Raw genomic sequence first — 55,153 nt, 5'->3', positions numbered from 1 at the left:
ACGGCAGCGAGTCCGCCCTGACCTCCTGGCGGGTGAAGAACCAGCCGGTGTCCGGGTCGGTGTGGTAGGCGGCCTCGACGATCCAGCCGCCCGCGTCGGCGAGGAAGGACGACACGCGCGCGACGATGCCGGTGCGGTCGGGACAGCCGAAGGTGATCACATAACGTCGTTCGGACACGGCCCCATCTTCCCCGCCGCGCCCCGTCACGGCGCGGCCAGGGGCTCCAGGAGACGCACGTCACCGGTCACCGAGGCGTGGCTGGGCCGCCCCCACACGCGCCGGTACACCGCGTCGGCGGTGCCCGCGACCGTCACGTCGGCCTCGAACGCGGCCGTCACCGGCTCGATCGTCCCGGGCTGCCCCGGGTGCAGCACGACCCGCCACATGCGACCGGCGTCGGCGGCGTGCACGAGCACCGAGCCGGACAAGTCGAACTGGTCCCACTTCGCGCGCGTCGGCAGCATCCAGGCGAGCAGCTCGTCGACGCCGTCCGCGGCGAACTCCGGGTCGAACACGAGCGACGGGACCGCGGACGCCTCCGCGCTGCCTGCCAGCGCGTGCTCGGCGTCCAGCCGGTGGATCGCCGTCTCGTGCGCCTGCCGCCGCGCCCAGGACCGCGTGGTCTGCTCGTAGCGGGTCCACGGCAGCCACGCCGGCGCCGCGGGATCGGCGAGTCCGGCGAGCATCCCCTGCAGCTGCTCGTCCCACCAGGACAGCAGTTCAGTCCAGTCGGCGGGCGGCTGCCCGCGGGTCACGTTCGCGCCGGTGGGATCGGCGAGCGCGGACCGGACCCACGAGTGGACCTTCGCCAGGTGGTCGACGAGGCGCTGGACAGTCCACTTCGGACAGGTCGGCACCGGGGCCTCCGGTCCCGTCCGCACCGCGGCCGCGCGCAGGGCCCGGCACTGCGCCTCGATCATCGCGAGGTACTCGGCGTGCTGCATGCCGTGAGCGTAACCGCCGCACCACCTCGATGACACCGACCATGATCAACCCGATGCCGAACGACAACAGCAGCCCCTTGGCGGGCTGCCCGTCGAAGCTCGCGCCGCCGATCGCGCCGATGATCACGCTGTAGACGGCCCAGATCCCGGCGCCCAGCGCGTCGAGCGCGATGAACCGCGCCCACGGCACGCCCATGCTGCCCGTCGCCAACCCGCTCGCGACCCGGCCGCCCGGGATGTACCGGCCGGCCACGATCAGCAGCCCGGCGTTGCGGTCGACCTGTCCGCGGGCCCACTCGTAGCGGTCCTGCTTCCCGCCGCGCAGCCACCGCGTCAGCGCGGGCGCGGCGCCCCGGCCGACCGCGTGCGACAGGCAGTCGCCGGCGAGCGCTCCGGCGGCCGCGAGCAGCGCGAGCAGCGCCAGCTTCGGCACGTCGGTGCCGAGCAGCACGGCGACCGTGATCACCGTCGTCTCGCTCGGCATGAACGGCAGCAGCGCGTCCAGGCCCGCCACCGCGAACACGATGAGCCACAGCCAGGGCGATCCCAGGGCGCCCTGGAGCAGCTCACCGAGGTGGTTCAGGAAGTCAAGCATGCGCCGGGACCCGGGTGAACCGGACGACGTCCTGGGCTCGCGCGGCCAGCTCGCGCCGGTCGCCGGCGGGCTCCAGCGGCGGGTGCGCGGTCAGCTCGATCCGCAGGTCGCGGGCGCGCGCGACGCGGCTCAGCGACGGCAGGAGAGCGTCGTCGCCGACGAAGGCCGCGACCGTGCTCGGCTGCCCGCCCTGGGAGTAGGCGAAGGTCACCGGCCGCACCGGCGCGCCGGCGTCGATGGCGGCCTGGAACGCGGCGCGCCGGAACGTGCCGCCCTGGCCGCCGCACCACGTCGTGCCCTCGGGGAACACGACGACCGACTCGCCGGCGCGGAGCGCGTCGGCCAGCCCGGCCACCACCGCGGGCAGTTCCCGCAGCTCGCGCCGGGCGATGAACCGGGTGCCGCAGGCCTGCGCGAGCGACCCGATGACCGGCCACGAGCGCACCTCGCGCTTCGCCAGGAACCCAACCGGGTCGACGGCCAGCAGCGCGACGATGTCCAGCCACGACACGTGGTTGGCCACGATCAGGGTGCCGGTGCCCGCGGGTACCCGCAGGAGGTCGGTGTTCGCGTCCAGGGTGACGCCGAGGGCGTCGAGCACCCCGCGGGCGTGCGGGCGCAGGTTCCCCCGCCGCACCCCGGCGAGGACCGAGCCCAGCGCCAGCCACCGTCGCACGGTCCGCAGTGTGCTGATCTCAGGCAGCCGGTGGGTGACGCAGCGAGGGGTACAAGGTGAAGTCACGTCCCACGGGTTCATGAATTCTCCCCGAGGAAGAACCTGCGGTAGCGCTCGCCGATCTCGTCGACCGCCAGCACGGTGAAGAAGTCGGCGACCGCGAAGTCCGGGTCGTGCGCGGGCGGCCCGCCGACCCACGCGCCCAGGCGCAGGTAACCGCGCAGCAGCGGCGGGACCTGGGCGTAGCTGGGCGGGCGTTCGGTGCGCGGCAGCGGGATCCACGGCCGGTGCGGCTCGACCCGCAGCTCGCCCGGCGGGCGGTGCTTGGCCTGCGCGAGCGCCCACGTGGCGGCCGCCGCGGCCCCGCCGTCGGCCAGCGACACCGACGCGCACCCGGCGAGGTAGCGGTAGCCGTGGCCGACGACGTACCGCGCCATCGCCGACCACATCAGGTTGATCACCCCGCCGGAGCGGTGGTCCGGGTGCACGCACGACCGGCCGGTCTCGACCAGGTGCGGCCGCAGCGGGGCCAGACCGTCCAGGTCGAACTCCGACTGCGAGTACAGCCGCGCCGACCGGCCGGGCGGCAGCAGCCGGTAGGTGCCGACGACCTCGCCCCCGTGCATCACGGCGAGGTGCTCGCACACGTCGTCGAACTCGTCGGCGTCCAGCCCGCTGGGGTGCGGCGCCGCGCCGAACTCGGTGGTGAACACGCGGTGCCGCAGTCGCTGGCACGCCTGGACGATGTCGGAGTCCGCCGTGATGACGGCCTCGTACTGCCTGCTGAGGGTTGCGGTCATGGGGCGATCGTGTCGCCGCGCACACCGCCTGAGCCAGGGACTTCCGGCAAGATCAGGGACAACCCGGGGAACGCCCGTACGTGCCGCCCCCGCTACTTTGGTGGGGTTGTCCCTACCTGCTTCCGGGTGCCACGGTCGCCCACGGCACGGTCAGCTCGCCGAGCCGGATCCGCCGCGGCCGGGTCAGCACCGGCCAGCCACGCGCGGCGAGCAGCCGCACGGTCTCCAGCCAGCGGGCGCGGGCGCCGAAGGCCTGGTGCGGCGCGGCGGTCGCCCAGCAGATGTCCAGTGTGGACAACAGGTCGTGGATCCGCTCGCCCGGCACGTTGCGGTGGATCAGCGCCTTCGGCAGTCGTTCGGCCAAAGTGGACGGCTGGTCGAGCGAATCCAGGTGGCAGGACAAGGAGAGCGTGCGTGGGCCGTCCGCGTCCAGGGTGACCCAGGTGGACAGTCGCCCGATCTCGTCGCAGGTGCCCTCGACGAGCAGCCCGCCAGGGGCGAGCCGGTCGAGTACCAGCTTCCAGGCACCCTCGACCTCGTCCTCCGGGTACTGCCGCAGCACGTTGAACGCGCGCACCAGGTTCGGCCGGGTCCCGGCGAGCTCGAAACCGCCCTGGCGGAAGTCCAGCGACGGGGGCCGCGCGGCGGGTTTCGCGACCGCGACGCGCTCCGGGTCGATCTCCAGCCCGAGCACCCGGACCCGCGGGTGGACCCGCCGCAGCCGCGCGGCCAGTTCGACCGTGGTCACCGGGGACGCGCCGTACCCGAGGTCCACGACGAGCGGATCCGGCGCGCGGCGCAGCGCGGCCGACACCTCGGGGGCGCCGGCCAGCCAGCGGTCGACGCGGCGCAGGCGGTTGGGGTTCGTGGTTCCTCGGGTCGGCGCGCCTACCGGGCCGCGAGCCATTCGCGGCTGAACTGGGCCTCGCGGGCCAGCAGCTTGGTCAGCTCGCCCGCGACGAAGCTCTCCAGCTTGCCGCCGACCAGCGGGATCTTGACCTTGACCTCGCCGCGGGTCTCGACGACCGAGCCGTCGCCACGGGGACGCAGCTCGGTGCGGGCGGTGATCTCGCCGGGCATCCCGCTCACCGTGGCCCGCGCCGTGCCCGTGTAGCCGTCCCCGTCGCGGGTGAAGGTGTGCTCGCGGTCGACGTAGAGGTCGCCGGGCTGCAGCTTGCGGACGATCTGCGGGAGCTTGTCCGCCTCGATGCCCTGTCGCAGCGTGTACCTGGCGCCGTTGTCGTCCGCGGAATGGCTGAGCAGGGCGCTGTTCTTGCCGCCGATCTCGGCGAGGCGGGCGGTCAGCGCCTCCTCGCTCGTCTCGGCCCGGAACACCTCGGAGACGCCGTTGGGGTACTCCGCGCGGTGCTCGATACGGGATGCCATGAGGCCAGACAGTACCGTTTGTGCTCGTGAGCCGTCTCGAAACACCGACCCAGACGACCCTGGCCGAGCACACCACCCTGCGCCTCGGCGGCCCAGCCCGCGCGTTCGTGGTGGCCGGGACCACCGACGAGCTGCTGGCCGCGGTGCGCTCGGTCGAGGGACCGGTGCTGCTGCTCGGCGGCGGGTCGAACCTCGTCGTCGGCGACGACGGCTTCCCGGGCACCGTGGTCAAGATCGCGACGAGCGGCTGGCGCATCGACGGGGACGAGGTCGAGGTCGCGGCCGGGCAGAACTGGGACGAGTTCGTCGCGGCGACCGTCGAGGCCGGGTTCGGCGGGCTGGAGTGCCTGTCCGGCATCCCCGGCTCGGTGGGCGCCACGCCGATCCAGAACGTCGGCGCCTACGGCTGCGAGGTGGCAGACCTGCTCACCTCGATCGAGTGCTACGACCGGCGCACCGGCGAGGTGCGCACGATGACCGCGGACGAGCTCGGCTTCGGCTACCGCACGAGCGTGCTCAAGGGGGAGAGCTGGGGGATTGTCCTCAGTGTCCGGTTCGCCCTGCGCGCCGACGGGCTGTCCGCGCCGATCCGCTACGCCGAACTGGCCCGCACGCTGGGCGTCGAGCAGGGCGCGCGGGTTCCGGCGGCGCAGGCGCGCGAGGCCGTGCTGAAGCTGCGGCAGGGCAAGGGCATGGTGCTCGACGCGTCCGATCACGACACGTGGAGCGCGGGCTCGTTCTTCACCAACCCGATCGTCGCGGAGATCCCGCCGGCGCTGGAGGGCGTGGAGATGCCGCGCTACCCGGCCGACGGCGGCGTGAAGCTGTCCGCGGCCTGGCTGATCGAGCGGGCCGGCTTCGGCAAGGGCCACCCGGGGCCGGGCGGGCGGGTGTCCCTGTCCACCAAGCACACCCTGGCCCTCACCAACCGCGGTTCGGCCAGCACCGCGGACCTGCTGGCGCTGGCCCGCGAGGTCCGGGACGGCGTGCACGCCCGCTTCGGCGTCACGCTGCGTCCCGAACCACTGCTGATCAACTGCTCGCTGTAGTCACTCGCGGTGGGCGCGGCTGCCGTTGAGCTGCGCGCGCGGCTTCATGACGATGGTGTCGAGGTTCACGTGCGAGGGTCGCGTGACGGCGAAGGCGATCACGTCGGCAACGTCCTCCGCGGTCAGCGGCGTGAGGCCCTGGTAGACCTTCGCGGCGCGCTCGGTGTCGCCGTCGAACCGGTTGGCGGAGAAGTCGGTCTCGACCATGCCGGGCACGATCTCGGTGATCCGCACCGGGTCGCCGAGGTGCTCCGACCGCAGCGTGCGGTGCAGGGCCGACTGCGCGTGCTTGGCTGACGTGTAGCCGGAACCGCCGTCGTAGACCTCGTGGCCGGCGATCGACGTGACGGTCACCACGTGGCCGTCACCGGAGGCGATCAGCTTCGGCAGCAACGCCTTCGTGATGCGCAGCGTGCCGAGGACGTTGACCTCCCACATCCAGCGCCAGTGGTCCTCGTCGGCCTCCTCGACGCGCTCCAGGCCGCGTGCGCCGCCCGCGTTGTTGACGAGAACGTGGCAATCTGGAACCCGCTGGACGAATGCGGCAACCGAACCGGGGTCGGTGACGTCCAGTACGTGTGCGGTTCCGGACAACTCGGCGGCCAGCTTCTCCAGGCGGTCGAGGCGGCGAGCCCCGAGCACGACGTGGAATCCGGCCTCGGCGAGGGCGCGGGCGGTCGCCTCGCCGATGCCCGCGCTGGCGCCGGTGATCACTGCGGTTCGCTTGGTCGTCATACCGCACATACTCCCAGCGGGGGACACGCCGGTAACGCGGCAGGGCCGGGCGTCGCTTTGACGTCCGGGAGAAGTACGGAGTGCGGAGGTAACAGGTGATCGAGAGGCGCACGGTGTTCAAGGCCGCGCTCGCCGCGGGCGCGGCGACCATGGCCGCGGCGTGCACCAGCGGCGGGGACGACGGCGGCGCGCAGACCGGGGGCGGGGCGACGAGCGAGGCGCCTCCTGCCGCGGTCATCACCGCCGAGCCCGCCGCGGACGCGAAGAACGTGCCCGTGCTGCAGCCCGTCACCGTCAAGGTCGCCAAGGGCACGCTCACCGAGGTCAAGCTGACCAACCCCGACGGGAAGGCCGTAGAGGGCAAGCTCAGCGACGACAAGACCACCTGGACGAGCAGCGAGACCCTCGGCTACGACAAGACCTACACCTACAACGCGACGGCCACCGGCACCGACGGCAAGCCGGTGACGCTGACCGGCAGCTTCTCGACGCTCAAGCCGGCCTCCACCGTGCGCGTCACGCTGAACCCGACCGACGACGCGACCGTCGGGGTCGCGATGCCGGTGAGCGTGAAGTTCACCAGCGCGGTGAAGAACAAGGCCGCCGTGGAGCGGGCGCTGAAGATCGAGACCTCCACCGACGTGGAAGGCTCCTGGGGCTGGCTGTCCGACCAGCAGGTGGACTGGCGGCCGAAGGAGTACTGGCCCGCCAACACCACGGTCAAGGTCGAGGCGAAGCTGTACGGCATCGACCTCGGCGGCGGGGCCTACCCGCGCGCCGACGTCACCACCGAGTTCAAGATCGGCCGCAACCAGGTCGTGAAGATCCACACCCCGGACCACAAGATGAACGTGTACCGGGGCGGGTCCTTGTACAAGAGCTACCCGTGCAGCAACGGCAAGGACTCGGACGTGAACCTGAACACACCGAACGGCACCTACATCATCATGACGAAGGAGCCGAGCGCGATCTTCGACAACGCGCGTTACGGCTACACCAACGTCAACAAGAAGTGGGCCTGCCGGTTCTCCAACCACGGTGAGTTCATTCACGAAAACCAGGACAACGCGGCCAACATCGGGCGGGCCAACACCTCGCACGGCTGCGTCAACCTGCTGGAAGCCGACGCGAAGAACTACTTCGACTCGGCCCTGATCGGCGACCCCGTGGAGATCACCGGGTCGCGGCTCGGACCGGTCGTCACCTCGGACGTGATGGACTGGCTCGTCAGCTGGAGCGCTTGGCAGGCCAAGTCCGCGCTGTGACGGTTTCGCACCGCTGGGAAGATGTCGGGGGCCCGTGGGCGTTGTCGTTCACGGGCTCCGCCCTGATGCGGAAAGAGACTGACACGGGAGTTGAACCAGGTGACGATCTCGCTGCGCGGATCACGACGGACGCAGACGATTTGGCCGCGCAGGGTCGCGGTGCTGTCGGTGCACACGTCACCCCTGGAGCAGCCCGGCACCGGTGACGCCGGTGGCATGAACGTCTACATCACGCACACCGCGGTCGAGATGGCGCGGCGCGGGATTGCCGTCGAGGTGTTCACGCGCGCGACCTCGTCCGAGCAGCCCCCGGTCGCCGAGCTGGCGCCGGGCGTGCTGGTGCGGCACATTCCGGCGGGCCCGTTCGAACCGCTCGGCCGCGACGAGCTGCCCGCGCAGCTGTGCGCGTTCACCTCGGGCGTGCTGCGCGCGGAGGCCTTCCACGAGCCCGGCTACTACGACCTGATCCACTCGCACTACTGGCTGTCCGGCCAGGTCGGGTGGCTCGCGCGGGACCGGTGGGGCGTGCCGCTGGTGCACACCGCGCACACGCTGGCGAAGGTCAAGAACGCCGCGCTCGCCGAGGGGGACAAGCCCGAGCCGCGCACCCGTGTCATCGGGGAGGAGCAGGTGGTCGCCGAGTCCGACCGGCTGGTGGCGAACACCCCGGTCGAGGCGCGTCAGCTGGTGGACCTCTACGGCGCGGCCCCGGAGCGGGTGCACACGGTCGCGCCCGGGGTGGATCTGAACCGGTTCGTGCCCGGTTCGCAGGCCGGGGCCCGGCGGCGGCTGGGGTTGCCGCGCGATGCCGTGGTGCTGGCGTTCGCCGGCCGGATCCAGCCGTTGAAGGCGCCGGACGTGCTGCTGCACGCGGCCGCGCACCTGCTCCAGCGGCAGCCGGAGCTGCGGGAGCGGCTGGTCGTCCTGGTCGTGGGTGGTCCGTCGGGCACCGGGCTGGAACAGCCGCAGGCCCTGCGTGAGCTCGCCGTGTCGCTGGGTATCCAGGACGTGGTGCGGTTCCTGCCGCCGCAGCCGGGTGAACGGCTGGCGGAGGTGTACCGCGCCGCGGACGTGGTGGCGGTGCCGAGCTACAACGAGTCGTTCGGCTTGGTCGCGCTGGAGGCGCAGGCCTGCGGGACGCCCGTGGTGGCGGCCGAGGTCGGCGGGCTGCCGGTGGCGGTCGCGCACGGCGTGTCCGGGTTGCTGGTGCCCTCGCACGCGGCGCGGGACTGGGCCGGGGCGCTGGCCAGTGTGGCGTTGCGGCCGGAGCGGCGGGCGGAGCTGGCGGAGAACGCGCTGGTGCACGCGCGGCGGTTCTCGTGGGCGCGCACCACGGACGCCTTGTTGGAGAGCTATGTGGCGGCTTCGCGGACGCTGGCCGCGCTGCACGAGGAGGTCGCCGTATGACGCTGGACAAGGTCGTCCGGGCAACACTGGACCAAGCCGGCCTGAAGTACGACCGCAAGGCCGAGGGCAAGTACTTCGTCACCCTTCCCGGCACGAAGAAGCTGCAGACCAACGCCTGGCTCATCGAACGCGACCACGCCTTCGCCGTGGAGGCGTTCGTCTGCCGCCGTCCCGACGAAAACCACGAGCAGGTCTACCGCTTCCTGCTGCGCCGCAACGCGAAGCTCTACGGCGTCCACTACACCGTGGACGCACTGGGCGACATCTACCTGGTGGGCCGTTTCGGCAAGGACGCGGTGACCGAGCCGGAACTGGACAAGATCCTCGGCCAGGTGCTGGAAGCCGCGGACGGCGACTTCAACACCATCCTCGAACTGGGCTTCGCCACAAGCATCCAGCGCGAATGGAACTGGCGCGTGAGCCGAGGCGAAAGCCTGGCAAACCTACAAGCCTTCAAACACCTGATAGAGCCCGACAACCCCCACGACCCCGGCACCCTCACCGACGACTGACGCTGGTCCAAGCCCATCGCGCCCAGCGCCCGCCAACGCAAGAAGCTCGCACCGTGGGGGTTTGGGGGGTCGCCCCCCAACATGATGGCGAACGCCCGCTCCGGGAGCGAGCGCAGCGAGCGAACAGGAGGAGCGGGCGGAGCGGCTTGAGGGAGGGGGAGTCGCGAACTCAAGCCGCCCCGCGAACGCTCCCGCCGCATCTGGACCCGGTGGCGAGGGGGAGTGCCAACGGGGCCGGCGGGGCCGCAGCCCGGCAGGGGGGAGACAGGCTGCGGTCGTACCCCGCGTCCGGCTGGGGAGTGCGTGGAATTCCAGCCGAGCGGGACGTAAGCCAACTTGTCAGATGTCCACCAGTAATCACAAGACTACTGGTTACTCCGTTCGAGTGATTCTCACTGTCTGTGTTAACGGTATGCAGCAAGTGTCACTTTCATGGCCGGTGTTCAACCGGTCAAGGAGTGGTCGGGCGAACCTCTACCGAGTGGTAACACACTGTGTGTAGAAAGCGCCGGGCGTCATCCGGTCGCTCGCCGTGTTCTGGCAGGCTAGCGGGTATGGCCGAACTTGGGACGCTGGTGCTGCTCCGCCACGGGCAGAGCACCTGGAACGCCGAGAACCTGTTCACCGGCTGGGTCGACGTGCCCCTGTCCGAGCTCGGGCAGCAGGAGGCCCGCAAGGGCGGCGAGCTGCTCGCGGAGAGCGGGCTGCTGCCCGACGTCGTCCACACGTCGCTGCTGCGCCGCGCGATCTCGACCGCCAACATCGCGCTCGACGTCGCCGACCGGCACTGGATCCCGGTGCGCCGCGACTGGCGCCTCAACGAGCGGCACTACGGCGCGCTCCAGGGCAAGAACAAGAAGCAGGTCCGGGACGAGTTCGGCGAGGAGCAGTTCATGCTCTGGCGCCGCTCCTACGACGTGCCGCCGCCGCCGATCGAGCGCGGCAGCGAGTTCAGCCAGGACACCGACGTCCGCTACGGCCCGGAGGCGCCGCTGACGGAGTGCCTGAAGGACGTCGTCGCGCGGCTGCTGCCGTACTGGGACTCGGCGATCGTGCCGGACCTGCGCGCGGGCAAGACGGTGCTGGTCGCCGCGCACGGCAACTCGCTGCGCGCCCTGGTCAAGCACCTGGACGGCATTTCCGACGACGCTATCGCGGGCCTGAACATCCCGACCGGGATCCCGCTGCGCTACGACCTGGACGAGAACCTGAAGCCGGTCAACCCGGGCGGCACCTACCTCGACCCGGAGGCCGCGGCCGAGGCCGCCGCCGCGGTCGCCAACCAGGGCCGCTGACGCCAGTCCGCCGAAACGCCGGCTCCCCTGGAGGAGCCGGCGTTTTCGCGTTCAGCGCCCGATCCGGCGCTGGGCGAACTCGGCCGCCGTTCGCGCCACCCGGCGTGCCTGATCGCCCTTGCCGCGCCGGTGCAGCACGAGCACGACCGCGAGGACGACGAGCGCGAGCGCCACGACCACGGCCGCGATCAACGCGAACCGGACCAGTAGCACGGTGAGCACGGTTTCCACAGCCACCCCTCCTTTATATCCCAACTGTGATAAATAGAAGTTAGCACACCTGTGATACAAAGGCCAGGTGCCGAAGATCGTGGACCCGGAGAGCAGGCGGGCGGAAGTGGCCGACGCGCTGTTCCGGCTGGCCGTGCGCGAGGGGCTGCACCGGGTGTCGCTGCGGACGGTGGCGGCCGAAGCCGGCCTGAACGTCGGCTCCGTCCGGCACTACTTCGACGGCCAGGCCGAGCTGATGCGCTTCGCGATGCGGACCGTCATCGACCGGGTGTCCGCCCGGCTGACCGAGAAGGTCGAAGCCCTCGGCGACGTCGGCGGGCTGTCCCCGGCCGAGCGCCGGGCGGCGCGCACCGAACTGCTGGCCGAACTGCTGCCGCTCGACGACGTCCGGCGGGCCGAGGTGACCGTGTTCCTCGAGTTCGCCGTCGCCTCACGCACCGACGAGCGGCTGGCGGACCTGGCACGCGAGGCGGCGTCCGGGACGCGGGCGCTGGTCGGGCGCGTCCTCGCCGCGCTGGACCTCGACGATCCGGACACCGAGGTGCGGCGGCTCACGGCGCTGATCGACGGCCTGAGCCTGAACGGGGTCCTGCACCCGGACCTGTGGTCGCCCGCCGAGGCGCTGTCGGCGCTGCGGACCCACCTCGACGCGCTAGACCAGTCCTAGCTGCCGGGCCCGCACCCCGGCCTGGAAACGGGACGTCGCGCCCAGCGCGTCCATCAGCTCCGCCACCCGCCTCCGGTAGGTGCGCACGCTCAGGCCCAGCGCCCGCGCGGCCGTCTCGTCCTTGCTGCCCGCGGCGAGCTCGTCGAGTATCCGCGGCGCCAGCGCCCTGACCTCGGCGAACTCCGTCTCGTAGATCGCCAGCTCAGTGCCCGCCCGCCAGGCCGCGTTGAACAGGCTCGTCACGCTGCCGATCACGTCGGGGCTGGTGACGACCGTGTAGCCGCGCTCGCCGCTCGCCGCGTCGCCTGCCAGGATCGCCACCTTCCGGTCCAGCACGATCGTCTCGTTGATCTCGTCCAGCGTGATCCGGATCTTCGCGCCCAGCCGCTCCCGCTCGCGCAGGTGCGCCACCCCGCCCGGCTGCAGTAGCGACGCCGGGCGGTACAGCTTCCGCACGGTCCGGCCGGTCATGTCCTGCTGCCTGCTGTGCGGCACCTGGTGCGCCGCCGCCCACGTGTGCAGGTCGTTCGCGGCGCAGAAGATCTCCTGGGCCGACGCGAACAGGTGGGCCGTCCGCGCGAACAACTCGGCCTCACCCCGCACCAGCACGTCCATGACAACCAGTGTGGCAGCAAGTTGCCAAGCGGCGGCGCGTCCGCGAGCGCCGGACCAACCTGGAGCCATGACCGAAACGATCAACGCCGGCGCGGCAGGCACCTGGCAGCTCGGCGACCTCACCGTGAACCGCATGGGCTACGGCGCCATGCGGCTGGCCATCTCCGGCGGCGGGAAGCTCGACCGCGACCAGGCCATCGCCGTCCTGCGCCGGGCCGTCGAACTGGGCGTCAACCACATCGACACCGCCGCCTTCTACTTCTCCCCGCTGCGCTCGGCCAACGAGCTGATCAGCACCGCGCTCAACCCCTACCCGGACGACCTGGTGATCACCACCAAGGTCGGCCCCGGCCGCGGGCCCGACGGCTCGTTCCTGCCGGAGGCGACCCCGGAGCAGCTGCGGCTGCAGGTGGAGGAGAACATCCGGCAGCTCGGCCGGGACCACCTCGACGTCGTCAACCTGCGCATCGGCAGCACCCTGGACCGCGGCGCCGGCTCGCTCGCCGACCGGTTCGGCGCGCTCGCCGAACTCCGGCAGGAGGGCCTGATCCGGCACCTGGGCATCTCCAACGTCGGCCCGGAGCACCTCGCCGAGGCCCAGGCCATCGCGCCGGTGGTGTGCGTGCAGAACCAGTACGGCCTCACCGCCCGGCGTGAGGACGACGACTTCGTCCGCCTGTGCGCCGACCAGAAGGTCGCGTTCGTCCCGTTCTTCGCCATCGCCAGCGGCGCGGAGGACGAGACCGTCACCGCGGTCGCGCGGGACCACGGCGTCAGCCCGGCGCAGGTCCGCCTCGCCTGGACCCTCCACCAGGGACCCAACGTGCTCGCCATCCCGGGCACCGGCAGCGTCGGGCACCTGGAGGAGAACATCGCGGCGGCGTCGCTGCGGCTGTCCGAAGAGGAACTCGCGCGGCTCGACGGGGTGAATGGTCACGAGCCGGGTCGAGGTGAGTAAACGCAGGTTGAACCGGTTGCGAACACGCGTTGTGAAGGTGTCACAGCCATCACGAGAAGGCAGCCAGTACTAGGCCAAACGGCCACCTCCATGCTTACGATTCACCCGTGAGTGCGCCCGGTGCGGTCCTGCTGGCCGTCGGCTGTCTGCTGGTCGGCCTGATCGCCGGTCTCCTCGTTCCGCGGCTCAAGCGCAGGCGGGCCCAGCGGCGGCCGTCCGGCCCCACCGTCGCCGAACTGCTGCTCAGGCTGGTGCGCTCGTCCAACAACGGGATCCTGGTGCTGAACCGCTTCGGCGACCTGGTGCTGTTCAACCGCCGCGCCGAGGCGCTCGGACTGGTCCAGGCCAATCGCGCCGACCCGCGCGCGCGGGTCGCGGCCGAGCAGGTCGAGGAGACCGGCGACCCGATGGAGATCGACCTGTCGCCGCTGGAGGCCCGCGGCCGCCAGCCGGAGGCCGTGGTCGCCGAGATCCGCCCGCTCGGCGAGGGGTTCACCGTCGTCGAGGCGGTCGACCACTCCGAGGCCGCCCGGCTGGAGGCCGTCCGGCGGGACTTCGTCGCGAACGTCAGCCACGAGCTGAAGACCCCGGTCGGCGCGATCGCGCTGCTCGCGGAGGCGGTGCTGGACGCGGCGGACGACGTGGAGGAGGTGCGCCGCTTCGGCGGCAAGATCCTGCACGAGTCGACCCGGCTGGGCACGCTCGTGAGCGAGCTCATCGCGCTGTCCCGGCTGCAGGGCGCCGAGCGGCTGCCCGACCTGAACGTGGTCGAGGTGGACGCCGTCGTGCGGGAGGCGCTGGGCCGCACCCGCCTGTCCGCGGAGTCCCGCGAAATCGAGATCACCACCGACGAGCCGAGCGGCCTGCTCGTCGAGGGCGACCGGACGCTGCTGGTCACGGCGTTGTCGAACCTGCTCGACAACGCCGTGAACTACTCGCCGCAGGGCAGCCCGGTGTCGATCAGCAGGCGCCTGTCCGGCGGCATGGTCGAGATCGCGGTCACCGACCGCGGCATCGGCATCGCCGAGGAGGACCAGCAGCGCGTCTTCGAACGCTTCTACCGCGCGGACAAGGCGCGCTCGCGCGCCACCGGTGGCACCGGCCTCGGGCTGGCCATCGTCAAGCACGTCGCCGCCAACCACGGCGGCGAGGTCAAGCTGTGGAGCATGCCGGGCACGGGATCGACGTTCACGCTGCGGATCCCGATGCACCAGTCCGGGCGCAACGGGGACGGAACCCCCGCGGCCCCGGACGACCAGACCCCCGCGCAGCTGTCGCGGCTCGTCGTGACCGCCGCCAAGGACGGCCGGAACCAGGGAGGAAAGTAGTGACGAGAGTGCTCATCGTCGAGGACGAGGAGTCCTTCGCCGACCCGTTGGCCTTCCTGTTGCGCAAGGAGGGGTTCACGGCCGCGGTCGCCACCAACGGCCAGCAGGCCCTGGACGAGTTCGACCGCAACGGCGCCGACATCGTCCTGCTCGACCTGATGCTGCCCGGCATGAGCGGCACCGACGTGTGCAAGCAGCTGCGGCAGCGCTCGGCGGTGCCGGTGATCATGGTGACCGCGCGGGACAGCGAGATCGACAAGGTCGTGGGCCTGGAGCTGGGCGCGGACGACTACGTGACCAAGCCGTACTCGGCACGCGAGCTGATCGCCCGCATCCGCGCGGTGCTCCGCCGCGGCGGCGAGACCGGTGGCGAGGGCGAGCTGGCGCCGCTGGTGCTCGCCGCCGGCCCGGTGCGGATGGACGTGGAACGGCACGTGGTCACCGTCGACGGCGGCGAGGTGTCGCTGCCGCTCAAGGAGTTCGACCTGCTCGAGTACCTGCTGCGCAACGTCGGCCGGGTGCTCACCCGCGGTCAGCTGATCGACCGGGTGTGGGGCGCGGACTACGTCGGCGACACCAAGACGCTGGACGTCCACGTCAAGCGCCTGCGGTCGAAGATCGAGCCGGACCCGGGCTCGCCGCGGCACCTGGTCACCGTCCGCGGCCTGGGGTACAAGTTCGAGTCCTGACAAGCAGAGGTGGCCTATCCGGCACTTTGCGGCCGCACACGGTGCGGACCGGTACCGTAGGGCTTTGTGCGCCTAGGGGTCCTCGACGTCGGTTCCAACACCGTCCACCTGCTCGTGGTGGACGCGCACCGTGGCGCCCACCCGACGCCGATGCACTCCGAGAAGACCGTGCTGCGGCTGGCCGAGCAGATCACCAAGAACAACCACCTCTCCAAGCAGGGCGCGCAGGCGCTGGTCGAGGCCATCGAGAACGCGAAGGTCTCCGCGGCCAAGCTCGGGTGCGAGGAGCTGATGGCGTTCGCCACCTCGGCGGTGCGCGAGGCCGACAACAGCTCCGACGTGCTGCGGAAGGTCGCGGACGAGACCGGTGTCGAGCTGAACGTGCTGTCCGGTGTTGACGAAGCGCGGTTGACTTTCCTCGCGGTGCGCCGGTGGTTCGGCTGGTCGGCCGGTCAGTTGCTGGTGCTCGACATCGGGGGCGGTTCGCTGGAAGTCGCGATGGGGATCGACGAGGAGCCGGCGCTCGCGGAGTCGCTGCCGCTCGGCGCGGGCCGCATCACCCGCACCCGGTTCGCCCACGACCCGCCGACCCGGTCCGAGCTGGTCTCGACGTCGGCGTGGCTGGAGGACCAGCTGGCGCCGCTGGCGAAGCGGGTCGCCAAGCTCGGTGTGCCGGACCGCGTGGTGGCCACCTCGAAGACCTTCCGGTCCCTGGCCAGGCTGACCGGGGCGGCTCCCTCCGCAGCCGGTCCGCGGGTACGCCGTACCCTGTCCCAGACCGCACTGCGGCAGCTCATCGCGTTCATCTCCCGGATGGAGGCGGCCGACCTCGCCGAACTGGAAGGGGTCAGCGCGAGCCGCGCACACCAGCTGGCCGGTGGGGCGCTGGTGGCGCAGGCCGCGATGCGGGCGCTGTCGCTGGAAGAACTGGAGATCTGTCCCTGGGCGCTGCGAGAGGGCGTCATCCTGCGGCGACTTGATCACTCCAACGGTGACGAGGCGACTGTTCGCCGCGGCAGAACCACCGGTGACAGCAACCGGCTGGACCTCGGTGAGCTCGATCAGGCACGGTGAAAGGCGGAAGGATGCGTAAGGCGGTGGTGGGCGTGTGCGGTACACGAGCCCGCGTCTTGTGGCCCTACGCGCTGTTTGGGATGACACGATGAGCCGAGAGAGCCGAGAAGATCGCTCGCAGAAGACCGTCGCCGAGTTGCTCGCCCTGCACGGCGGCAACATCGAGGGCAGGCGGCGCCGCCGGCGTGCGGCCGACGACGATGCGCCGGAGGAGAACGAGGGCCCCCGCCGCGCCCAGGACCCGACGGAGACCGGCCCGCAGGCGATCATCGACCGGGTCCGCGCCAACGGCGCGGCGCCCAACGGTGCTCAGCCAGGGCGCAACGGCGGCCGTCGCGCCATGCCCGACTCGCCCGGCCGTCAGGACTCGGGCGGGTTCCGCCGTCCCGAACAGGGCCCGCCTGCGCCGCCCGGTCAGCAGGTTCCGCCTGGTCACGCCGGTCCGCCCGCGCCGCCCGTCCCGCCCGGCCAGCAGAGTTCCGCGGCGATGCCGCGACCGGTCCTGCCGGAGAACCCCGGGCAGCCCGTGCCGCCCGGACAACAGAGCTCCGCGGCCCTGCCGCGGCCGGTGACGCCCGAGCCGCCCGCCCCCGGTCAGCCCGTTCCGCCTGGTCCGCCCGTTCCGCCTGGTCAGCAGAGCTCGGCCGCCCTGCCGCGGCCGGTCACCCCGGAGCCCCCAGGCGCCCCGCCGCGCCGCGGTCAGCAGGACTCGGGCGGGTTCGCGCGCCCGAACACCGGCGCGCTGCCGCCCCCGCCGCAGGACTCGATGCCGCTGCGGCGACCGCACCCGCAGGACTCCGGTTTCGTGCGCCGCCCGCCCCAGGAGTCGGGGGCGTTGCCGCTGCCCCCGCAGGAGTCCGGCGCGCTGCCCGTGCCGCCCGCGGAGGCCGTGCCGCCGCCGCTGCGCCGCCGTCCGCCGGGCGAGGAGACCAGCACCGGGCTGGCCGCCCGCCTGGACGGTCTCGACGCCCCGGTCGACCCGGACGCGCCGCCTGCCGGGGGCCGCGCCACCGGCACGTTCCCGCCGCCGCGCCGTCCGCGCCGCGCCCCGGCGCGGGTCACCCCGCCGCCGGACCCGAGCACGGAGCAGTTCGAGCCGGTCGGCGAGGTCAAGCCGGCCGAGGAGCCCGCCCCGGACGCGCCGCCCGCCGGGCTGTCCGCGCCGCCCGCGGGGCTGCAGCGCTGGCGCCGCGGCCGGGACGAGACCCCGGCGGAGGAGGAGACCGAGGTCGGCCTGATGCCGCCGGTGCGGGACGCGCCGGACGCCGACGAGCCCACCGGGTTCCACGCCCCGTTCGCGCCCGGCCGTCCGCCGCAGGACGACCCCGGCGAGGCGCTCGAGGCCACCGGGTTCCACGACCCGTTCGCCGACGATGACGACGACGTCGACGAGTTCGGCGACTTCGGCCCCGCCGAGGAGGCCGCCGAGCAGCCCTACGACTACGACGACGAGCCCGCGGCGGACGCCGACGAGCCCGCCCGCGCGAAGAAGCGGGAGCCGGAGCCCTCGCCGGCCAAGCAGTGGCTGTCGATGGCCGGCCAGCTGGCCGGTGGCGTGGTCGGCGGCGCGGCCGTGTGGCTGGGCTTCAACTGGCTGTGGGGCCAGATCCCGGCCGCCGCGCTGATCGCCGCGCTGGTCGTGATCGTCGGGCTGGTGTGGATCGTGCGGCGCATCCGCCGCGCGGACGACATCCAGACCACGGTGCTCGCGGTGCTGGTCGGTCTCGTGGTGACCGTCTCGCCCGCGGCGTTGTTGCTCTTGTCGAGGTAGCGCGAGCGTGCCGGTACCGATCGGGATGTCCACCGCGTCGGTCTGGCCGTTGCGGGCCGGCGCCGGTTTCGAGCTGGCCCAGCGGCTGGGTTACGACGGGGTCGAGGTGATGGTCTGGGTCGACCCGCTCAGCCAGGACGTCGGGGCGTTGCGGCGGCTGTCGCGGCAGACCGGGGTGCCGGTGCTGTCCGTGCACTCGCCGTCGCTGCTGATCACGCAGCGGGTCTGGTCGCCGGACCCGGCGGTGCGGCTGCGGCGCAGCGTCGAGGCGGCCATCGAGCTGGATGCGCGCACCGTCGTGGTGCACCCGCCGTTCCGGTGGCAGCGCCGCTACGGCGACATGTTCGCCGACCTGGTGGCCGAGCTGGAGGACGAGACCGGGGTCGAGATCGCGGTCGAGAACATGTTCAAGGTCCGGCCGCCGGGTGGCCGCAAGGATGCCCGGGTGTCCGCGTTCCGGCCGTCGATCGACCCTACGGAAGTCGGGTATCGCCACTACACGCTCGACCTGTCGCACAGCGCCGCGGCGGGGATGGACGCGATGGAGCTGGCCGAGCGGATGGGCCGCGGCCTGACGCACGTGCACCTCGCGGACGGGACAGGTGTCCCGAAGGACGAGCACCTCGTCCCGGGCCGTGGGAACCAGCCGTGCGCGGAGCTGCTGGAGAAGCTGGTCGCGGCGTCGTTCACCGGTCAGGTGGTTCTCGAGGTCAACACGCGGCGCACGGTGAGCGCCGCGGACCGCGCCCGCGATCTTGCCGAAGCGCTGCTGTTCGCGCGGTTCCACCTGGGCCAGTGAGGCTCGTTACAAGATCAACTTCTCCCGTTCGGGGGCGGCGCGGATCATGGGCTTCCGATAGATGAACACGTAAAGTTTCCGCTGTGAACCCGCTGCGCTCGCTGATCCTCGCCGCCGCCGGAAGCGAGGTGGTCCGCCACCTCGTGGCGACAACCCCGGGAACGTCGGGAGTGGTGGAGCGGTTCGTCGCAGGGAACACGATCGCGGACGCGGTGACGCACGTCGCCCGGCTCGTGGACGACGGCCTGTGGGTGACGCTGGACTACCTCGGCGAGGACGTCACCGAGACCGGGCAGGCGGAGCGGACGGTCCAGACCTACCTGGCGCTGCTGGACCGGCTCTACGCCGAGGGCCTGGCGGCGCGGGTCGAGGTGAGCGTCAAGCTGTCCGCGCTGGGCCTGCGGCTGGACGAGCGGCTCGCGCTGGACAACGCCTACCGGGTATGCGCGGCGGCCGAGCAGTGCGGCACCACCGTGACGCTCGACATGGAGGACCACACCACGACGGACGCGACGCTGCGCGTGCTGGCCGAGCTGCGCCGCACCTGGCCGTGGGTGGGCGGCGTGCTGCAGGCCTACCTGCGTCGCACCGAGGACGACGTGCGTGCGCTGGCGGTGGCGGACTCGCGGATCCGGTTGTGCAAGGGGGCCTACGCCGAGCCGGAGGAGGTGGCGTTCACGCGGGCGCACGAGGTCGACCTCGGTTATGTCCGTTGTGCGAACTCGCTGCTGGCCGGTGACGGTTACCCCATGTTCGCCACGCACGACCCACGGTTGATCGCCATCCTGGCCGAGCGCGCCCGCTGGTACGGCCGCAAGCAGGGCAGCTACGAGTACCAGATGCTCTACGGGGTCCGCCCCGACGAGCAGAGGCGCCTTGCCGGTGAGGGGGAGACGGTGCGCGTCTACGTGCCGTTCGGGGAGCACTGGTACCCCTACCTGATGCGGCGGCTGGCCGAGCGCCCCGCGAACCTGTCGTTCTTCCTGCGCGCGCTGGTAAGCCGTTCGTGAGCGCGGCAGAGGTTCCGGAGCCCGCGTCCTTCGAGGCCGCGTGCGCGGTCCGGTCGCTGGGCGACGGCACGTTGACGGCCGACCTGCGGCACGAGTGGTCGATCGGCACCCACCCGCACGGGGGATTCCTGATCGCGTTGATGGCCCGCGCGGCGCTGGCGGTGCTGTCCGAACGCGGCGAGCCCTCGACCGATCCGCTGGCCGTGAGCGCCGAGTTCCTCCGGCCGCCCGCGATCGGCCCGGCGCTGCTGCGGACCGACATCCGGAAGGTCGGCCGCCGGGCGACCGTCGTCGCGGTGCGGCTGGAGCAGCGGGGACGCAGCTGCGTCGAAGCGACGGTCACCACCGGGCGGTTGCCGGTGCGCCGGGCGGACTGGGCGGACCTGCCGCAGATGCCGGTCGAGCCGCCGCCGCGGGCGATCCACCTGGCCGGGGAGACGTCGGAGGGCGTGTTCAACCTGGCGAAGGGCTGCGACGTGCGGATCGACCCGGCGACCGCCGGGTACCTGGCGGGCCGCAACGGCGACCCGCGGCTGCGGCTGTGGGTGAAGCCGCGTTACTCGGTGCCGGACACGTACTTCGCGCTGCTCGCGGGCGACATCAACCCGCCGGTGGTGTTCAACCTCGGGCGGATGGGGTGGGCGCCGACGGCCCAGCTGACGGCGCTCGTGCGCGCCCGGCCCGCGCCCGGGTGGCTCCGCGTGCAGGTCGACTGCCGCACGGTGCAGGAGGCGTGGTTCGACTCGGACGCGACGGTCATCGACTCGGCCGGACGGCTGGTCTGCCAGGCGCGGCAGCTGGCCCTGGCACCGGCCCCCTGAGCGGGCTCGCCGGGGAGTCGGCGTCGTGCGCGCTGGGCGGCGCCGTTGTCGTTGTGATGCCTCACCTGAGGGCGAGGGCTGTTCCTCGATGCTGGGCCGGCCTTGCCCTGGGGCCCGCCGCTGCGCCACCCCAGCACGGTTGCCCGGGTGGTCGCGCCGCTCGTGGAGGCGGTCGCGCTCATCCTGGAGCCGGCCCCTGAGCGGGCTCGCCGGTGGGCCGGCGTTGTCCGCCCCGGACGGCGGCGGGGTGGTCGCGCCGGCCGGGCCAGGCGTCGTGCTCACCCTGGCACCGGTGGGCCGAGCACGATTTGGCACGCTGGTGCCATGACGGTTATCGCGGTTCTCGGGGCGGGGAAGATCGGTGAGGCGCTGCTGGCCGGCCTGCTGCAGGGCGGTCGCAGTGCCGAGGAGCTGCTGTTCACCGAACGCCACCCGGAACGCGCCGCCGAGCTGACCGAGCGCTACGGCATCGCCGGGGTGGAGGTCGCCGAGGCGGCCAAGCGTGCCGACGTGCTCGTCGTCGCCGTCAAGCCGCAGGACATCGAGCCCGTGCTGGCCGAGCTGGCGCCGCTGGTCGGGCCGGGCTCGCTGGTCGTGTCGCTCTGCGCGGGCCTGCCCACCAGCCTCTACGAGCGTCGGCTGCCGGACGGCGTGCCGGTCGTGCGGGTCATGCCGAACACGCCGATGGTCGTCGGCGAGGCGATGAGCGCCGTGTCGCCCGGCAAGCACGCCACGCCCGAGCACGTCGCGCTGGTCAAGGAGATGCTCGCGACGGTCGGTCAGGTCGTCGAGGTGCCCGAGGCGCAGCAGGACGCGGTCACCGCGCTGTCCGGGTCCGGGCCCGCGTACTTCTTCTTCCTGGTCGAGGCCATGATCGACGCCGGCATCCTGCTCGGCCTGCCCCGCGCGGTGGCGGAGAAGCTGATCATCCAGTCGGCCGTGGGCGCCGCGAAGATGCTCGCCGAGACCGACGAGCACCCGGTGATCCTGCGGGAGGCCGTCACGTCCCCCGCGGGCACCACGATCAACGCGATCCGCGAACTGGAGAAGCACGGCGTGCGGGCCGCGCTGCTGGCGGCCATCGAGGCGGCCCGGGACCGGTCCGTCGAACTCGGCAAAGCCCACGAATAAACCCGCGCGCACCGCGTCTGACTAGGCCGAACGGGCTCCGCCGAGTGGGCTCTTTCGCGGGAAAGTACCGGCCGGGCGTCGCATTGGCCCCAGGTGTCCCGCTACCCTCAAGGGTGAAGCACGTGCGTGTCGGTACCGCCCGGTGGGGAAGCCGAGCGGCACGGCACGTGTCGAAGGGCACGGTGACGTATGCCGTCGAACAACAAGGACGTGCCCGCCGTCGGGCAGGTCCAGTTCCTGACGGTCGCCGAGGTGGCCTCGCTGATGCGGGTCTCCAAGATGACCGTCTACCGGCTCGTGCACTCGGGCGAGCTACCGGCCGTTCGCGTCGGCAAGTCGTTCCGGGTGCCCGAGAAGGCAGTCCACGAATACCTGGAGAGCGCCTACTTCGATGTGGGCTAGACCGGGACGCGGCGGAGCCGTTGCTCTTGCACCCGGGCAACTGGCACCGCCGCGGGTTCTGAGGTGGTTCCTCGCGAGGACAGCGCCGACGTGGTGAACTGGCGTTCATGAGGAGGCGATCCCACAGCGAGGGGCCGCCTCAGGTTCCGCTACCCGCACCGCTGAGCAAGCTGCCCTCGATTCATCCATTAGGCCGGGGGCCCGCGCTGGTGCGCGGGCCCGCCCGGTAACCTTAAAGGCCGCTCGTGCCTGTAGCGCTTCAACTCTTTGGACGTTGCGCTGGGCAGCGTGTGAAGCAGACGAAACGTGAAGGAGCACCTGTGGGCTCGGTGATCAAGAAGCGCCGCAAGCGCATGTCCAAGAAGAAGCACCGCAAGCTGCTGCGCCGGACGCGGATGCAGCGCCGCAAGCAGGGCAAGTAAATCCTGCGCGAACGCCTCTTCACGCGGCCCGTCCAGATCCTGGGCGGGCCGTGCGCTTTTTCCGGCGATCAGTGACCAAAGTCCCTGACCTGGGTTAATAGCGTGTTAGGCCTCCTGACTCCGGCCCGGGTCCGGGGTAGCATCGGCCACTGCCGCGAACACCACATCCCACACCCTTGTCAGGGGGTTTCATGGCGTCCAACGTCGTGCTGGTCACCGGGGTCGGCGGCGAACTCGGAGGCAGGCTGCTGGTACGGCTTGGCAACAACCCGGACCTGGAGCGGGTCATCGGCGTCGACACCGCGCCACCGCCCCGCAAGGTCCTGCAGCGCCTCGGCCACGCCGAGTTCGTCCGGGCCGACATCCGCAACCCGCTGATCGCCAAGGTCATCGACTCCGCGGGCGTCGACACGGTCGTGCACTGCTCGACCACCGTGCACCCGGCAGGCCCGGCCCGCCGCACGGCGATCAAGGAAGTCAACGTCATCGGCACGATGCGCCTGCTCGCCGCCTGCCAGCGCGCGCCCCGGGTGCGCAAGCTCGTCGTGAAGTCCACCGCCGCCGTCTACGGCGCCGGGCCCCGCTCCCCGGCCGTCTTCACCGAGGACTCCGAGCTAATCCCGACCTCGTCCAGTGGCTACGCCAAGGACGCCGTCGAGATGGAGGGCTACGTGCGCGGCCTGGCCCGCCGCAGGCCCGACCTCACCATCACCACCACGCGCTTCACCAACGTCATCGGGCCGGACGTCGACACCGTGCTGGCCCGCTACTTCGCGCTCCCGGTCGTGCCGACCGTGCTCGGCTACGACGCGCGCCTGCAGTTGCTCCATTCGTCGGACGCGCTGGCGATCCTGGAAAAGGCGACACTGGAAGACAAACCGGGCGTGTTCAACGCCGGCGGCGACGGGGCACTCACACTGTCTCAAGCGATCCGGCGCGCGGGCCGGGTCGAGCTGCCGGTGCCGCGAACCATGGTGGGCACGGTGGCCAAGATGCTGCGTGGCGCGAGGGTCGACTTCTCGCCGGACCAGGTGCGCTTGCTGAACTACGGGCGGGTCGTCGACACGACGCGGCTGACCGAGGTGTTCGGCTACCGGCCGCGGTGGTCCACCGAGGCGGCCTTCGACGACTACGTCACCGGGCGCGGTCTGCGGCCCGTGCTGGACGGTGAGCAGCTGGCCGGAGCGGCCGGCAAGGTGCTGGCGGCAGTCCGATGACCGAAGAGAGGAAAGCGGGGCAAGAGAAGTGACGACCAGCGCGCAAGCCCAGGTCATCCCCCTGCACGCACCCGGACGAGAGAAGCCGGCGGACGTCGAGGCGCGCGCCGGGGAAACCCCCGCCGACGCGCCCGTCGTGGCGTTCCCGACGAGGAGCGCGCCGGAGGAGCCGCCCGCACCGGAACCGGACGCACTGAGCAGGTTCCTCGGGTTCCTGCGGCACCGGCTGACCGGCGACTACGAAGTCGACGAGTTCGGGTTCGACCCGGAGCTGACCGACAACCTGCTGCTGCCGCCGTTGCGGCTGCTGTACGAGAAGTACTTCCGGGTGACCACCCACGGCGCCGAGAACCTGCCCGCCGACGGCGGCGCGCTCATCGTGTGCAACCACTCCGGCACGGTGCCGCTGGACGCGGTGATGACGGCGGTCGCCGTGCACGACGAGACGCCGGGGCACCGGCACCTGCGCATGCTCGGCGCGGACCTGGTGTTCCAGACGCCGCTGCTCGGGGCGCTGGCCCGCAAGACCGGGCAGACGCTGGCGTGCACGGCCGACGCCGAGCGGCTGCTGTGCTCGGGCGAGCTGGTCGGGGTGTGGCCGGAGGGTTACAAGGGCATCGGCAAGCCGTTCTCGGCGCGGTACCGGCTGCAGCGGTTCGGGCGCGGCGGGTTCGTGTCGGCGGCGCTGCGGACGCGGGTGCCGATCATCCCGTGCTCGATCGTCGGGGCGGAGGAGATCTACCCGAAGATCGGCGACCTGAAGCCGCTGGCCCGCCTGCTCGGGCTGCCGTACTTCCCGGTGACGCCGTTCTTCCCGCTGCTCGGGCCGCTGGGCGCGATCCCGCTGCCGACGAAGTGGCACATCGAGTTCGGGGAGCCCATCCGGACCGACGGTTTCGCCGAGGAGGACCTCGACGACCCGATGCTGGTGTTCTCGCTGACCGACCAGGTGCGCGAGTCGATCCAGACGACGCTGTACCGGAGGCTGGCGCACCGGCGGAGCGCGTTCAAGGACTGAGCGGCTCCGTGCCATCCTGGTGGCATGGGGTTGATCAAGCGGATCGGGTACACGGTGGGCCGGGTGGTGGGCACCGTGCTGAAGGTGGCGAACCTGGTCACCGGCATCCCAGCCGGTGAGTCGACGCGGAACCGGCGACCGCAACGGCGGCCGTAGGTTCGCCGCGCCCGGTTGGGGCGTGCGGCGTCAGCGGCCGCCCGCCTGCGCGGCCGTTTTCACTTCGGGCGCCGACACGCTGCCCGGATCGGCCAACACGTTGCCCGGGATGGCCAACACGCCCCAGCAGGGAACGACTCGCCGCCGGGAACCGCCGATCCGGGGCCGGAGTGGCCAACCCGGTGTCCGGGGCGGCCAACCCGGTGTCCGGGGCGGCAAACACGGCGCCCGGAGGGGCAAACACGGCGCGGGGCGGGGGTGCCGCGGGGGTCGCGCGCGGGCTGGGGTCAGCGGCGGCGGTAGGCCATCCCGGCCGCCACCGCGCCGGCCAGTGCGCCCGCCCCCAGCACCGACGGCACCCCGATCTTCGCGGCCTTCCGGCCGGTCCGGAAGTCGCGGATTTCCCAGCCGCGGGCGCGTGCCACCTCGCGCAGGCCGGCGTCCGGGTTGACCGCCACCGCCGTGCCGCACACCGACAGCATCGGGATGTCATTCGACGAGTCCGAGTACGCCGTGCAACGCCGCAGGTTCAGGCCCTCCCGCGCGGCCAGCGCCCGCACCGCGTGCGCCTTCGCCCGGCCGTGCAGCAGGTCCCCGACCAACCGCCCGGTGTAGACGCCGTCCACGTGCTCCGCGACCGTGCCGAGCGCGCCGGTCAGCCCGAGCCGCCGGGAGATGATCGCCGCGAGTTCGACCGGCGTCGCCGTCACCAGCCACACCCGCTGGCCCGCGTTGAGGTGCATCTCGGCCAGCGCGCGCGTGCCCGACCAGATCTTGTCGGCCATCAGCTCGTCGTAGATCTCTTCGCCGACCTGGTTCATCTCGGCGACCGTCTTGCCCGCGACGAACGACAGCGCCTGCTCACGGCTGGACTGCACGCCGCTGTGCGACTCGCGCCCGCCGACCCGGAACTTGATCTGCTGCCACGCGAACCCGGCCAGGTCGGAGGTCGTGAAGTACTTGCGCGCGGCCAGACCGCGGGCGAAGTGGAAGATCGACGCGCCCATCATCATCGTGTTGTCGACGTCGAAGAACGCGGCCGCGGTCAGGTCCGGCGGGGCGGGCGGCACGTCGAGCTGGGACTCCATGGCCACGGCGGCGTCGGCCGACGCCTCGCCGGCCATCTCGGCGAGCCGCTCGCGTTCCGGGCCGTCACCCCTGCTGCGCCACACGCACACCGCCTCCTGCGCTCGTCCCTGGGGTCAGCGTAGCGAGCACGTCACGGATCCGGATCAGGCGATCCCTCCGCGCCTGGCGCCGATGTGCTTCGATTCGGGGCAGTGACTGCGACCCCGGGGGAATCGTCATGTCGACCGTGCTGCTGGGGCTGCTCAGCGTGCCCGTCTACGTCCTGATGCTGTGGCCGCTCGTGGTCGCTTCGCGCCGCGTGCTCGGGGTGCGGATCGGGGCGTTGCGGGCGTTGCTCGGCGCGGCCGCCGGGTGGGCCGTCGCCGGGGGCCTCGCCGTCCGGATCGCGCCCCTCACCCGCGACTCCGACCCCGTCTACCTGGGCTTCCTCATCCCGCTCGCCGGGTGCGCGTTCCTGGCGACGCTGATCTTCCTGTTCCTCGCCGAGATGGCGGTCCCCAGCGGCGGCGGGCTCGGGCTGCTCGGCCGTCTCCGGTCGCTGCGCGCGCGGTTCGCCCGGACCCGCCGGTACTCGCAGATCATGCGGATCGCGGTGAAGCACGGCATCGGGCCGTACCTGACCGGCCGTCGCGTCACCGACTCCGGCAGGCACGCCACCCTGGCCCGCTCGCTGCGGCGCGCGCTGGAGGACGGCGGCGCGACGTTCGTCAAGCTCGGCCAGGTCCTGTCGACGCGGCCGGACGTGTTGCCGCAGGTGTTCGTCGACGAGCTGAGCCTGCTGCAGGACCGCGTCGCGCCCGCCCCGTTCGCCGACATCGAGCGCGAGCTGGAGGCCGAGCTGGGCCGCCCGACCGCCGAGGTGTTCGCCGAGTTCGACCCCGAACCGCTCGGCGCCGCGTCGATCGCGCAGGTGTACCGGGCCCGGCTGCACAGCGGCGAGGACGTGGTCGTCAAGGTGCGGCGGCCGGGCATCGACCGGATCGTGGAGCGCGACCTGGACATCGTCTTCCGCGTCGCGCGCTCGTTGCAGCTGCGCGCGGCCTGGGCCCGGTCGCTGGGCGTCCTCGACCTCGCCGAGGGGTTCCGCGCCGCGCTCACCGAGGAGCTGGACTTCCGGGTCGAGGCCCGCAACCTCACCGCGGTCGCCGCCGCGGAGAACGGCACGGGGCTCGCGCTGCCCGCCGTGCACGCCAAGCTGTCCGGCGAACGTGTGCTGGTCATGCGGCGGCTGGACGGCGTGCCGGTGCGGGAGGGCATCGGCGACGTCCCGGCCGAGCGGCGCGCGGTGCTGGCCCGCGGCCTGCTCGACTCGCTGCTGCGGCAGGTCCTGCTGCACGGCGTCTTCCACGCCGACCCGCACCCGGGCAACGTCCTGCTCCTCGCCGACGGCAACCTCGGGCTCCTCGACTTCGGTTCGGTGGGCCGGCTCGACTCGTCACTGCGCGGCGGGCTGGCGAACCTGTTCGCCGCCGTCGACCGCGGCGATCCGGAGGGGCTGCGGGACGGGCTCTTGGAGATCGTGGACCGGCCGGACGAGATCGACGAGCAGCGCCTGGAGCGGGCGCTGGGCGCGTTGATGGCCAAGCACCTGTCGCACGGGCGGTCGCCGGACGTGGACATGTTCACCGACCTGTTCCGGATCATCGCCGAGTTCCGGCTGTCGATCCCGCCCGCCATCGCGGCGGTGTTCCGCGCGCTGGCGACGGTGGAGGGCACGCTCGGGCTGCTGTCGCCGGGGTTCGACATCCTCGGCGAGTCCCGGAAGTTCGCCGGGTCCCTGGTGGGGGAGCGGCTGCAGCCGGGGTCCCTGCGCGGCGCGGCGACCGACGAGCTGCTCGCGCTGCTGCCGGTGCTGCGACGGCTGCCCCGCCGCGTGGATCGGCTGACGTCGGCGCTGGAGCAGGGCCGGCTGACGGTGAACGTCCGCACCTTCGCCGACGAACGGGACCGCGCGGTGGTCTTCGGCATGCTGCACGAGGTGCTGCTGGCCCTGACCGGCGCCGCGACCGGCCTGATGGCGGTGCTGCTGCTCGCGAGCACCGGCGGGCCGCGGGTGCTGCCGGAGCTGACGCTGAACCAGCTGTTCGGCTACAACCTGCTGGTGGTCAGCGCGTTGCTGGGGCTGCGGCTGCTGTTCGTGGTGTTCCGCGCCCAGCGACGCGGGCCGGGGTAACGTCGGCGGCGGTGGCGCGCCACCCCGGACGAGACGTCGTACCCGGCAGGACAAGACGACGTGGGAGGACGTCGGCTTTCGTTCGGAGGTGTCTCGTCGTGGCGTGGATCGTGCTCATCGTGTCCGGGATCCTGGAAACCGTCTGGGCCGCGGCGCTGAACGCGGCGCGCGGCTTCACCAGGGTGGGGCCCAGTGTGTTGTTCGTCGTCGCGCTGGTCGCCAGCATGGCCGGGCTCTCCTACGCGATGCGGTCGATCCCCATCGGCACCGGGTACGCCGTGTGGGTGGGCATCGGCGCGATCGGCACCGCCGTCTACGGCATGGTCGCGCTGGGCGAACCGGCCACCGTGGCCCGGCTGGTGTGCCTGGGGCTGATCGTGGCCGGGGTCGTGGGGTTGAAGGTCCTGCACTAGCCGATGCCGAGCCCCGGCAGGCCGGGGATCAGCGGTGGGATCGAGATCAGCGGCGGTGGCGTCGTGGTCGTCGGGGTGGGGAGCCGGGTGCTGGTCGGCGCGCTGATCGGTGGCGGCAGGACCGTCGGCGTCCATCCGCTGCTCGACGGGGGCACCGGGCCGGTCGCGGTGGGCACGACCGGGGCGCTGCTGCCCGGCGCGGTGGGCGTCGTGGCGACGTCCACCGGCGGCGGGGACACCGTGCTCACCGGCGGCAGCGGCGCGCCCGACGGGATCCCGAGCAGCGCGTCCGGCGGCACGGCGCACTCGCCGGTGGCCGGGACCGCGCCGAGGTCGTCCGCCTCGCCGGTGGTGATGCGGTAGCAGGACAGCCGCCCGGCCAGCGCCGCCGCCCGCGCGTCGATACGGTTGAGCAGCGTTCCGGCCTGCGTGAACCCGTTGCGGGCGCCGTCCGGCACGTCGAGGGCGGCGAGCTTGCCCGCCTGCTCGCTCGCCCATGTCCGCAGCTGGTCCAGCCGGGGCGTGTCGCCCTGCACACCGAGCACCGTGAGCTGCGCCGTCCCGGCCGTCGCCTCCGCGGCGAATGCCGACAACGTTGTCAGAAAAGCGCCGGTGTCAGCCGACGGCATCGCGGCGAGTTCGTCCAGCCGGTTCGACGCGAACTGCAGGTGCTTGGACCCGCGCGCGGCTTCGTCGAAGGTGAGCTGCAGTTCGGCGTCCTCGCTCGCCAGCTTCATGCCGTAGAGCGGGTCACCGGGCAGCGAGCCGCGGGAGAGCAGCAGGCCGACCCCGCCGACGAAGACGATCAGCGCGGCCGCGGCGGCGAGGACGGTCGACAGCGCGCGGCGCCGCCTGCTGGGTTCCGCATCCAGCTTCCGCGAGATCTCGGCGCGGATCCGTGCCTTGGTGTCGTCGTCCGGTTCGACGGCGCGACCGAGCCCGCGGAGACCGGAGATGACTTCCAGCTCGCGCGCCGTCCACCGGTGCTCGTCCACACCTGCTGCAACGACGCAAACCGTCCGGTTGTTACGCGTTCAGCGCCACCCGTCCGGGAGGAGCTGGGCGAGCTTGCGCACCGCGCGGTGCTGCAACGCCTTGATGGCGCCCTCGTTGCGCTTCATGATCTGCGCCGTTTCGGCCAGCGACAGGCCCTGGATGAACCGCAGGACGATGCATTCCCGCTGGTCCTCGCCCAGCCCGGCGATCGCGGACAGCAGCGCGTCGCGCGTCGCGCTGGTGACCGCCTGCTGCTCCGGGCCCGGTTCCGCGCCCGAGGGCGCGGCGAACGGCGCGGTGCCCGAGTCGGCCACCTCGTCGGTGACCACCTCGAGCTTGTACCGGCTGGACTTGAGGTGGTCGAGCACGATGTTGCGGGCGATGGTGACGAACCAGGCGCCCACGTCGCGGCCCTGGTAGCTGACCGACGAGATGCGCCGCAGCGCCCGCAGGAACGTCTCGCTCGTGATGTCCTCGGCGAGCTCGCGGTCGCTGAGGCGGAAGTACACGTAGCGGTAGACGACGTCGACGTACTGGTCGTAGAGCGCGCCGAAGGCGGCGGTGTCACCCTGCTGGGCAGCGCGGACCAGGGCCCACGGCCCCGCCTGCTCGTCCGGCACCTCGTGCACGCGGGTGACCGTGCCGACGTGCAGACCCGCTGGGCGGGCGGCAAGCCAGTTCGTCACGGCGACTCCTTCGTCCGACCCGAGTGATCATCACCACTACGACGCGAGAAGCAGCATACGGGTAGTTACCCGGAAGTAGGTAGTGGCGGGGGTCTCGGAAGAGCGACGATCGCCGAGCTTCCCCATGACGGGTGAGCTGGTGCCACACTGACCCCATGAAAACCGGCAACATCGCCGACCTGCTCACCGGCGCCGCGGAGCAGTGGCCGGACGCCGTCGCGGTGATCGACACCGCCGCCGGCGTCAGCCTGACCTGGTCGCAGCTGGACGCGGCCGCCGGGGGGCTCGCGCAACGCCTTGCGGACCGGGGCGTGGGTGCCGGCGACCGGGTCGCGCTGCGGCTGCCCACCTCGGCGGACTTCGCCGTCACCCTCTTCGGCGTCACCCGGTGCGGTGCGATCGCGGTGCCGGTCTCGCCGCTGGCCCCGCGCCCCGAGCTGGACACCGTGCTCGCCCACAGCGGCGCGCGCCTGGTGATCAGCCGGAACCCCGACGACGGGACGGACGACGCGCCGGTGCTGCGGCCGGAAATCGGTCCCGGTGCGAATTTCCCCGTCCGCGGCGGCGGTGAGGACATCGCCGTGCTGTCCTACACCTCGGGCACCACCGGGCCGCCGCGCGGCGTGATGCTGTCGCACCGCGCGCTGCTGGCCAACCTCGAACAGCTGGGCCGGATCGACCCGGCGCCGGTCGGGCACCCGGACCGGGTGCTGATCGCCATCCCGCTGTTCCACGTCTACGGCCTCGGCCCCGGCCTGCTGCTGAGCACCGCGGTGGGCGCGACGGCGGTGCTGGCCGAGCGGTTCGACGCGCGGCAGGCGCTGCAGGCGTGCGCGGACCACCGCGTCACCGTGATCGGCGGGGTCCCCGCGATGTACGCCGAGCTGGCCCAGCTGGAGCCGGACGAGCTGGCCGCAGGCCTCGGCACGGTCCGCCTGCTCACCTCGGGCGCGGCGCCGCTGCACCCGAAGGTCCTCGCCGCGATCCGGGAGAAGACCGGGCTGGGCGTCTTCGAGGGCTACGGGCTCACCGAGACCGCGCCGGTGGTGACGTCGACGCTGGTCACCGGCTACCCGAAGCCCGGCTCGACGGGCCGGCCGCTGCCCGGCGTCGAGGTCCGGCTGGTCGGGCCGGACGGCTCCGGCGAGCCGGTGCCGCTCGACCCGGACGACCCGGAGGACGTGTTCGAGGAGGACGGCGACGGCACCGGCCTGGTCGCGATCCGCGGCGCCAACCTGTTCTCCGGCTACTGGCCGGACGGGGCGCACGGGCCGGACGCGGACGGCTGGTTCCGCACCGGCGACGTCGGGTTCCTGGACAGCGACGGCGACCTGCACCTGGTGGACCGCGCCAACGACCTGATCATCGTGAACGGCTTCAACGTGTACCCGCACGAGGTCGAAGAGGTCATCGCCGGTCTGCCTGGGGTCGCCGAGGCGGCCGTGGTGGGGGTGCTCGACGAGCGCAGCGGCGAGGCGGTCAAGGCGGTCGTGGTGCCCGCGCCCGGTGCGTCGCTGTCCGAGCAGCAGGTCGTCGAGCACTGCGCGGAGCGGCTGGCCAGGTACAAGGTGCCGCACACGGTCGAGTTCGCCGAGCGGCTGCCGCATTCGGCGACCGGGAAGCTGCGCCGGGTCCAGCTGCGGGGATGATTTCCCCATGGCCCACGAAGTGACCGTGATGACCCGCCAGGGCTGCTCGTCGTGCGTCCAGGCGGAGCGGGACGTCGAGCGGATCTGCGCCGAGCTGGGCGTGCCGTGGCGCGCCGAGGACGTCGACAGCGACCCGGAGTGGCAGGCCGAGTACGGCGACCGGGTGCCGGTGATCCTGGTCGACGGCGCCGAGCACGGCTACTGGAAGGTCGAGGAGGACCGGCTCCGGGCCGCGCTGGCGTAAGCGATCGGTAACCCCTCGGGGGTGCCCCGCCGGGCCAGACTGGTGGCGTGAGCACGAACCTCGAGTCGCCGCGGCTGTCCGCGCCCGTCGCCGGGCTGATCGGCGTGATCGCCCTGGTCGCCGCGCTCGGGGCCGGGCACCTGGTGGCCGGGTTCGTCGGCGCGGGCGCGTCGCCGTTCTTCGCCGTCGGCAACGCGGCCATCGACCTGACCCCGGGCTGGCTCAAGGACTTCGCGGTGCGGGCGTTCGGCACCGCGGACAAGGCCGTGCTGCTGACCGGCATGGCCGTGGTCGCGCTGGCGCTCGCGGTGGCCGCCGGGCTGGCCTCCCGCCGCCGGGCCGCGCCCGGGCTGGTGTTCGTGGCCGTGGTCGGCGTGCTCGGCGGGGCCGCCGTGTTCACCCGCCCCGACCTGGGGCAGATCGCGTTGCTGGCGCCGCTGGTCAGCCTGGTCGCCGGGCTCGCGGTGTTCGCGTGGCTGCACCGCACCGCGCTCGACGGGCAGTACTCGTCGGCCGCGCGGCGGAACTTCCTGATCGCCGTGGCGGGCGCCGGCGTGGCCGGGATCGCCGGGCAGCTGGTCGGCACGAGCAAGGACGCCGAAGGGTCCCGGGCGGCGGTCGGCCCGCTGGTCCCCGCGCGGACCGCGCCACCGGTGCCGGCCGGCGCGGACTTCGCGAAGTTCGGCACGCCGACGTTCCTCACGCCCAACGCGGACTTCTACCGCATCGACACCGCGCTCGTGGTGCCCCAGGTGCGCACCGAGGACTGGTCGCTGCGGGTCCACGGCATGGTCGACCGCGAGATCACCTACTCCTGGTCCGACATCCGGAACCGGCCGCTGGTCGAGCGGATCGTGACCCTGTGCTGCGTGTCCAACCCGGTCGGCGGGCCCTACATCTCGACCGCGCGGTTCATCGGCGTCGACCTCGCCGAGCTGCTGGCCGAGGCCGGTGTCCGGCCGGGCGCCGAGCAGGTGTTCTCCACCAGCGCGGACGGCTGGACCGCGGGCACGCCGGTGGCCGCGATGGCCGATCCGTCCGTCGGCGCGATGCTCGCGATCGGCATGAACGGCGAGCCGCTGCCCATCGAGCACGGCTTCCCGGCGCGGCTGGTCGTGCCCGGGCTCTACGGCTACGTCTCGGCGACGAAGTGGGTCACCGACCTGGAACTCACCACCTGGGACGCGCGCACGCCGTACTGGCTGCAGCGCGGCTGGGCGCGGCAGGCGCCGGTGAAGACCCAGTCGCGGATCGACGCGCCGCGCGGCCCGGTCGCCGCCGGGCAGGTGCGGATCGCCGGGATCGCGTGGGCGCAGCACACCGGGATCGACCGGGTCGAGGTGAGCGTGGACGACGGCCCGTGGGCGACGGCGGAGCTGTCCACCGAGGTGACGGTGGACGCCTGGCGCATGTGGTGGGTGGACGTGCCGGTCGCGCGGGGTAGCCACGCCGTGCGGGTGCGGGCGACCGACCGCAGCGGCTACACGCAGACCGATCAGCTCGCCGACGTCGTCCCGGACGGCGCCACCGGCTGGCACACGATCACCCTCACCGCGCGCTAGATGTGCTTTCGGTCATGCCGCTGACCAGCCACTTTGTGCCTGCGTTCACAAGTGGCTACCGTATTGCCGGTACCCCTCACGGCGGCCGTGCATCAAACCCGACTTCGCGGCCCGGGTCAAGAGGGATTTCGAAGCTCATCGAGGGCGTGGAACGAGGAGGCCGGCGTGGTGTCACAGCGTGGCCGGCGAAACGGTTCGGCCGTCGCCCGGAAGCTGTCCACCCCGGACGCCGACAACGCCCCCACCGCGGAGATGCCCGCGGTCACCGAGAACGGCGCCGAGGAGGCCAGGGTCCGCGCGATCCCGGAGGCCGCCGTCGCCCGTCTCGCCGTGTACCTGCGCGTCCTGTCCGCCATGTCCGAGCAGGGCGCGACCACCGTGGCCAGCGAGGAGCTCGCCACCGCCGCCGGCGTGAACTCCGCCAAGCTGCGCAAGGACCTGTCCTACCTCGGCTCGTACGGCACCCGCGGCGTCGGCTACGAGGTCGCGGTGCTGGTGGCCCAGCTCGAGCGCATATTGGGACTCACGCGACAGCACAAGGTCGCCGTCGTCGGAATCGGTAACCTCGGTCATGCGTTGGCCAATTACGGAGGCTTTCCCGGCCGGGGGTTCCCGGTCGAGGCGCTGTTCGACATCGACCCCGACCTGATCGGCGTTCCGGTCGGCGGGATCCCGGTGTCGCACCTCAACGACATCCCCGAGGTGTGCTCGGAGCGGGGGATCTCGATCGGCGTCATCGCGACGCCGCCGCCCGCGGCCCAGACGGTCGCCGACCGGCTGGTGCAGGGCGGGGTGCAGTGCATCCTGAACTTCGCGCCGGTGGTCCTCCAGGTGCCCGACCATGTCGAGGTGCGCAAGGTCGACCTGGCCGTGGAGCTGCAGATCCTGTCGTTCCACGTCGCCCGGCGAGCGGAGAACGTGGGTGGTAACGGAATGGTGGTGCGCTAAGTGAGTGTCCTGGCCGTCGGGCTGTCGTACCGCACTGCCGATCTCCGGACGCTGGAGAAGGTCGCGGTGCCCGCGACCGAGCTGGAGAAGGTGCTGCACGAGCTCCAGCAGTCGCCGCACGTGAACGAGGTCATGCTCGTCTCGACGTGCAACCGCATCGAGGTCTACTCGGTGGTCGAGGCGTTCCACGGCGGTCTGGCCGACATCTCCGAGGTGCTCGCGCGCCAGGCCGGCTGCGACGCCGCCGACCTCTACGACAACTTCTACGTGCACTACGCGGGCGCCGCCGTCGAGCACATCTTCTCCGTGGCCTCCGGCCTGGACTCGATGGTCGTCGGCGAGACCCAGATCCTCGGCCAGGTGCGCAACTACTACGCCGCCGCGCGCGAGGCCGGCACCGTCGGCCGCACCCTGCACGAGCTGATCCAGACCACGCTGCGCGTCGGCAAGCGCGTGCACACCGAGACCGGTCTGGACCACCTCGGCGCGTCCGTGGTGTCCGAGGCCCTCGGCGAGGCGCCGGACCTGGCGGGCAAGCACGCGGTGATCGTCGGCGCCGGCTCGATGGGCGCGCTGTCCGCGAGCCAGCTGCGCAAGAGCGGCATCGGCCGCATCACGGTCGTCAACCGCACCCTGGCCAACGCCGAGCGGCTCGCGGCCAACGTGACCGAGCAGGGCGTGCCCGCCGTGGCCGCGGGCATGGACGAGCTGACCGCCCGCCTCGCCGACGCCGACGTCGTGGTCGCCTGCACCGGCGCGCAGGACGTCGTCATCACGCCCGCGCACCTGGCCGGCCGCGGCGAGCGCCCGGTGGTGGTGTGCGACCTCGGCCTGCCGCGGGACGTCCACCCCGACGTGGACAGCCTGCCCGGCGTCCGCCTCGTCGACCTGGAGACCGTCCGGAAGCGGATGGACTCGCTGGGCTCGGCGGGCAGCGCCAAGCAGATCGCCAAGGCCAACGGCATCGTGCTGGACGAGGTGCGCGAGTACCTCGCCGCCCAGCGCAGCGCCGCGGTCACCCCGACCGTCACCGCGCTGCGCAAGCGGGCCGCCGAGGTCGTCGACGCCGAGATGCTGCGGCTGGACAACCGGCTGCCCGGCCTCGACGCCGAGGTCCGCGACGAGTTCAACCGGACCGTGCGCCGGGTCGTGGACAAGCTGCTGCACGCGCCGACGGTGCGTGTGAAGCAGCTCGCCGCGGAAACCCAGGGCACGGACTACGCCAACGCGCTGCGGGAGCTGTTCGAGCTCGACCCGGCATCGCCTGCCGTCGTGTCGAGCCCGACCACCGAGCGCCTGCCCAGGACAGACGGTGAAAGCAAGTGACGAGGACCATTCGGATCGGGACGCGGGGCAGTGCCCTCGCCCTGACCCAGACCGGCACGGTCGCCGACGCGCTGCGCAAGGCGGGCCTGGAGGTCGAGATCGTCAAGGTCTCGACGCCCGGTGACCGCTCCAGCGCGCCGATCGCGGAGATCGGTGTCGGCGTGTTCACCTCCGCGCTGCGCGAGGCCCTGCTGAACAAGCAGGTCGACGTCGCGGTGCACTCGTACAAGGACCTGCCGACGGCGCCCGAGCGCGGCATCGTGCTGGCCGCCGTGCCGCCGCGGGAGGACCCGCGTGACGCGCTGATCGCCCGCGACGGGCTGACGCTGGGCGAGCTGCCCCCCGGCGCCCGCATCGGCACCGGTTCGCCGCGCCGCACGGCGCAGCTGCGCGCGCTCGGCCTCGGCTTCGAGGTCGTGCCCATCCGGGGCAACATCGACACCCGGCTGAACAAGGTCGTCGACGGCGAGCTGGACGCCGTCGTGCTCGCGCGCGCCGGCCTGGTCCGCCTTGGCAGGGCCGACGTGATCACCGAGACCCTGGACCCGATCCAGATGCTGCCCGCGCCCGCACAGGGCGCGCTGGCGGTGGAGTGCCGCGTCGACGACGTGGACATCGAGCACCTTCTTCGGTCCATTGTGGACGACGAAGCGACACGGGCCGCGGTGACGGCGGAGCGGGCCATGCTGGCCGCGCTCGAAGCCGGCTGCAGCGCGCCCGTCGGCGCACTCGCCGAGGTGGTGGAGGATCTCGACGCGGACGGCTCGGTCATCGAGAACGTGTCGCTGCGCGGGGTCGCCGCCGCCGGCCTCGACGACGAGGGTGTGCAGCTGCTGCGCGCCTCGGCGGTCGCCGGCAAGAGCGAAGCGGAGCAACTCGGCCGCGACCTGGCCGCGGAGCTGCTCGACCTCGGAGCCGGCGCGCTGTCCGGCCCGGGCCGCGAATCACGGTGAAACAGTTCCTCGAACGGTTCGGCGCGCTCGCGCCGACTCATAGGAGAAAGACACGATGACCCCCGCGCGGACAACCGCTGGGCGCGTCGCCTTCGTGGGCTCCGGCCCCGGCGACGCCGGACTGCTGACCGTACGTGCCCAGGAGCTCCTGGCGAAGGCCGAGGTCGTGGTTACCGACCCGGACGTGCCCGCAGGCGTGCTCGCGGGCGCCAGCGCGGACGCCGAGGTCAGGCCCGCCGTCGGCGAGCCCGCCGAGGTCGCGAAGGACCTCGCCAACGAGGCCAAGGGCGGACGGCTCGTGCTGCGCCTGTCCAGCGGTGACCCGCTGACCAGCGCCGCCGCCGTCGCCGAGGTGCAGGCCGTCGCGAAGACCAGCGCGGTCTTCGAGGTCGTCCCCGGCATCACGCCGGGCTCGGCCGTGCCCGCCTACGCCGGCATCGCGCTCGGCGGCAGCTACACCGACGTGGACGTCCGCGGCGACGTCGACTGGGCGAAGGTGGCCGCGGCGCCGGGCCCGATCGTGCTGCACGCGACGTCCGGCCAGCTGGCCGAGGCCGCGGGCGCGCTGACCGAGCACGGCCTGGCAGGCACCACCCCGGTCGCCGTCACCGCCAACGGCACGATCAACACCCAGCGCACGGTCGACACCACGCTGGCGAGCCTGTCGCAGGACGCCGGTGAGCTGGTCGGCCCGCTCGTGGTGACCGTCGGCGAGCAGGCCGGGCAGCGGTCGAAGCTGTCCTGGTGGGAGTCGCGCGCCCTCTACGGCTGGAAGGTCCTGGTGCCGCGCACCAAGGAGCAGGCCGGCGAGATGGCCGAGCGGCTGCGCATCCACGGCGCCACCTCGCACGAGGTCCCGACCATCTCGGTCGAGCCGCCGCGCAGCCCCGCCCAGATGGAGCGCGCGGTCAAGGGCCTGGTCGACGGCCGCTACCAGTGGATCGTGTTCACCTCGGCCAACGCGGTGAAGGCGGTGTGGGAGAAGTTCGAGGAGTTCGGCCTCGACGCCCGCGCCTTCTCCGGCGTGAAGATCGCCTGCGTCGGCGAGGCCACCGCGGCCCGCGTGCGCGCGTTCGGCATCAACCCGGAGATGATCCCGCAGGGCGAGCAGTCCAGCGAGGGCCTGCTGGCCGAGTTCCCGCCGTACGACGACGTGCTGGACCCGGTGAACCGCGTGCTGCTGCCGCGGGCCGACATCGCCACCGAGACCCTGTCCGCCGGCCTGGTGGACCGCGGCTGGGAGGTCGACGACGTGACGGCCTACCGGACCGTCCGCGCCGCGCCGCCGCCGGCCGAGACCCGCGAGATGATCAAGACCGGCGGGTTCGACGCGGTGTGCTTCACCTCGTCGTCGACCGTGCGGAACCTGGTCGGCATCGCGGGCAAGCCGCACACCCGCACGCTGGTCGCGTGCATCGGGCCGAAGACCGCGGAGACCGCGGTCGAGTTCGGCCTGCGGGTGGACGTGCAGCCGGAGGTGGCCGACGTGCCGCACCTGGTCGACGCGCTCGCCGCGCACGCCGCCAAGCTGCGCGCGGAGGGCGCCCTGCCGCCGCCGCGGAAGGCGAAGCGCACCCGGCGTTCTTCCTGATCGTCCGGTGTTCCGGGGCCGTTCGTGGATTGCCACGGGCGGCCCCGAGCCATTTCCGGGGGACGGGTAAGCGCACCCGGCGTTCTTCCTGATCGTCAGCCCGTTGGGGCCGTCCGTGAGTTCCCACGGGCGGCCCCGAGGGCGTTCCGCCGCCGGAGTACCGTCGATGGGGTGTTTCCCGAGCATCGTCCCCGCCGGTTGCGGAGCACGGCGGCGCTGCGGCGCCTCGTCAGTGAGACCACCCTCCGGCCGCGTCAGCTGATCCTGCCCATGTTCGTCGCCGAGGGCGCCACCGCGCCGCGGCCCATCTCGAGCATGCCGGGCGTCGTCCAGCACACCCGGGACACGCTGCGCAAGGCGGCCGTCGAAGCGGTGCAGGCCGGCGTCGGCGGGCTGATGCTCTTCGGCGTTCCCGCGAACCGCGACGCGACCGGCTCCGGCGCGGTCGACGAGAACGGCATCCTCAACGTCGCCCTGCGCGACCTGCGCTCCGAGCTCGGCGACTCGACCGTCCTGATGGCCGACACCTGCCTGGACGAGTTCACCGACCACGGCCACTGCGGCGTGCTGGACGACCGCGGAGCCGTGGACAACGACGCGACGCTGGCGGTGTACGCGGACATGGCCGTGGCTCAGGCCGAAGCCGGGGCGCACCTGCTCGGACCGAGCGGCATGATGGACGGCCAGGTCGGCGTGATCCGCCGGGCGCTCGACGAGGCCGGCCACACCGAGACCGGCATCCTGGCCTACTCCGCCAAGTACGCGAGCGCGTTCTACGGCCCGTTCCGCGAGGCGGTGGACTCCCAGCTCAAGGGCGACCGCAAGACGTACCAGCAGGACCCGGGCAACGCGCGCGAGGCGCTGCGCGAGATCGAGCTGGACGTCGAAGAGGGCGCCGACGCGATCATGGTCAAGCCGGCGCTGTCCTACCTGGACGTGATCCGCCTGGCGGCCGACGCGTCCCCGGTCCCGGTCGCGGCGTACAACATCTCCGGCGAGTACGCGATGGTCGAGGCGGCCGCGGCGAACGGCTGGCTGGACCGCGAGCGCACGATCCTCGAGGTGCTGACGTCCATCCGCCGGGCGGGCGCGGACATGATCCTCACGTACTGGGCCACGGAAGCGGCGGCCTGGCTCGACTGAGCCAGCGGCCGCTGCCAGTGCCCTCCACGTGCGCAGTAGCCCACCCGCCGGCCCACCACCACCCTCAACGGAGCCGCTGCGCGGCGCAGTAGTCTTTCGGGGTGACCGCAGGGAACGAATCGGACGACGAGCGCCGCGCCCAGGGCCTGCCCCCGGCGCCGAGCCTGCCGGGCGACGAGGTCGAACGGCCCGAGCCGCCGAGGCCGGTGCAAGTGTCGTTCTGGTTGTGGGTCGCCTCGGCGGTGGTCCTCGTCATCGCCTACCTGGTGGTGTTCCTCGCCCGCCAGCAGGTCATCGACACCCTGGTCAAGGCCAACACGAACACCCAGATCACCCCGGACAAGATCGCCTCCGGCACCACGGTGCTGTTCGCGATGCTGCTGGTCGGCTCGGTGTCGTTCGCGGCCTTCTTCGTGCTGTTCGCCTGGAAGGCGCGGCAGGGCACCCGCTCCGCGCGCACCGTCCTGACGGTCCTGGTGGCGATCACGCTGGTGTTCCAGTTCGTGATGCAGGCCTACACCGGCATCTCGCTGATCGCGACGCTGCTCAGCCTCGTCGCGCTGGCGCTGATGTACATCCCGTCGGTGCAGCCGTTCTTCCCGAAGGTCGGCCGCCGGTAAGCCGTGGACCGGTACCTGGAGCGCGGAGCGAGCTGGACGGCCCTCGCGTACGGGCCCGGCTTCGCCCTGCTCGGGTTCCTGGCCGAGCTGCTCACCGGCGCCACGCACACGGTCGCGTGGGTGATCGTCGGCCTCGGGCTGGCCGCGATCACCGCGCCCTGGGTCTACGCGCGGCGGCGGTTCCTGACCGTCCGCGTCACCGGCGACGCGCTGTGGCAGGGCCGCGAACGCGTGCCGCTGACCGACATCGCCGAGGTCACCGACGTCGGCGCGCCGACCGGGGCGCGGGTCCTCGGCGGCGGCTGGACCACCCCGAACAAGTACGAGGCCCTGCCGATCCGGCTCACCGACGGCACCGTCGTGCTCGCCTGGGCCAAGGACGTCGAGGCGCTGCGGACCGCGCTGCGCCAGGCGCGGACGGCATGAGAGGCTGCTCACGTGACTGAACAGGCCCGCCTCAACCAGCCCGTGCGCGCGGTGGTCGCGCTGGCCGAGGTGCTGCTCGCGGCGGTCGCCGTGTGGGGCGCGTTCCAGTTGTGGCAGCAGGGCGTGCACACGGTCGTGGTGACCCTCACCGACGGCACCGTCCTGACCAGCACGCGCTGGGTCGGGAGCTGGATGTCCGGCGCGATCGGCCTCGGCGTGGTCGCCGGGGTCCTGCTGGTCGACGCCGTGCGCGAGGTCCTGCTCGCGGTGCGCGTCAAGCGCCGCCGCAAGAGCCGCGACGCCGAGCGCGACGAGGACGACTTCGGCTACTTCACCGGACACCTGAACCAGGCCTGACGGGACCTTTGCAAGACTGGGGTCTGTGACGCAAGCAGTCGACAAGTCCAGGGCATGGTTCGACCGGGCCGCCGCTGTGACGCCGGGTGGGGTGAACTCCCCGGTGCGGGCGTTCAACTCGGTGGGCGGCACGCCGCGGTTCATGGTGCGCGGCGAGGGCCCGCACCTGTGGGACGCGGACGGCAACCGCTACGTGGACCTGGTGTCCTCGTGGGGGCCGATGATCCTCGGGCACGCGCACCCGGCGGTCGTCGAGGCGGCCCGCGCGGCCGCGAGCTCGGGCCTGTCGTTCGGCACGCCGACGATCGGCGAGGTCGAGCTGGCCGAGGAGATCATCGACCGGGTCGACCCGGTGCACCAGGTGCGGCTGGTCAACTCGGGCACCGAGGCGACGATGAGCGCGATCCGGCTGGCCCGCGGGTTCACCGGCCGCAGCAAGATCATCAAGTTCGCCGGCTGCTACCACGGGCACGTCGACGCGCTGCTCGCCCAGGCCGGGTCCGGCGTCGCCACGCTCGGCCTGCCGACCTCGCCCGGTGTGACCGGGGCGCAGGCCGCGGACACGATCGTGCTGCCCTACAACGACATCGAGGCCGTGCGGCAGTCGTTCGCGGAGAACCCGGACTCGATCGCGGCGATCATCACCGAGGCCGCCGCGGGCAACATGGGCGCGGTCGCGCCGGCCGGCGACTTCAACGCGCAGCTGCGCGACATCGCGCACGACAACGGCGCGCTGCTGATCATGGACGAGGTCATGACCGGCTTCCGGGTGTCCCGGTCCGGCTGGTTCGGCATCGAAGGCGTGCCCGGCGACCTCTACACCTTCGGCAAGGTCATGTCCGGTGGGCTGCCCGCCGCGGCGTTCGGCGGCCGCTCCGACGTGATGGCCCGGCTCGCCCCGACCGGCCCGGTCTACCAGGCCGGCACGCTGTCCGGGAACCCGGTCGCGGTGGCCACCGGCCTGGCGACCCTGCGCGCGGCCGACGACGAGGTGTACCGCCGCCTCGACGCCAACTCGCAGCGCCTCGGCGCGTTGTTCAGTGAGGCGCTGACCAAGGCGAGCGTGCCGCACCACGTCGCCTACGCCGGGAACCTGCTCAGCGTGTTCTTCCGCGAGGAGCCGGTGCGCGACTACCACGACGCCACCAGCGCGGACACCTGGCGCTTCCCGCCGTTCTTCCACGCGCTGCTGGAACGCGGCGTGTACGGGCCGCCGAGCGCGTTCGAGGCCTGGTTCGTCAACTCCGCGATGGACGACGCGGCGTTCGAGGTCATCGAGGCCGCGCTGCCCGCGGCCGCGAAGGCCGCTGCGGAGGCCCGTCAGTGACGACCATCGTGCACCTCCTGCGGCACGGCGAAGTGCACAACCCGGAGGGGATCCTCTACGGCCGCCTGCCCGGCTTCCACCTGTCCGAGCGCGGCCGCCGCCAGGCACTGACGGTCGCCGAGGCCGTCGCCGCCCACGACATCACCCACGTGGTCGCCTCGCCGCTGCAGCGCGCGCAGGAGACCGCGGCCCCGATCGCCGCGGCCCACCGGCTCGACGTGCAGACCGACGAGCGGCTGATCGAGGCGGGCAACATGTTCGAGGGCCAGAAGGTCGCGGTCGGCGACGGCGCGCTGCGCCAGCCGCGGCACTGGTCGAAGCTGCGCAACCCGTTCCTGCCCTCGTGGGGCGAGCCGTACGTGGAGATCGCGCACCGGATGCTCGGCGCGGTCCTGCGGGCCCGCTCCAAGGCCGAGGGCCACGAGGCGCTGTGCGTGTCGCACCAGCTGCCGATCTGGACGCTGCGCCGGTTCCTGGAGGCCAAGCCGCTGTGGCACGACCCGCGCCGCCGCCAGTGCTCGCTCGCGTCGCTGACCAGCCTGGTCTTCGACGGCGAGGAGCTGGTGAAGATCGTCTACAGCGAGCCGGCCGGCGCCACCGACCCGAAGGTGACCGGGGCATGAAGCGGATCCTCGCGGCCGTGCTGGCGAGCCTCTGCGTGCTCGCCGGGTGCAGCACCGGGAACGACGCGGTGTCGCAGGGCAGCAACTTCGAGTTCGTCGCGCCCGGCGGCAAGACCGACATCCTCTACGAGGGCGCCGACCGGCAGCCGATCCCGAACCTGTCCGGCGAGGACCTGATGACCGAGGGCAAGACGATCTCGGTCGCGGACTACGCCGGCAAGGTCGTCGTGATCAACATCTGGGGCCAGTGGTGCGCGCCGTGCCGCACCGAGGCGCCGGAGCTGGAGAAGCTCTACCTGGCGCACCAGGCCAACGGCGTGCAGGTGCTCGGCCTCGACGTCCGCGACGACGACCGCTCGGCGCCGCAGGACTTCGTGCGCAACCGGCAGCTGACCTACCCGTCGATCTACGACCCGCCGGGCCGCAGCCTGCTGCAGCTGTCCGGCTACCCGCGCAACGTCGTGCCGTCCACGATCATCCTGGACAAGCAGCAGCGGGTGGCCGCGGTCTACCTGCGGTCCATCCTGGCCAGCGACATCGAGCCGGTGGTCCAGCGGCTCGCGGCCGAATAACCCGAGCGCAGGAAGACCCCGAGCGCCAGCGCGCCGCCGAACAGCAGGAACGCGGTCCCGGCGACCGTCGGCGGGTGCGGTGTCGCGAGCTGGGGCGAGACCCGCGCCCACTGCTGGATCGCGACGGCGGCCGCGGCGGTGGACAGCGTCAGCCCGGCCACGCCCAGCGGGGCGCCCCACTTCCCGGCGCCGCGCAGGACGATCACCAGCACCGCGAGCACGCCGGCGACCTGCACGGCGGGCAGGTTCACCACCTCGGGCCGGGTGACGAGGTGGTCCATCGCGAGCTGCGCACCGGCCGAGCCGAGCACGCCGGCGGAGGCCATCAGCGCCCCGGCCCACCACCGCAGGTGCAGCGCGGCCCACGGCGCGGCGGCGGTCAGCGCGCAGCACAGCAGGAACGGGACCGAGCGCCAGGCGACTTCGGTGCGGGTGATTTCCCACACCAGCGGGGCTCCGACCAGCACGGACAGCGACGCGTGGACACGCAGCGGAATCGTCATGGGCGAAAAGGTATGGTGCGGACCACGGCGCCGGCTTCGGTCGAAGAGCTCGCCGTCCTCGGCCGATCGGCCGAGACCATCCCGGTGAACTCACACCGAACTCACTGCTTACCCTCGAACCGTGAACTCCGTGACCGAGCTGGCGACCTCCGGGCCGCTGCTGCTCGCCGCCGGGGTCGCCCTGCTCGCCGGCGCCATCTCGTTCGCCTCGCCGTGCGTCGTCCCGCTCGTGCCGGGTTACCTCGCCTACCTCGCCGCGCTGGTCGGCGCGGACGCGCCCGCCGTGACCGCGGACGAGGACCGCAAGAAGGGCCGCTACGCCGTCGTCGGCGCGGCCGGCCTGTTCGTCCTCGGCTTCACCGTCGTGTTCGCCGCGGGGGTCGGCAGCCTGGTGTGGCTCGCCGACGCCCTGCTGGTCAACCAGGACCTGCTGCAGCGCGTCGGCGGCGTGGTGACGATCGCGATGGCCCTGGTGTTCCTCGGCCTCATCCCGGCCCTGCAGCGCGACGTCCGGTCGCACCGCGTGCCGCGCGGCGGCCTGCTCGGCGCGCCGCTGCTGGGTGCGGTGTTCGGTCTCGGCTGGACGCCGTGCATCGGCCCGACGCTGTCCGGGGTGCTCGCGCTGGCCGCGGGCACCGGCTCCAGCGGCGCCCGCGGGTTCCTGCTGGTCCTGGTCTACTGCCTGGGCCTCGGCCTGCCGTTCCTGCTCATCGCGTTCGGCGCGCGCTGGGCCGTGCGCGCCACCGACTGGCTGCGCCGCAACGGCCGCCGGGTGCAGATCTTCGGCGGCGGGCTGCTCCTCGTCGTCGGGGTCCTGCTGGTCACCGGCCTGTGGGGCGAGCTGGTCAGCTGGCTGCGCGACGCCTTCGTCACGGACACGGTGCTGCCGCTGTGACCGCGACCGAAGCGCCCCCGGACCCCAAGCCGTACCGCAACTCGCCCGCCAAGCGTGTCCTGGCGTTCCTGCGCAACACCTGGCGCGGGCTCACCGCGATGCGCACCGCGCTGATCCTGCTCTTCCTGCTCGCGCTGGCTGCGCTGCCCGGCGCCCTGCTGCCGCAGCGCACGCTGAACGCCCCGAAGACCGAGCAGTACATCGCCGACCACGGCTGGTGGGGCACGCTGCTGGACCGCCTGCAGTTCTTCGACGTCTACTCCAGCGTCTGGTTCTCGGCGATCTACCTGCTGCTGATGATCTCGCTGATCGGCTGCCTGCTGCCGCGCAGCGTCGAGTACTTCAAGTCGATGCGCGCCAAGCCGGTGCTGACCCCGCGCAACCTGTCCCGGCTGCCGCACTTCGCCGAGGCCACCACGCCGCGCGACCCGGACGAGGTCATCGCCGCCGCTCGCGATCGGCTCAAGGGCTGGCGCAGCGTCGAGCGCGCGGAGGAGGGCGGCGCCCGCACGATCAGCGCCGAGCGCGGGTACCTCCGCGAGACCGGCAACCTGGTCTTCCACTTCGGGATGCTCGGGCTGATCATCGCGTTCGCCCTCGGCAAGATGTACACCTACGAGGGCCAGGTGATCGTCCAGGCCAACGGGTCCCAGTTCTGCAACTCCGGGATCTACGCCTACGACTCGTTCACCCCCGGCCTGCGTGTCGACGGCACCGACCTGAACCCGTTCTGCGTCAAGGTCAACGACTTCACCGCCGAGTTCACCGAGGCCGGCCAGCCGATCCAGTACAAGTCGAACGTCCAGTACCAGGCGGGCGCGGACCTGGAGACCGGCACCTGGCGCGACTACCTGCTCGAGGTCAACTCGCCGCTGCGCCTGGCGGGTGACCGCGTCTACCTGCTGGGCAACGGCTACTCGCCGATCTTCACGATCACCTGGCCGGACGGCACCACCCGCACGCAGGCCACGCAGTGGCGCCCGACCGACGGCACCGGGACGCTCAACGAGGGTGCGACCAAGTTCGACCCGCCGAACATCACCGACCCGTTCGAGCGGCGCACCAAGCAGCTCGCGATCACCGGCCTGTTCGCGCCGGACGGCCTGCTGCACGGCGGGGTGCTGACCGGCGGCGGCCCGGAGATGACCAACCCGATGGTCGCGGTCGACGTGATGCGCGGCGACCTCGGTCTCGACTCCGGGCAGAGCCAGTCGATCTTCTCCATCGACCAGTCCATGGTGGACGACGGACGGCTGGCGCGCGTGGCCCGCTCGAACCTGAACGTGGGCCAGTCGGTCACCCTCGACGACGGCACCGTGGTGCGGTTCGACGGGGTGCAGCGCTTCGTGTCGCTGCAGATCTCGCACGACCCGACCCAGACCTACGTGCTCGGGTTCGCGGTCGCGATGTTCCTCGGCCTCGGGTTGTCGTTGCTGATCAAACGTCGCAGGCTGTGGGTGCGGGTCGTCCCGGCCGGCGAGGGCGGGACGGGTACCGTGGTCGCGGTGGGCGGGCTCGCCCGCACCGACCAGGCGGGCTACGGCGAGGAGTTCACCCGGATCGCGGAAGAGCTGCTCACAGGCAAACGGAGGTAAGCGGAAATGCCGGGCGCTGTTGTTGATGAAACGTTGTCCCAGTACAGCGACTGGTCCTACACGACGGCGACCGCGATCTACGTACTGGCGCTGGTCTTCTTCCTCATCGAACAGTCCTTCGGCGCCAAGGGGCGCCGCGCCGCCGAGCGCACCCGGGAGCGGGCGCGTGAACTCGTCGGCGCCGGCGGCCCGGACAGCACCGAGACCGTCACCCCTCCGGCTGAAACTCCCGCGGCCCGCGCCGCCCGTGGCCGCGCCGAGCGGATCGGCCGCATGGGCGCCGCGCTGACCGTCCTCGGCGTGCTGCTGCACCTGGCCGCGCTGGTGCTGCGTGGTCTGGCGACGCACCGCGTGCCGTGGGGCAACATGTACGAATACATCATGGCGGTGACGTTCATCGCCGTGGTGACCTGGCTCGTGGTGATCCGCAAGTTCCCGGCCCGCCACCTGTCCGGCTTCCTGCTGCTGCCGGTCGTCATCCTGATGTTCGTCGGCGGCACGATGCTCTACACCGTCGCCGCGCCGGTCCAGCCCGCGCTGCAGTCGTACTGGCTGGTCATCCACGTCTCCGCGGCGGCCGCGTCGTCCGGCATCTTCCTGGTGCCCGGTGTCGCCAGCATCCTGTACCTGGTCCGCTCGGCGCACGAGCGCGACCCGAAGCGCTTCGCCCGGTTCGGCTCGCGGCTGCCCGCGGCCGACGTGCTCGACCGCATCGCCTACCGCACCACCGTGTTCGCGTTCCCGCTGTTCACGTTCGGCGTGCTGTGCGGCGCGGTGTGGGCCGAGGCCGCCTGGGGCCGGTTCTGGGGCTGGGACCCGAAGGAGACCACCGCGTTCATCGCGTGGATCGTCTACGCCGCCTACCTGCACTCGCGGGCGACGGCGGGCTGGCGCGGCACCCGCGCGGCGGTCATCAACACCGTCGGCTTCGCGGTGACGGTGTTCAACCTGTTCTTCGTCAACCTCGTCACCACGGGCCTGCATTCCTACGCCGGGGTCGGCTGATGACCGAGCCGCGCGAACCCGAGTCCTACTTCTCCGACGAACGAACCGACTCCACCTCGCACCCGGCTCCTCCGCCGCCGCGGCACCAGCAGCCCGGCTACGACCCGAACCTGCCCCCGCTGCAACAGCAGCAGTACGGGCAGCCGCAGTACCCGTACCCGCCGTTGCCGCAGCCCTCGCGGCCGCGTCACGCCGCGCCCGACCGCCCGGTGCGGCCGCCGAAGCGCGTGCCCCAGTCGGGCTGGCGCAAGGCGGTCTACGTCGCCTCCGGCAAGCTGATCAACCCGGGGGAGAGCCCGCAGGAGCAGCGGCAGCGGGAGCTGGTCGCGCGGGTGAACCAGCCGCTGCGCGGGTGCTTCCGCATCGCGATGCTGAGCCTCAAGGGCGGGGTGGGCAAGACGACGATCACCACCACGCTCGGCTCGACGTTCGCGGCGCTGCGTGGTGACCGGGTGATCGCGGTGGACGCGAATCCGGACCGCGGCACGCTGTCGCAGAAGATCCCGATCGAGACCACGGCGACGGTGCGGCACCTGCTGCGGGACGCGGACAAGATCACGCGCTACAGCGACGTCCGGGCCTACACGTCACAGGGGTCGAGCCGGCTGGAGATCCTCGCCAGCGAGCAGGACCCGGCGGTGTCGGAGGCGTTCTCCGAGAGCGACTACCTGCGCACGGTCAACCTGCTGGAGCACTTCTACAACATCGTGCTCACCGACTGCGGCACCGGTCTGATGCACTCGGCGATGAAGGGCGTGCTGGACGCGGCCGACGCGCTGGTCGTGGTGTCGTCGGGTTCGGTCGACGGTTCGCGCAGCGCCTCGGCGACGCTGGACTGGCTGGACGCCCACGGCTACGGCGACCTGGTGAAACGGTCGGTGACCGTGATCAACTCGGTCCGCCCGAAGGCCGGCTCGGTGGACCTGGACAAGCTGGCCGCGCACTTCGCGGCGCGGACCCGCGCGGTGTGCCGGATCCCGTTCGACCCGCACCTCGAAGAGGGCGCGGAGATCGAGCTGGAGCGCCTGACACCGGAGACGCGCATGGCGCTCCTGGAGTTGGCGGCCACGATGGCGGACGCCTTCCCCGGTAAACGGTAGAGAGAATTCCAGAGGCGGCCCACGCAGCGGTGCGGGTAGCGGAACCTCGGAATCCCGCCCGCCACCCGACCACCGCCCCTCATCGAGGCGCTTCGCGCCGCCGTGTTCCCGGGCTGTGGGATCGCTCCGCGCGACAGTGCCGTCACCACGTCGGCGCTGTCCTCGCGAGGGGGCTCCTGAGAACCCGCGGCGGCGGTGCGAGTTGCGCACGTGGAGAAGAGCAGGCGATCAGTCTTCCTCGGACTTCGGCGGCTTCTGCTCGCCGAGCTTGCGCAGGAATTCGGGGTCGTCGTCCGGCGGGACGGTCGCTCGCGAGGACACCCCGACGTGCTCGGGGCCGAAGGCTCGCCACAACAGGACAGCGATGGTGAGCGCTCCGATCGCTGCGAGCAGGTAGATCATCCCCGCTCCCTTCCGAGTGCGTTGGCGCGGAACTGCTGTACCGAGGGTAACCCCTCCGGCGTGAGTTCCGGTTGACGCGCCCGGGCCCCGCGGGTCCGGCCGGGCCGGTCCGCGGGGTTCTCGCCACCTGCTCAGACGCGCGCTGGTTCGTTCGCGTCCGTGGTGAGCTCGGCCAGCAGGGCGTTGACCTCGGACTCCCGGAACCGCCGGTGCCCACCGGGGGTGCGGATCGAGCCGATGCGGCCCGCGGTCGCCCACCGGGTCACGGTCTTCGGGTCCACCCGGAACAACGCGGCGACTTCGCCGGGCGTCAGCAGGCGCCCTCCCGTGCTAGCGGTCATTTTCCGCCTCCTTCACGACCAAACTGCTAAACCGGAGGTCGAAGCCCCGGTTCGATCAACACGGCAATCGTGGCATCTCACCCGCCAGGTACTCGAACGGTTGTCGAAGAGTAAAGGGTAAGTAATGGACAAAACGCCCAGCTTGTTGACGCTAAGCAACGGTGCCGGCAGCGGTCGCGGGCCGTGGGTAAAGGCCGCCTAGGCTGGTCCGCGTGGATGCCCTGGACCGCAAGATCATCGCCGCGTTGCGCTTGAACGGCCGTGCCACCTACGCGGAGCTGGGCAGAACCGTGGGGCTGTCCGCGTCGTCCGTGCACGAGCGCGTCGGCAAGCTGGAGGCGGCCGGGGTGATCACCGGGTACCACGCGACCGTCAACCCGAGCACGGTCGGTCTCGGCGTGACGGCGCTGGTCGGCATCCAGCCGACCGACACCGCCGAGGACAACGACGTGGCCGACGAGCTGGGGGCGCTGCCCGAGGTCGAGAGCTGCTACGCGGTCGCCGGGGACGAGGCGTTCGTGGTGAAGGTGCGGGTGCCGACGGTCGACGACCTGGAGCACACGCTGGGCAGGCTGCGCCGGATCGCCGGGGTGGCGCGCACGCGGACCACGGTGGTGCTGTCCACGCGCTTTGAGGGCAGGCCGAACAACACGGTGCTGGAAGACCCGCCGCAGACCGGCGCGTAGGCTCGTCAAACGTGAGCGAGACCCGTACTCATCTGGGCCGTGACCTGACGCTTTACCTGCTCGCGCGGTTCGGGCTGATCGTCGTCGTGGCGGCCGTGCTCGTCCTGGTGAAGGTGCCGTTGCTGGTCGCCGTCGCCGTCGGTGTGGTGGTCGGCCTGCCGGTCGGGCTGCTCGTGTTCCGCAAGCTGAATGCGCGGGTCACCGCAGGTCTCGCGGTGCGCAACGAGCACCGGGCGCGGGAGCGCGCGAAGCTGCGGGCCCAGCTGCGGGGCGAGGATGCCGGCGACGAATAGGGCGTGGGTGCGCGAGGCGATCCGCCTGATCGAGGCCGACGCCAACCGCAGCGCCGACACGCACCTGCACTGCTTCCCGCTGCCGCCCGAGTGGGGCGTGGACCTGTACCTGAAGGACGAGTCGGTGCACCCGACCGGCTCGCTCAAGCACCGGCTGGCGCGGTCCCTGCTGCTCTATGCGCTGGTCAACGGGCAGATCGGCCCGGAAACGACGTTGATCGAGGCGTCCAGCGGCTCGACCGCGGTGAGCGAGGCGTACTTCGCGCGGATGCTCGGGCTGGACTTCGTGACGGTGGTGCCGCGCAAGACCAGCCGGGAGAAGATCGAGCTGATCGAGTTCTACGGCGGGCGGTGTCACTTCGTGGACGTGCCGTCCGCGATGTACAGCGAGGCCGAGCGGCTGGCCGCGGAGTGCGGCGGGCACTACCTCGATCAGTTCACCTACGCCGAGCGGGCGACGGACTGGCGCGGCAACAACAACATCGCGGAGTCGGTGTTCGCGCAGATGCGCGCGGAACGGCATCCGGTGCCGTCGTGGATCGTGGTGGGCGCGGGCACCGGCGGGACGAGCGCGACGTTCGGCCGGTACGTGCGCTACCGGCGGCACACCACGAAGATCGCGGTGGCCGACCCGGAGAACTCGTCGTTCTACGGGGCGTGGCAGACCGGCGCGATGGACTACACCACGGGCATGCCGTCACGCATCGAAGGCATCGGACGGCCGCGCGTGGAGCCGTCCTTCGTGCCGACGGTCATCGACCACATGATCCAGGTTCCGGACGCCGCGTCCATGGCGGCGATCAGGCTGCTGCGGGAGCGCACCGGCCACTGGGCGGGCGGCTCGACGGGCACCGCGCTCTACGCCGCCTTCGAGATCATCGCGGGCATGCTCGAAGCCGGCCAGGTGGGCAGCGTGGTAACCCTCATCTGCGACGGCGGCGAGCGGTACGCGCACACCTACTACAACGACGACTGGATCGCCGAGCAGGGCTTCGACCTGACCCCGCACACGGCCCGCATGGAGCGGTTCCTGGCGACGGGCAAGTGGGTCAGCTGACCGCGAGTCCCACGGCGGTCAGCACCGACCAGGCCAGCATCGCCAACCCGGTGTCCTTCAGCACCGGGATCAGCCCCGGCCCGTTCCCCCCGCCGGTGATCACCCGCACCGGGGTCCGCAGCAGCGGCGCCGTCACCAGCGCGATCAGCAGCCAGGGGTGCCACACCGCCAGCAGCACCGTCACCGCGTACGGCACCGCGATCAGCGCCAGGTAGAACCGCCGCGTGCCGGCGTCCCCAAGCCGCACCGCGAGGGTCACCTTCCCGGCCACCCGGTCGGTCGGGATGTCCCGCAGGTTGTTGGCCACCAGTACGGCCATCGAGAAGCACCCGACGGCCACCGCGGCCCCCAGCGCTTCCCAGCTGATCCGCCCGGCCTGCACGTACACGGTGCCCAGCACCGCGGCCAGGCCGAAGAAGATGAACACCGCGACCTCGCCGAGCCCCGCGTAGCCGTAGGGCTTCCGGCCGCCGGTGTAGAACCAGGCGCCGAGGATGCACGCGGCCCCCATCGCGAGCAGCCACCACCGCCCGGTGACCGCCACCAGCACCAGCCCGAGCACCCCGGCCACGCCGAAGCAGGTCAGCGCGGCGGTGAGCACGAGCTTCGGCGCCGCGGCACCGGAGCCGACCAGGCGGAGCGGCCCGACCCGGTCGGCGTCCGTGCCGCGGATGCCGTCGGAGTAGTCGTTGGCGAAGTTGACGCCGATGATCAGCGCGAGCGCCACGAGGAGCGCCAGCAACGACTGCCACCAGGTGAACGCCCCCAGCTGGATCGTCGCCCCCACGCCCGCCACCACGGGAGCCACCGCGTTGGGCAGCGTCCGCGGCCGGGCACCCTCGATCCACTCCGTCACAGTCGCCATGACTGCATTCTCGTCGAGCGCGCTTACTCCGCGGCGACCGGTACGGACCAGGTGAGCGTGCCGGAGTCCGGCAGGGGCGGATCGGCCGCCGCCGTGCCGGCCACCGCGAGGACGGCGAACGCGGCACCGACGGCCGCGACCAGGAGACGTTTCAGCGAGATCATTGGCTAACTGAAAAACGGCCCGCCCCGGATGTCAACCAACCGGGGGAAAAATCTGCTCCGCGACCGCTGTTCGGTCGATTTTGCCGGGCCCGCGCAGCGGGAGTGTGGTAACGAACTCGACCCGCTTCGGCACGGCCGCCGCACCCGCCGCCGAACGCACCGCCGCCCGCAGCTCGTCCACGTCCGGCACCTCGCCCTCGGGCACGACCGCGGCCGCCACGACCTGGCCCCACTCCGCGTCCGGCAGCCCGACGACGCACGTCTCCCGCACCCCGGGCAGGGACGTGATCAGGCGTTCCACCGCCGCCGCGGACACCTTCACCCCGCCGGTGTTGATCACGTCGTCGAGGCGGCCGAGGACTTCCAGGCGCCCGTCGCGCAGCTGCCCGCGGTCCCCGGTGCGGAACCAGCCGCCGTCGAACGCCGCCGCGGTGAGGTCGGGCCGCAGCCGGTAGCCGTGGGTGAGCACCGGCCCGGAGATGAGGATCCGGCCGTCGTCGGCGATCCGCACGCCGACCCCGTCCAGCGGCACCCCGTCGTAGACGCAGCCGCTCGCGGTCTCGCTCATCCCGTAGGACGGGACGATCCGCACCCCGGCCTCCTTGGCGCGGGCGCGTAAGGCCGGGGTGGTCGCGGCGGCGCCGAGGATGATCGCGTCGAACGCCTTTGCCGCGTCCAGGCCGGGGCCGCCGGCGTCGAGCAGCCGGGTCAGCTGGGTCGGAACCATCGCGGTGTAGCGCGGCCCGTTCCCGGCGAGCACCGGCCGCGCGGCCTCGGCGAAGCGTTCCGCCCGGAACGGCCCGGGCGGCAGCACCGCGAACGGCTGTCCGGCCAGCATCGACCGGACCAGCACCTGCAGGCCGCCGATGTAGTTCGCGGGCGTGGCGAGCAGCCACCGTCCCGGCCCGCCGAGCCGCGCGTGCGTGGCCGCCGCGGAGGCCTGCAGCGCCTCGGCGGACAGCAGCACGCCCTTGGGCTCGCCGGTGGACCCGGAGGTCGCGATGATCACCGCGGTGCCCGGCTCCACCGGCTCGTCCGGCCGCATGCCCGCCAGCAGCCCGGCGGCCTTGGGGTCGCCGCCGTCCAGCGGCAGCACCGCCTCGCCCCCGTCGAGCGCCGCGGCCAGTGCCCCGGCCAGCTCGTCGACCGACTCCGGACCCCGCAGCCAGACCTCGCGCACGCGCACCTCAGTAGTAGTAGGGGAAGGCGGACCAGTCGGGGTCCCGCTTCTGCAGGAACGCGTCCCGCCCCTCGACGGCCTCGTCCTGCATGTAGGCCAGCCGGGTGGTCTCGCCCGCGAAGACCTGCTGCCCGACCAGCCCGTCGTCGATCAGGTTGAACGAGTACTTCAGCATCCGCTGGGCCGTCGGCGACTTGCCGAGGATCTCCCAGCCCCACTGCAGCGCCTCGGCCTCCAGCTCGGCGTGCGGGACGACCGCGTTGACCGCGCCCATCCGGTGCATCTGCTCGGCGGTGTACTCGCGGCCGAGGAAGAAGATCTCCCGCGCGAACTTCTGCCCGACCTCGCGTGCCAGGTAGGCCGACCCGAACCCGCCGTCGAACGAGCCGACGTCGGCGTCCGTCTGCTTGAACCGCGCGTGCTCGGCCGAGGCGAGGGTGAGATCGCACACCACGTGCAGCGAGTGCCCGCCGCCCGCGGCCCAGCCAGGGACCACCGCGATCACGACCTTCGGCATGAACCTGATCAGCCGCTGGACCTCCAGGATGTGCAGGCGGCCGGCCCGCGCGGGGTCCACCGTGTCGGAGGTCTCGCCGCTCGCGTACTGATACCCGGACCGACCGCGAATACGCTGGTCACCACCGGAACAGAACGCCCACCCACCGTCCTTCGGCGAGGGACCGTTCCCCGTCAGGAGGACGCAGCCGACATCTGAGCTCATCCGCGCGTGGTCGAGAGCGCGGTACAGCTCGTCGACGGTGTGCGGGCGGAAGGCGTTGCGAACCTCGGGGCGGTCGAACGCGACGCGCACGACGCGTTTGCCGGAGCGGGCCTCGACGGAACGGTGATAGGTGATGTCGGTGAAACCGAAACCCTCGATTTCGGTCCAGGCGGACGGGTCGAACAGCTCGGAAACCTGGGCGTCATGCACGTTTGGGAGAATAGGCCGTGTGACTGTGGTGACGGGTGACACGCCGGGGGGTCCCCGGTGAATCCGTCGACCGCCCAGGCCAAGGTGATCGTGGACGAACTCGTCCGCAACACCGTCTCGCACGTGGTGCTTTGCCCCGGTTCGCGCAACGCGCCGCTGTCGCTGGCGCTGTACGACGCGGCCGCCGCCGGGCGCCTCCAGCTGCACGTCCGCATCGACGAGCGGGGCGCGGGCTTCCTCGCGCTGGGCATCGCGGCGCGCACCGGACGACCGGTCGCCGTGGTCTGCACCAGCGGCACCGCGGCGGCGAACTTCCACCCGGCCGTCCTGGAGGCCGACCGCGCCGGGGTCCCGCTGATCGTGCTCACCGCCGACCGCCCGCCGGAGCTGCGGGCCGCGGGCGCGAACCAGGTCATCGAGCAGCAGCGGCTCTACGGCGGCGCGGTGCGGTACTTCGACGAGCT

General features: G+C 72.2%; 63 protein-coding genes, 1 pseudogene and 1 riboswitch (2 of these 65 running past the window's edge). Of the genes and pseudogenes, 44 read left to right on the top strand and 20 right to left on the bottom strand.

What is annotated here, in order from left to right:
- The 7 genes and pseudogenes from purU to L2C96_RS12525 all read right to left on the bottom strand — a co-directional run.
- On the bottom strand, window positions 1–178 hold the beginning of the coding sequence (gene purU, locus L2C96_RS12555; RefSeq protein WP_037322690.1) for a formyltetrahydrofolate deformylase. 683 nt of this gene lie to the left of the window's left edge; only the first 178 of its 861 coding nucleotides appear in the window; it begins with the start codon at window positions 176–178; its stop codon lies off the left edge, out of view.
- 26 nt (window positions 179–204) lie between these two features.
- Window positions 205–921 carry a maleylpyruvate isomerase N-terminal domain-containing protein gene (locus L2C96_RS12550; protein WP_084506128.1) on the bottom strand — a complete coding sequence of 239 codons (717 nt, stop codon included), beginning with the start codon at window positions 919–921 and terminating at the stop codon, window positions 205–207.
- Window positions 922–1,069: 148 nt separating this feature from the next.
- Window positions 1,070–1,429, bottom strand: a pseudogene (locus L2C96_RS12545) (DedA family protein); the annotation flags it as partial.
- Window positions 1,430–1,532: 103 nt separating this feature from the next.
- Entirely contained in the window at window positions 1,533–2,216 is a 684-nt protein-coding gene (locus L2C96_RS12540; RefSeq protein WP_237336254.1) for a lysophospholipid acyltransferase family protein, read from the bottom strand.
- 77 nt (window positions 2,217–2,293) lie between these two features.
- Complete coding sequence (locus L2C96_RS12535) at window positions 2,294–3,016, bottom strand: GNAT family N-acetyltransferase (RefSeq protein WP_237336253.1); 723 nt, start codon at window positions 3,014–3,016, stop codon at window positions 2,294–2,296.
- A 112-nt stretch (window positions 3,017–3,128) separates the two neighbouring features.
- Window positions 3,129–3,923, bottom strand: coding sequence for a class I SAM-dependent methyltransferase (locus L2C96_RS12530; RefSeq protein WP_237336252.1), 795 nt, complete (start codon window positions 3,921–3,923; stop codon window positions 3,129–3,131).
- Window positions 3,905–4,402, bottom strand: coding sequence for a DUF2505 domain-containing protein (locus tag L2C96_RS12525; RefSeq protein WP_237336251.1), 498 nt, complete (start codon window positions 4,400–4,402; stop codon window positions 3,905–3,907). The genes L2C96_RS12530 and L2C96_RS12525 overlap by 19 nt, the downstream gene beginning before the upstream one ends.
- 26 nt (window positions 4,403–4,428) lie before the next feature.
- Here L2C96_RS12525 and L2C96_RS12520 point away from each other — a divergent pair, with 26 nt between their 5' ends.
- Window positions 4,429–5,451 carry a UDP-N-acetylmuramate dehydrogenase gene (locus L2C96_RS12520; protein WP_027936101.1) on the top strand — a complete coding sequence of 341 codons (1,023 nt, stop codon included), beginning with the start codon at window positions 4,429–4,431 and terminating at the stop codon, window positions 5,449–5,451.
- Here L2C96_RS12520 and L2C96_RS12515 read toward each other — a convergent pair whose 3' ends face one another.
- Entirely contained in the window at window positions 5,452–6,186 is a 735-nt protein-coding gene (locus tag L2C96_RS12515; RefSeq protein ID WP_237336250.1) for an SDR family oxidoreductase, read from the bottom strand.
- 95 nt (window positions 6,187–6,281) lie between these two features.
- Between L2C96_RS12515 and L2C96_RS12510 the strand changes: the two genes are divergently transcribed.
- From L2C96_RS12510 to L2C96_RS12495, 4 genes are all read left to right on the top strand, one after another.
- Window positions 6,282–7,451: a L,D-transpeptidase gene (locus L2C96_RS12510; RefSeq protein WP_237336249.1), complete on the top strand. Its 1,170-nt coding sequence runs from the start codon at window positions 6,282–6,284 to the stop codon at window positions 7,449–7,451.
- 99 nt (window positions 7,452–7,550) lie between these two features.
- On the top strand, window positions 7,551–8,858 hold the full coding sequence (gene mshA / locus L2C96_RS12505; RefSeq protein WP_372491206.1) for a D-inositol-3-phosphate glycosyltransferase: 1,308 nt from the start codon (window positions 7,551–7,553) through the stop codon (window positions 8,856–8,858).
- The gene (locus tag L2C96_RS12500) at window positions 8,855–9,370 is read left to right on the top strand and encodes a type III secretion system chaperone family protein (RefSeq protein WP_020419575.1); all 516 of its coding nucleotides are present in this window, start codon (window positions 8,855–8,857) and stop codon (window positions 9,368–9,370) included. The genes mshA and L2C96_RS12500 overlap by 4 nt, the downstream gene beginning before the upstream one ends.
- A 554-nt stretch (window positions 9,371–9,924) precedes the next feature.
- Window positions 9,925–10,665, top strand: coding sequence for a phosphoglyceromutase (locus L2C96_RS12495; protein WP_237336248.1), 741 nt, complete (start codon window positions 9,925–9,927; stop codon window positions 10,663–10,665).
- 51 nt (window positions 10,666–10,716) lie between these two features.
- Here L2C96_RS12495 and L2C96_RS12490 read toward each other — a convergent pair whose 3' ends face one another.
- A complete protein-coding gene (locus tag L2C96_RS12490; protein ID WP_237336247.1) occupies window positions 10,717–10,902 on the bottom strand; it encodes a hypothetical protein in 186 nt (61 codons plus the stop codon).
- A gap of 61 nt (window positions 10,903–10,963) precedes the next feature.
- Here L2C96_RS12490 and L2C96_RS12485 point away from each other — a divergent pair, with 61 nt between their 5' ends.
- Window positions 10,964–11,563, top strand: coding sequence for a TetR/AcrR family transcriptional regulator (locus tag L2C96_RS12485; RefSeq protein WP_237336246.1), 600 nt, complete (start codon window positions 10,964–10,966; stop codon window positions 11,561–11,563).
- On the opposite strand, the gene L2C96_RS12480 is transcribed toward L2C96_RS12485, so the two are convergent.
- A complete protein-coding gene (locus L2C96_RS12480; protein ID WP_237336245.1) occupies window positions 11,549–12,178 on the bottom strand; it encodes a helix-turn-helix transcriptional regulator in 630 nt (209 codons plus the stop codon). The two genes, L2C96_RS12485 and L2C96_RS12480, sit on opposite strands and share 15 nt — an antisense overlap.
- Window positions 12,179–12,245: 67 nt before the next feature.
- Here L2C96_RS12480 and L2C96_RS12475 point away from each other — a divergent pair, with 67 nt between their 5' ends.
- From L2C96_RS12475 to L2C96_RS44440, 14 genes are all read left to right on the top strand, one after another.
- Window positions 12,246–13,136 (top strand): oxidoreductase, encoded by an 891-nt coding sequence (locus L2C96_RS12475; protein ID WP_237336244.1) that lies wholly within the window; start codon window positions 12,246–12,248, stop codon window positions 13,134–13,136.
- Window positions 13,137–13,243: 107 nt separating this feature from the next.
- Window positions 13,244–14,464: a sensor histidine kinase gene (locus tag L2C96_RS12470; protein WP_020419581.1), complete on the top strand. Its 1,221-nt coding sequence runs from the start codon at window positions 13,244–13,246 to the stop codon at window positions 14,462–14,464.
- On the top strand, window positions 14,464–15,153 hold the full coding sequence (locus tag L2C96_RS12465; RefSeq protein ID WP_027936104.1) for a response regulator: 690 nt from the start codon (window positions 14,464–14,466) through the stop codon (window positions 15,151–15,153). Before L2C96_RS12470 ends, L2C96_RS12465 begins: the two co-directional genes overlap by 1 nt.
- Window positions 15,154–15,219: 66 nt before the next feature.
- Entirely contained in the window at window positions 15,220–16,227 is a 1,008-nt protein-coding gene (locus L2C96_RS12460) for a Ppx/GppA family phosphatase (RefSeq protein ID WP_020419583.1), read from the top strand.
- 88 nt (window positions 16,228–16,315) lie between these two features.
- Complete coding sequence (locus L2C96_RS12455; protein ID WP_237336243.1) at window positions 16,316–17,998, top strand: Rv0497 family membrane protein; 1,683 nt, start codon at window positions 16,316–16,318, stop codon at window positions 17,996–17,998.
- 25 nt (window positions 17,999–18,023) lie between these two features.
- Entirely contained in the window at window positions 18,024–18,797 is a 774-nt protein-coding gene (locus tag L2C96_RS12450; RefSeq protein WP_237336280.1) for a sugar phosphate isomerase/epimerase family protein, read from the top strand.
- Window positions 18,798–18,880: 83 nt separating this feature from the next.
- Window positions 18,881–19,807: a proline dehydrogenase family protein gene (locus L2C96_RS12445; RefSeq protein ID WP_020417369.1), complete on the top strand. Its 927-nt coding sequence runs from the start codon at window positions 18,881–18,883 to the stop codon at window positions 19,805–19,807.
- The gene (locus tag L2C96_RS12440; protein WP_020417370.1) at window positions 19,804–20,628 is read left to right on the top strand and encodes a thioesterase family protein; all 825 of its coding nucleotides are present in this window, start codon (window positions 19,804–19,806) and stop codon (window positions 20,626–20,628) included. Before L2C96_RS12445 ends, L2C96_RS12440 begins: the two co-directional genes overlap by 4 nt.
- Before the next feature lie 324 nt (window positions 20,629–20,952).
- On the top strand, window positions 20,953–21,759 hold the full coding sequence (gene proC / locus L2C96_RS12435) for a pyrroline-5-carboxylate reductase (protein ID WP_017986392.1): 807 nt from the start codon (window positions 20,953–20,955) through the stop codon (window positions 21,757–21,759).
- 189 nt (window positions 21,760–21,948) lie between these two features.
- Entirely contained in the window at window positions 21,949–22,161 is a 213-nt protein-coding gene (locus L2C96_RS12430; protein WP_017986393.1) for a helix-turn-helix domain-containing protein, read from the top strand.
- A gap of 320 nt (window positions 22,162–22,481) precedes the next feature.
- Window positions 22,482–22,583 carry a 30S ribosomal protein bS22 gene (locus tag L2C96_RS12425; protein WP_017986394.1) on the top strand — a complete coding sequence of 34 codons (102 nt, stop codon included), beginning with the start codon at window positions 22,482–22,484 and terminating at the stop codon, window positions 22,581–22,583.
- A 191-nt stretch (window positions 22,584–22,774) separates the two neighbouring features.
- Complete coding sequence (locus L2C96_RS12420; RefSeq protein WP_237336242.1) at window positions 22,775–23,800, top strand: NAD-dependent epimerase/dehydratase family protein; 1,026 nt, start codon at window positions 22,775–22,777, stop codon at window positions 23,798–23,800.
- A 28-nt stretch (window positions 23,801–23,828) separates the two neighbouring features.
- Window positions 23,829–24,818 (top strand): lysophospholipid acyltransferase family protein, encoded by a 990-nt coding sequence (locus tag L2C96_RS12415; protein ID WP_237336241.1) that lies wholly within the window; start codon window positions 23,829–23,831, stop codon window positions 24,816–24,818.
- Window positions 24,819–24,842: 24 nt separating this feature from the next.
- Window positions 24,843–24,974, top strand: coding sequence for a hypothetical protein (locus L2C96_RS44440; RefSeq protein WP_020417374.1), 132 nt, complete (start codon window positions 24,843–24,845; stop codon window positions 24,972–24,974).
- A 287-nt stretch (window positions 24,975–25,261) separates the two neighbouring features.
- Here L2C96_RS44440 and L2C96_RS12410 read toward each other — a convergent pair whose 3' ends face one another.
- Window positions 25,262–26,098 (bottom strand): HAD family hydrolase, encoded by an 837-nt coding sequence (locus L2C96_RS12410; RefSeq protein WP_223843283.1) that lies wholly within the window; start codon window positions 26,096–26,098, stop codon window positions 25,262–25,264.
- 182 nt (window positions 26,099–26,280) lie between these two features.
- On the opposite strand from L2C96_RS12410, the gene L2C96_RS12405 reads away from it, so the two are divergent.
- Both L2C96_RS12405 and L2C96_RS12400 read left to right on the top strand, forming a co-directional pair.
- The gene (locus tag L2C96_RS12405) at window positions 26,281–28,236 is read left to right on the top strand and encodes an ABC1 kinase family protein (RefSeq protein ID WP_237336240.1); all 1,956 of its coding nucleotides are present in this window, start codon (window positions 26,281–26,283) and stop codon (window positions 28,234–28,236) included.
- 5 nt (window positions 28,237–28,241) lie between these two features.
- A riboswitch (guanidine-III (ykkC-III) riboswitch) is annotated at window positions 28,242–28,301 on the top strand.
- 33 nt (window positions 28,302–28,334) lie between these two features.
- The gene (locus L2C96_RS12400; RefSeq protein ID WP_237336239.1) at window positions 28,335–28,649 is read left to right on the top strand and encodes a DMT family transporter; all 315 of its coding nucleotides are present in this window, start codon (window positions 28,335–28,337) and stop codon (window positions 28,647–28,649) included.
- Here L2C96_RS12400 and L2C96_RS12395 read toward each other — a convergent pair.
- Window positions 28,646–29,644, bottom strand: a complete 999-nt coding sequence (locus L2C96_RS12395) for a DUF5667 domain-containing protein (protein ID WP_237336238.1) — start codon at window positions 29,642–29,644, stop codon at window positions 28,646–28,648. The two genes, L2C96_RS12400 and L2C96_RS12395, sit on opposite strands and share 4 nt — an antisense overlap.
- Window positions 29,645–29,683: 39 nt before the next feature.
- Entirely contained in the window at window positions 29,684–30,274 is a 591-nt protein-coding gene (locus L2C96_RS12390; RefSeq protein ID WP_237336279.1) for a sigma-70 family RNA polymerase sigma factor, read from the bottom strand.
- Window positions 30,275–30,486: 212 nt separating this feature from the next.
- Here L2C96_RS12390 and L2C96_RS12385 point away from each other — a divergent pair, with 212 nt between their 5' ends.
- From L2C96_RS12385 to L2C96_RS12320, 14 genes are all read left to right on the top strand, one after another.
- Complete coding sequence (locus L2C96_RS12385; protein WP_237336237.1) at window positions 30,487–31,980, top strand: AMP-binding protein; 1,494 nt, start codon at window positions 30,487–30,489, stop codon at window positions 31,978–31,980.
- Window positions 31,981–31,987: 7 nt separating this feature from the next.
- Window positions 31,988–32,224 carry a glutaredoxin family protein gene (locus tag L2C96_RS12380; protein ID WP_020417380.1) on the top strand — a complete coding sequence of 79 codons (237 nt, stop codon included), beginning with the start codon at window positions 31,988–31,990 and terminating at the stop codon, window positions 32,222–32,224.
- 47 nt (window positions 32,225–32,271) lie between these two features.
- Window positions 32,272–33,786: a molybdopterin-dependent oxidoreductase gene (locus L2C96_RS12375; protein WP_237336236.1), complete on the top strand. Its 1,515-nt coding sequence runs from the start codon at window positions 32,272–32,274 to the stop codon at window positions 33,784–33,786.
- Window positions 33,787–33,951: 165 nt separating this feature from the next.
- Window positions 33,952–34,734, top strand: a complete 783-nt coding sequence (locus tag L2C96_RS12370; protein WP_020417382.1) for a redox-sensing transcriptional repressor Rex — start codon at window positions 33,952–33,954, stop codon at window positions 34,732–34,734.
- Window positions 34,735–36,060 carry a glutamyl-tRNA reductase gene (locus L2C96_RS12365; RefSeq protein WP_020417383.1) on the top strand — a complete coding sequence of 442 codons (1,326 nt, stop codon included), beginning with the start codon at window positions 34,735–34,737 and terminating at the stop codon, window positions 36,058–36,060.
- A complete protein-coding gene (hemC, locus tag L2C96_RS12360) occupies window positions 36,057–37,013 on the top strand; it encodes a hydroxymethylbilane synthase (RefSeq protein ID WP_237336235.1) in 957 nt (318 codons plus the stop codon). Before L2C96_RS12365 ends, hemC begins: the two co-directional genes overlap by 4 nt.
- A gap of 55 nt (window positions 37,014–37,068) precedes the next feature.
- Window positions 37,069–38,604: a bifunctional uroporphyrinogen-III C-methyltransferase/uroporphyrinogen-III synthase gene (locus L2C96_RS12355; protein ID WP_017986409.1), complete on the top strand. Its 1,536-nt coding sequence runs from the start codon at window positions 37,069–37,071 to the stop codon at window positions 38,602–38,604.
- A 171-nt stretch (window positions 38,605–38,775) separates the two neighbouring features.
- On the top strand, window positions 38,776–39,747 hold the full coding sequence (gene hemB / locus L2C96_RS12350; RefSeq protein ID WP_237336234.1) for a porphobilinogen synthase: 972 nt from the start codon (window positions 38,776–38,778) through the stop codon (window positions 39,745–39,747).
- A gap of 101 nt (window positions 39,748–39,848) precedes the next feature.
- Window positions 39,849–40,367, top strand: a complete 519-nt coding sequence (locus L2C96_RS12345; RefSeq protein WP_020417386.1) for a hypothetical protein — start codon at window positions 39,849–39,851, stop codon at window positions 40,365–40,367.
- Between the two features lie 3 nt (window positions 40,368–40,370).
- Window positions 40,371–40,793 carry a transport-regulating membrane protein Mce1N gene (gene mce1N, locus L2C96_RS12340; protein ID WP_237336233.1) on the top strand — a complete coding sequence of 141 codons (423 nt, stop codon included), beginning with the start codon at window positions 40,371–40,373 and terminating at the stop codon, window positions 40,791–40,793.
- Between the two features lie 12 nt (window positions 40,794–40,805).
- Entirely contained in the window at window positions 40,806–41,150 is a 345-nt protein-coding gene (locus L2C96_RS12335) for a hypothetical protein (protein ID WP_237336232.1), read from the top strand.
- A gap of 25 nt (window positions 41,151–41,175) precedes the next feature.
- The gene (gene hemL, locus L2C96_RS12330) at window positions 41,176–42,477 is read left to right on the top strand and encodes a glutamate-1-semialdehyde 2,1-aminomutase (protein ID WP_027935775.1); all 1,302 of its coding nucleotides are present in this window, start codon (window positions 41,176–41,178) and stop codon (window positions 42,475–42,477) included.
- Entirely contained in the window at window positions 42,474–43,100 is a 627-nt protein-coding gene (locus L2C96_RS12325) for a histidine phosphatase family protein (protein ID WP_020417390.1), read from the top strand. The genes hemL and L2C96_RS12325 overlap by 4 nt, the downstream gene beginning before the upstream one ends.
- On the top strand, window positions 43,097–43,672 hold the full coding sequence (locus L2C96_RS12320; RefSeq protein WP_237336231.1) for a TlpA family protein disulfide reductase: 576 nt from the start codon (window positions 43,097–43,099) through the stop codon (window positions 43,670–43,672). The genes L2C96_RS12325 and L2C96_RS12320 overlap by 4 nt, the downstream gene beginning before the upstream one ends.
- On the opposite strand, the gene L2C96_RS12315 is transcribed toward L2C96_RS12320, so the two are convergent.
- Complete coding sequence (locus tag L2C96_RS12315) at window positions 43,609–44,175, bottom strand: hypothetical protein (protein WP_237336230.1); 567 nt, start codon at window positions 44,173–44,175, stop codon at window positions 43,609–43,611. The genes L2C96_RS12320 and L2C96_RS12315 overlap by 64 nt on opposite strands.
- Before the next feature lie 121 nt (window positions 44,176–44,296).
- Between L2C96_RS12315 and L2C96_RS12310 the strand changes: the two genes are divergently transcribed.
- Genes L2C96_RS12310 through L2C96_RS12295 form a run of 4 tightly spaced genes read left to right on the top strand, consistent with a single transcriptional unit; the run spans window position 44,297 to window position 48,770 of the window.
- Window positions 44,297–45,070 (top strand): cytochrome c biogenesis CcdA family protein, encoded by a 774-nt coding sequence (locus L2C96_RS12310; protein ID WP_017986418.1) that lies wholly within the window; start codon window positions 44,297–44,299, stop codon window positions 45,068–45,070.
- Window positions 45,067–46,665: a cytochrome c biogenesis protein ResB gene (gene resB / locus L2C96_RS12305; protein ID WP_237336229.1), complete on the top strand. Its 1,599-nt coding sequence runs from the start codon at window positions 45,067–45,069 to the stop codon at window positions 46,663–46,665. Before L2C96_RS12310 ends, resB begins: the two co-directional genes overlap by 4 nt.
- Window positions 46,666–46,671: 6 nt before the next feature.
- Window positions 46,672–47,670: a c-type cytochrome biogenesis protein CcsB gene (ccsB, locus tag L2C96_RS12300; RefSeq protein ID WP_237336228.1), complete on the top strand. Its 999-nt coding sequence runs from the start codon at window positions 46,672–46,674 to the stop codon at window positions 47,668–47,670.
- A complete protein-coding gene (locus L2C96_RS12295) occupies window positions 47,670–48,770 on the top strand; it encodes a MinD/ParA family ATP-binding protein (protein ID WP_020417395.1) in 1,101 nt (366 codons plus the stop codon). The genes ccsB and L2C96_RS12295 overlap by 1 nt, the downstream gene beginning before the upstream one ends.
- Before the next feature lie 228 nt (window positions 48,771–48,998).
- Here L2C96_RS12295 and L2C96_RS12290 read toward each other — a convergent pair whose 3' ends face one another.
- Window positions 48,999–49,172 carry a hypothetical protein gene (locus L2C96_RS12290; protein ID WP_017986422.1) on the bottom strand — a complete coding sequence of 58 codons (174 nt, stop codon included), beginning with the start codon at window positions 49,170–49,172 and terminating at the stop codon, window positions 48,999–49,001.
- Window positions 49,173–49,303: 131 nt separating this feature from the next.
- Window positions 49,304–49,513 (bottom strand): BldC family transcriptional regulator, encoded by a 210-nt coding sequence (locus tag L2C96_RS12285; protein ID WP_020417396.1) that lies wholly within the window; start codon window positions 49,511–49,513, stop codon window positions 49,304–49,306.
- Between the two features lie 212 nt (window positions 49,514–49,725).
- On the opposite strand from L2C96_RS12285, the gene L2C96_RS12280 reads away from it, so the two are divergent.
- The 3 genes from L2C96_RS12280 to cds1 are packed head-to-tail and all read left to right on the top strand — an operon-like array spanning window position 49,726 to window position 51,549.
- Entirely contained in the window at window positions 49,726–50,199 is a 474-nt protein-coding gene (locus L2C96_RS12280) for an Lrp/AsnC family transcriptional regulator (protein ID WP_237336227.1), read from the top strand.
- A gap of 11 nt (window positions 50,200–50,210) precedes the next feature.
- Entirely contained in the window at window positions 50,211–50,492 is a 282-nt protein-coding gene (locus L2C96_RS12275) for a DUF4229 domain-containing protein (protein WP_020417398.1), read from the top strand.
- Window positions 50,476–51,549, top strand: coding sequence for an L-cysteine desulfhydrase Cds1 (gene cds1, locus L2C96_RS12270; protein WP_237336226.1), 1,074 nt, complete (start codon window positions 50,476–50,478; stop codon window positions 51,547–51,549). Before L2C96_RS12275 ends, cds1 begins: the two co-directional genes overlap by 17 nt.
- Here the strand turns inward: cds1 and L2C96_RS12265 are convergent.
- From L2C96_RS12265 to L2C96_RS12250, 4 genes are read right to left on the bottom strand one after another with little or no spacing between them, the layout of a single operon-like run.
- On the bottom strand, window positions 51,542–52,414 hold the full coding sequence (locus tag L2C96_RS12265; protein WP_237336225.1) for a 1,4-dihydroxy-2-naphthoate polyprenyltransferase: 873 nt from the start codon (window positions 52,412–52,414) through the stop codon (window positions 51,542–51,544). The two genes, cds1 and L2C96_RS12265, sit on opposite strands and share 8 nt — an antisense overlap.
- Before the next feature lie 23 nt (window positions 52,415–52,437).
- Window positions 52,438–52,578 (bottom strand): hypothetical protein, encoded by a 141-nt coding sequence (locus L2C96_RS12260; protein WP_020417401.1) that lies wholly within the window; start codon window positions 52,576–52,578, stop codon window positions 52,438–52,440.
- Between the two features lie 31 nt (window positions 52,579–52,609).
- Entirely contained in the window at window positions 52,610–53,758 is a 1,149-nt protein-coding gene (gene menE / locus L2C96_RS12255; RefSeq protein ID WP_237336224.1) for an o-succinylbenzoate--CoA ligase, read from the bottom strand.
- A 7-nt stretch (window positions 53,759–53,765) separates the two neighbouring features.
- The gene (locus tag L2C96_RS12250) at window positions 53,766–54,689 is read right to left on the bottom strand and encodes a 1,4-dihydroxy-2-naphthoyl-CoA synthase (protein WP_020417403.1); all 924 of its coding nucleotides are present in this window, start codon (window positions 54,687–54,689) and stop codon (window positions 53,766–53,768) included.
- Between the two features lie 57 nt (window positions 54,690–54,746).
- Here L2C96_RS12250 and menD point away from each other — a divergent pair, with 57 nt between their 5' ends.
- Window positions 54,747–55,153, top strand: partial view of a 2-succinyl-5-enolpyruvyl-6-hydroxy-3-cyclohexene-1-carboxylic-acid synthase gene (gene menD, locus L2C96_RS12245; RefSeq protein ID WP_020417404.1) — the 5' portion only. It continues 1,258 nt past the right edge of the window; the window shows 407 of its 1,665 coding nt (coding positions 1–407); its start codon is at window positions 54,747–54,749; its stop codon lies off the right edge, out of view.

The organism is Amycolatopsis tucumanensis, from assembly GCF_021654135.1.
Classification (GTDB): Bacteria; Actinomycetota; Actinomycetes; order Mycobacteriales; family Pseudonocardiaceae; genus Amycolatopsis_E; species Amycolatopsis_E tucumanensis.
This window is presented reverse-complemented; position numbering and strand designations above follow the sequence as displayed.

What these genes read in the sequence shown, in the direction of transcription:
- L2C96_RS12550 (WP_084506128.1), bottom strand. Translation starts at nt 921, where the DNA reads ATGATCGAGGCGCAGTGCCGGGCCCTGCGCGCGGCCGCGGTGCGGACG.
- L2C96_RS12535 (WP_237336253.1), bottom strand. Translation starts at nt 3,016, where the DNA reads ATGACCGCAACCCTCAGCAGGCAGTACGAGGCCGTCATCACGGCGGAC.
- L2C96_RS12530 (WP_237336252.1), bottom strand. Translation starts at nt 3,923, where the DNA reads ATGGCTCGCGGCCCGGTAGGCGCGCCGACCCGAGGAACCACGAACCCC.
- L2C96_RS12525 (WP_237336251.1), bottom strand. Translation starts at nt 4,402, where the DNA reads ATGGCATCCCGTATCGAGCACCGCGCGGAGTACCCCAACGGCGTCTCC.
- L2C96_RS12515 (WP_237336250.1), bottom strand. Translation starts at nt 6,186, where the DNA reads ATGACGACCAAGCGAACCGCAGTGATCACCGGCGCCAGCGCGGGCATC.
- L2C96_RS12500 (WP_020419575.1), top strand. Translation starts at nt 8,855, where the DNA reads ATGACGCTGGACAAGGTCGTCCGGGCAACACTGGACCAAGCCGGCCTG.
- L2C96_RS12495 (WP_237336248.1), top strand. Translation starts at nt 9,925, where the DNA reads ATGGCCGAACTTGGGACGCTGGTGCTGCTCCGCCACGGGCAGAGCACC.
- L2C96_RS12480 (WP_237336245.1), bottom strand. Translation starts at nt 12,178, where the DNA reads ATGGACGTGCTGGTGCGGGGTGAGGCCGAGTTGTTCGCGCGGACGGCC.
- L2C96_RS12475 (WP_237336244.1), top strand. Translation starts at nt 12,246, where the DNA reads ATGACCGAAACGATCAACGCCGGCGCGGCAGGCACCTGGCAGCTCGGC.
- L2C96_RS12455 (WP_237336243.1), top strand. Translation starts at nt 16,316, where the DNA reads ATGAGCCGAGAGAGCCGAGAAGATCGCTCGCAGAAGACCGTCGCCGAG.
- L2C96_RS12450 (WP_237336280.1), top strand. Translation starts at nt 18,024, where the DNA reads ATGTCCACCGCGTCGGTCTGGCCGTTGCGGGCCGGCGCCGGTTTCGAG.
- proC (WP_017986392.1), top strand. Translation starts at nt 20,953, where the DNA reads ATGACGGTTATCGCGGTTCTCGGGGCGGGGAAGATCGGTGAGGCGCTG.
- L2C96_RS12430 (WP_017986393.1), top strand. Translation starts at nt 21,949, where the DNA reads ATGCCGTCGAACAACAAGGACGTGCCCGCCGTCGGGCAGGTCCAGTTC.
- L2C96_RS12420 (WP_237336242.1), top strand. Translation starts at nt 22,775, where the DNA reads ATGGCGTCCAACGTCGTGCTGGTCACCGGGGTCGGCGGCGAACTCGGA.
- L2C96_RS44440 (WP_020417374.1), top strand. Translation starts at nt 24,843, where the DNA reads ATGGGGTTGATCAAGCGGATCGGGTACACGGTGGGCCGGGTGGTGGGC.
- L2C96_RS12410 (WP_223843283.1), bottom strand. Translation starts at nt 26,098, where the DNA reads ATGGCCGGCGAGGCGTCGGCCGACGCCGCCGTGGCCATGGAGTCCCAG.
- L2C96_RS12405 (WP_237336240.1), top strand. Translation starts at nt 26,281, where the DNA reads ATGTCGACCGTGCTGCTGGGGCTGCTCAGCGTGCCCGTCTACGTCCTG.
- L2C96_RS12385 (WP_237336237.1), top strand. Translation starts at nt 30,487, where the DNA reads ATGAAAACCGGCAACATCGCCGACCTGCTCACCGGCGCCGCGGAGCAG.
- L2C96_RS12380 (WP_020417380.1), top strand. Translation starts at nt 31,988, where the DNA reads ATGGCCCACGAAGTGACCGTGATGACCCGCCAGGGCTGCTCGTCGTGC.
- L2C96_RS12355 (WP_017986409.1), top strand. Translation starts at nt 37,069, where the DNA reads ATGACCCCCGCGCGGACAACCGCTGGGCGCGTCGCCTTCGTGGGCTCC.
- L2C96_RS12320 (WP_237336231.1), top strand. Translation starts at nt 43,097, where the DNA reads ATGAAGCGGATCCTCGCGGCCGTGCTGGCGAGCCTCTGCGTGCTCGCC.
- L2C96_RS12315 (WP_237336230.1), bottom strand. Translation starts at nt 44,175, where the DNA reads ATGACGATTCCGCTGCGTGTCCACGCGTCGCTGTCCGTGCTGGTCGGA.
- ccsB (WP_237336228.1), top strand. Translation starts at nt 46,672, where the DNA reads ATGCCGGGCGCTGTTGTTGATGAAACGTTGTCCCAGTACAGCGACTGG.
- L2C96_RS12295 (WP_020417395.1), top strand. Translation starts at nt 47,670, where the DNA reads ATGACCGAGCCGCGCGAACCCGAGTCCTACTTCTCCGACGAACGAACC.
- L2C96_RS12290 (WP_017986422.1), bottom strand. Translation starts at nt 49,172, where the DNA reads ATGATCTACCTGCTCGCAGCGATCGGAGCGCTCACCATCGCTGTCCTG.
- L2C96_RS12285 (WP_020417396.1), bottom strand. Translation starts at nt 49,513, where the DNA reads ATGACCGCTAGCACGGGAGGGCGCCTGCTGACGCCCGGCGAAGTCGCC.
- cds1 (WP_237336226.1), top strand. Translation starts at nt 50,476, where the DNA reads ATGCCGGCGACGAATAGGGCGTGGGTGCGCGAGGCGATCCGCCTGATC.
- L2C96_RS12265 (WP_237336225.1), bottom strand. Translation starts at nt 52,414, where the DNA reads ATGGCGACTGTGACGGAGTGGATCGAGGGTGCCCGGCCGCGGACGCTG.
- L2C96_RS12260 (WP_020417401.1), bottom strand. Translation starts at nt 52,578, where the DNA reads ATGATCTCGCTGAAACGTCTCCTGGTCGCGGCCGTCGGTGCCGCGTTC.